The 57,671-nt window shown below is 58.0% G+C and carries 51 protein-coding genes, 1 tRNA gene and 1 pseudogene (1 of these 53 running past the window's edge); 14 read left to right on the plus strand and 39 right to left on the minus strand.

Translation table 11 applies throughout. The features are described from left to right. Positions 1-111: 111 nt before the first annotated feature. Positions 112-187: transfer RNA gene (locus CRD18_RS00430), tRNA-Thr, on the minus strand. Positions 188-546: 359 nt separating this feature from the next. Between CRD18_RS00430 and CRD18_RS00435 the strand changes: the two genes are divergently transcribed. The 3 genes from CRD18_RS00435 to CRD18_RS00445 all read left to right on the plus strand — a co-directional run bounded on the left by CRD18_RS00435 (position 547) and on the right by CRD18_RS00445 (position 3,321). After that, on the plus strand, positions 547-2,175 hold the full coding sequence (locus CRD18_RS00435) for a threonine/serine exporter ThrE family protein (protein WP_016421439.1): 1,629 nt from the start codon (positions 547-549) through the stop codon (positions 2,173-2,175). 277 nt (positions 2,176-2,452) lie between these two features. After that, on the plus strand, positions 2,453-2,830 hold the full coding sequence (locus CRD18_RS00440) for a hypothetical protein (RefSeq protein WP_016421440.1): 378 nt from the start codon (positions 2,453-2,455) through the stop codon (positions 2,828-2,830). Positions 2,831-2,844: 14 nt separating this feature from the next. Beyond that, positions 2,845-3,321 (plus strand): META domain-containing protein, encoded by a 477-nt coding sequence (locus CRD18_RS00445; RefSeq protein WP_016421441.1) that lies wholly within the window; start codon positions 2,845-2,847, stop codon positions 3,319-3,321. Here the strand turns inward: CRD18_RS00445 and CRD18_RS00450 are convergent. Beyond that, positions 3,303-3,926, minus strand: a complete 624-nt coding sequence (locus tag CRD18_RS00450; RefSeq protein ID WP_016421442.1) for a flavin reductase family protein — start codon at positions 3,924-3,926, stop codon at positions 3,303-3,305. The genes CRD18_RS00445 and CRD18_RS00450 overlap by 19 nt on opposite strands. Before the next feature lie 103 nt (positions 3,927-4,029). Further along, the gene (locus CRD18_RS00455) at positions 4,030-5,136 is read right to left on the minus strand and encodes a LacI family DNA-binding transcriptional regulator (RefSeq protein ID WP_016421443.1); all 1,107 of its coding nucleotides are present in this window, start codon (positions 5,134-5,136) and stop codon (positions 4,030-4,032) included. A 317-nt stretch (positions 5,137-5,453) separates the two neighbouring features. Here CRD18_RS00455 and CRD18_RS00460 point away from each other — a divergent pair, with 317 nt between their 5' ends. The 3 genes from CRD18_RS00460 to CRD18_RS00470 are packed head-to-tail and all read left to right on the plus strand — an operon-like array spanning position 5,454 to position 8,001. Next, positions 5,454-6,446 (plus strand): metal ABC transporter solute-binding protein, Zn/Mn family, encoded by a 993-nt coding sequence (locus CRD18_RS00460; protein WP_187406431.1) that lies wholly within the window; start codon positions 5,454-5,456, stop codon positions 6,444-6,446. Positions 6,447-6,448: 2 nt separating this feature from the next. Beyond that, positions 6,449-7,129 (plus strand): metal ABC transporter ATP-binding protein, encoded by a 681-nt coding sequence (locus CRD18_RS00465; protein WP_070546656.1) that lies wholly within the window; start codon positions 6,449-6,451, stop codon positions 7,127-7,129. Then, positions 7,129-8,001: a metal ABC transporter permease gene (locus tag CRD18_RS00470; RefSeq protein WP_070653306.1), complete on the plus strand. Its 873-nt coding sequence runs from the start codon at positions 7,129-7,131 to the stop codon at positions 7,999-8,001. Before CRD18_RS00465 ends, CRD18_RS00470 begins: the two co-directional genes overlap by 1 nt. A gap of 557 nt (positions 8,002-8,558) precedes the next feature. Here CRD18_RS00470 and rlmB read toward each other — a convergent pair. The 3 genes from rlmB to CRD18_RS00485 form a co-directional block, all read right to left on the minus strand. Continuing rightward, positions 8,559-9,500 carry a 23S rRNA (guanosine(2251)-2'-O)-methyltransferase RlmB gene (gene rlmB, locus CRD18_RS00475; RefSeq protein WP_049194043.1) on the minus strand — a complete coding sequence of 314 codons (942 nt, stop codon included), beginning with the start codon at positions 9,498-9,500 and terminating at the stop codon, positions 8,559-8,561. A 38-nt stretch (positions 9,501-9,538) separates the two neighbouring features. Then, entirely contained in the window at positions 9,539-10,942 is a 1,404-nt protein-coding gene (gene cysS, locus CRD18_RS00480) for a cysteine--tRNA ligase (protein WP_042388940.1), read from the minus strand. 139 nt (positions 10,943-11,081) lie between these two features. Further along, positions 11,082-11,657, minus strand: coding sequence for a CarD family transcriptional regulator (locus CRD18_RS00485; protein WP_005510159.1), 576 nt, complete (start codon positions 11,655-11,657; stop codon positions 11,082-11,084). A gap of 155 nt (positions 11,658-11,812) precedes the next feature. Between CRD18_RS00485 and CRD18_RS00490 the strand changes: the two genes are divergently transcribed. Then, positions 11,813-12,499, plus strand: coding sequence for a hypothetical protein (locus CRD18_RS00490; protein WP_070603942.1), 687 nt, complete (start codon positions 11,813-11,815; stop codon positions 12,497-12,499). 290 nt (positions 12,500-12,789) lie between these two features. Next, a complete protein-coding gene (gene radA, locus CRD18_RS00495) occupies positions 12,790-14,349 on the plus strand; it encodes a DNA repair protein RadA (RefSeq protein ID WP_070653304.1) in 1,560 nt (519 codons plus the stop codon). Here radA and CRD18_RS00500 read toward each other — a convergent pair. After that, complete coding sequence (locus tag CRD18_RS00500; RefSeq protein WP_070653302.1) at positions 14,346-15,065, minus strand: hypothetical protein; 720 nt, start codon at positions 15,063-15,065, stop codon at positions 14,346-14,348. The genes radA and CRD18_RS00500 overlap by 4 nt on opposite strands. A gap of 4 nt (positions 15,066-15,069) precedes the next feature. After that, on the minus strand, positions 15,070-15,702 hold the full coding sequence (locus CRD18_RS00505) for a carbonic anhydrase (RefSeq protein ID WP_070653300.1): 633 nt from the start codon (positions 15,700-15,702) through the stop codon (positions 15,070-15,072). Positions 15,703-15,731: 29 nt separating this feature from the next. On the opposite strand from CRD18_RS00505, the gene CRD18_RS00510 reads away from it, so the two are divergent. Together CRD18_RS00510 and CRD18_RS00515 are read left to right on the plus strand one after the other, a co-directional pair. After that, a complete protein-coding gene (locus CRD18_RS00510; RefSeq protein WP_070653298.1) occupies positions 15,732-16,664 on the plus strand; it encodes an A/G-specific adenine glycosylase in 933 nt (310 codons plus the stop codon). 137 nt (positions 16,665-16,801) lie between these two features. Continuing rightward, positions 16,802-17,989, plus strand: coding sequence for a lipase family protein (locus CRD18_RS00515; protein WP_187406432.1), 1,188 nt, complete (start codon positions 16,802-16,804; stop codon positions 17,987-17,989). 60 nt (positions 17,990-18,049) lie between these two features. Here CRD18_RS00515 and CRD18_RS00520 read toward each other — a convergent pair whose 3' ends face one another. The 3 genes from CRD18_RS00520 to CRD18_RS00530 form a co-directional block, all read right to left on the minus strand. Continuing rightward, a complete protein-coding gene (locus tag CRD18_RS00520; protein ID WP_162837151.1) occupies positions 18,050-18,226 on the minus strand; it encodes a hypothetical protein in 177 nt (58 codons plus the stop codon). Further along, entirely contained in the window at positions 18,227-20,905 is a 2,679-nt protein-coding gene (locus CRD18_RS00525) for an ATP-dependent Clp protease ATP-binding subunit (protein WP_049194048.1), read from the minus strand. Between the two features lie 254 nt (positions 20,906-21,159). Then, a complete protein-coding gene (locus CRD18_RS00530; RefSeq protein ID WP_038626607.1) occupies positions 21,160-21,618 on the minus strand; it encodes a hypothetical protein in 459 nt (152 codons plus the stop codon). A gap of 231 nt (positions 21,619-21,849) precedes the next feature. Between CRD18_RS00530 and CRD18_RS00535 the strand changes: the two genes are divergently transcribed. Beyond that, entirely contained in the window at positions 21,850-22,044 is a 195-nt protein-coding gene (locus tag CRD18_RS00535) for a DUF4236 domain-containing protein (RefSeq protein ID WP_016421461.1), read from the plus strand. Here CRD18_RS00535 and CRD18_RS00540 read toward each other — a convergent pair. The 7 genes from CRD18_RS00540 to CRD18_RS00570 all read right to left on the minus strand — a co-directional run bounded on the left by CRD18_RS00540 (position 22,041) and on the right by CRD18_RS00570 (position 29,750). Next, positions 22,041-22,841 carry a hypothetical protein gene (locus tag CRD18_RS00540; RefSeq protein WP_242458649.1) on the minus strand — a complete coding sequence of 267 codons (801 nt, stop codon included), beginning with the start codon at positions 22,839-22,841 and terminating at the stop codon, positions 22,041-22,043. The two genes, CRD18_RS00535 and CRD18_RS00540, sit on opposite strands and share 4 nt — an antisense overlap. A 46-nt stretch (positions 22,842-22,887) precedes the next feature. Next, complete coding sequence (locus CRD18_RS00545) at positions 22,888-24,483, minus strand: serine/threonine-protein kinase (protein WP_016421463.1); 1,596 nt, start codon at positions 24,481-24,483, stop codon at positions 22,888-22,890. Beyond that, positions 24,480-25,073: a hypothetical protein gene (locus tag CRD18_RS00550; protein ID WP_016421464.1), complete on the minus strand. Its 594-nt coding sequence runs from the start codon at positions 25,071-25,073 to the stop codon at positions 24,480-24,482. Before CRD18_RS00550 ends, CRD18_RS00545 begins: the two co-directional genes overlap by 4 nt. Beyond that, positions 25,073-26,692, minus strand: coding sequence for an Hsp70 family protein (locus CRD18_RS00555; RefSeq protein ID WP_016421465.1), 1,620 nt, complete (start codon positions 26,690-26,692; stop codon positions 25,073-25,075). Before CRD18_RS00555 ends, CRD18_RS00550 begins: the two co-directional genes overlap by 1 nt. Before the next feature lie 115 nt (positions 26,693-26,807). Further along, positions 26,808-27,707 carry a hypothetical protein gene (locus CRD18_RS00560; protein ID WP_016421466.1) on the minus strand — a complete coding sequence of 300 codons (900 nt, stop codon included), beginning with the start codon at positions 27,705-27,707 and terminating at the stop codon, positions 26,808-26,810. Beyond that, positions 27,694-28,995, minus strand: a complete 1,302-nt coding sequence (locus CRD18_RS00565; protein WP_187406433.1) for a hypothetical protein — start codon at positions 28,993-28,995, stop codon at positions 27,694-27,696. The genes CRD18_RS00560 and CRD18_RS00565 overlap by 14 nt, the downstream gene beginning before the upstream one ends. After that, the gene (locus CRD18_RS00570) at positions 28,992-29,750 is read right to left on the minus strand and encodes a hypothetical protein (protein ID WP_016421468.1); all 759 of its coding nucleotides are present in this window, start codon (positions 29,748-29,750) and stop codon (positions 28,992-28,994) included. Before CRD18_RS00570 ends, CRD18_RS00565 begins: the two co-directional genes overlap by 4 nt. A 192-nt stretch (positions 29,751-29,942) precedes the next feature. Between CRD18_RS00570 and CRD18_RS00575 the strand changes: the two genes are divergently transcribed. Both CRD18_RS00575 and CRD18_RS00580 read left to right on the plus strand, forming a co-directional pair. Next, a complete protein-coding gene (locus CRD18_RS00575; RefSeq protein WP_222865188.1) occupies positions 29,943-30,692 on the plus strand; it encodes a hypothetical protein in 750 nt (249 codons plus the stop codon). Positions 30,693-30,694: 2 nt separating this feature from the next. Then, positions 30,695-31,408 carry a hypothetical protein gene (locus CRD18_RS00580; protein WP_049171884.1) on the plus strand — a complete coding sequence of 238 codons (714 nt, stop codon included), beginning with the start codon at positions 30,695-30,697 and terminating at the stop codon, positions 31,406-31,408. A 110-nt stretch (positions 31,409-31,518) separates the two neighbouring features. Here CRD18_RS00580 and CRD18_RS00585 read toward each other — a convergent pair whose 3' ends face one another. Next, complete coding sequence (locus CRD18_RS00585; RefSeq protein WP_160310025.1) at positions 31,519-31,656, minus strand: hypothetical protein; 138 nt, start codon at positions 31,654-31,656, stop codon at positions 31,519-31,521. Positions 31,657-32,029: 373 nt separating this feature from the next. Between CRD18_RS00585 and CRD18_RS00590 the strand changes: the two genes are divergently transcribed. Then, positions 32,030-33,748: an AMP-binding protein gene (locus tag CRD18_RS00590; RefSeq protein WP_038626623.1), complete on the plus strand. Its 1,719-nt coding sequence runs from the start codon at positions 32,030-32,032 to the stop codon at positions 33,746-33,748. Between the two features lie 112 nt (positions 33,749-33,860). On the opposite strand, the gene CRD18_RS00595 is transcribed toward CRD18_RS00590, so the two are convergent. From CRD18_RS00595 to CRD18_RS00690, 20 genes and pseudogenes are all read right to left on the minus strand, one after another. Beyond that, positions 33,861-34,688 (minus strand): hypothetical protein, encoded by an 828-nt coding sequence (locus CRD18_RS00595; RefSeq protein ID WP_038626626.1) that lies wholly within the window; start codon positions 34,686-34,688, stop codon positions 33,861-33,863. Positions 34,689-34,837: 149 nt separating this feature from the next. After that, positions 34,838-36,295, minus strand: a complete 1,458-nt coding sequence (locus CRD18_RS00600) for a metallophosphoesterase family protein (RefSeq protein WP_048731772.1) — start codon at positions 36,293-36,295, stop codon at positions 34,838-34,840. A gap of 219 nt (positions 36,296-36,514) precedes the next feature. Further along, positions 36,515-37,726 (minus strand): acyl-CoA dehydrogenase family protein, encoded by a 1,212-nt coding sequence (locus CRD18_RS00605; RefSeq protein ID WP_016421475.1) that lies wholly within the window; start codon positions 37,724-37,726, stop codon positions 36,515-36,517. 42 nt (positions 37,727-37,768) lie between these two features. Continuing rightward, entirely contained in the window at positions 37,769-39,175 is a 1,407-nt protein-coding gene (locus tag CRD18_RS00610) for an acyl-CoA dehydrogenase family protein (protein WP_048731769.1), read from the minus strand. 122 nt (positions 39,176-39,297) lie between these two features. Then, complete coding sequence (locus tag CRD18_RS00615; protein WP_016421477.1) at positions 39,298-40,791, minus strand: metallophosphoesterase; 1,494 nt, start codon at positions 40,789-40,791, stop codon at positions 39,298-39,300. A 71-nt stretch (positions 40,792-40,862) separates the two neighbouring features. Continuing rightward, positions 40,863-42,395, minus strand: a complete 1,533-nt coding sequence (gene lysS / locus CRD18_RS00620) for a lysine--tRNA ligase (protein WP_016421478.1) — start codon at positions 42,393-42,395, stop codon at positions 40,863-40,865. 50 nt (positions 42,396-42,445) lie between these two features. Next, entirely contained in the window at positions 42,446-44,623 is a 2,178-nt protein-coding gene (locus CRD18_RS00625) for a PhoX family phosphatase (protein WP_187406434.1), read from the minus strand. A gap of 247 nt (positions 44,624-44,870) precedes the next feature. Then, positions 44,871-45,293 carry an aspartate 1-decarboxylase gene (gene panD, locus CRD18_RS00630; protein ID WP_016421480.1) on the minus strand — a complete coding sequence of 141 codons (423 nt, stop codon included), beginning with the start codon at positions 45,291-45,293 and terminating at the stop codon, positions 44,871-44,873. A gap of 314 nt (positions 45,294-45,607) precedes the next feature. Continuing rightward, a pseudogene (gene panC, locus CRD18_RS00635) lies at positions 45,608-46,549 on the minus strand (pantoate--beta-alanine ligase); the annotation flags it as partial. A gap of 97 nt (positions 46,550-46,646) precedes the next feature. Further along, a complete protein-coding gene (locus CRD18_RS00640) occupies positions 46,647-47,567 on the minus strand; it encodes a Rossmann-like and DUF2520 domain-containing protein (protein WP_070653291.1) in 921 nt (306 codons plus the stop codon). A 64-nt stretch (positions 47,568-47,631) separates the two neighbouring features. After that, positions 47,632-48,891 (minus strand): DUF6779 domain-containing protein, encoded by a 1,260-nt coding sequence (locus CRD18_RS00645; protein WP_070653289.1) that lies wholly within the window; start codon positions 48,889-48,891, stop codon positions 47,632-47,634. Continuing rightward, complete coding sequence (locus CRD18_RS00650) at positions 48,888-49,394, minus strand: DUF3180 domain-containing protein (RefSeq protein ID WP_049190665.1); 507 nt, start codon at positions 49,392-49,394, stop codon at positions 48,888-48,890. Before CRD18_RS00650 ends, CRD18_RS00645 begins: the two co-directional genes overlap by 4 nt. A gap of 2 nt (positions 49,395-49,396) precedes the next feature. Then, complete coding sequence (gene folK / locus CRD18_RS00655; RefSeq protein ID WP_070429765.1) at positions 49,397-49,909, minus strand: 2-amino-4-hydroxy-6-hydroxymethyldihydropteridine diphosphokinase; 513 nt, start codon at positions 49,907-49,909, stop codon at positions 49,397-49,399. Continuing rightward, positions 49,906-50,310: a dihydroneopterin aldolase gene (folB, locus tag CRD18_RS00660; protein ID WP_016421486.1), complete on the minus strand. Its 405-nt coding sequence runs from the start codon at positions 50,308-50,310 to the stop codon at positions 49,906-49,908. Before folB ends, folK begins: the two co-directional genes overlap by 4 nt. A 5-nt stretch (positions 50,311-50,315) precedes the next feature. Beyond that, a complete protein-coding gene (gene folP, locus CRD18_RS00665) occupies positions 50,316-51,257 on the minus strand; it encodes a dihydropteroate synthase (RefSeq protein WP_070653314.1) in 942 nt (313 codons plus the stop codon). 86 nt (positions 51,258-51,343) lie between these two features. After that, on the minus strand, positions 51,344-51,919 hold the full coding sequence (gene folE / locus CRD18_RS00670) for a GTP cyclohydrolase I FolE (RefSeq protein WP_016421488.1): 576 nt from the start codon (positions 51,917-51,919) through the stop codon (positions 51,344-51,346). A gap of 9 nt (positions 51,920-51,928) precedes the next feature. Then, the gene (ftsH, locus tag CRD18_RS00675; RefSeq protein ID WP_070653287.1) at positions 51,929-54,607 is read right to left on the minus strand and encodes an ATP-dependent zinc metalloprotease FtsH; all 2,679 of its coding nucleotides are present in this window, start codon (positions 54,605-54,607) and stop codon (positions 51,929-51,931) included. A gap of 267 nt (positions 54,608-54,874) precedes the next feature. Then, the gene (hpt, locus tag CRD18_RS00680; protein ID WP_016421490.1) at positions 54,875-55,459 is read right to left on the minus strand and encodes a hypoxanthine phosphoribosyltransferase; all 585 of its coding nucleotides are present in this window, start codon (positions 55,457-55,459) and stop codon (positions 54,875-54,877) included. 121 nt (positions 55,460-55,580) lie between these two features. Next, positions 55,581-56,654 (minus strand): tRNA lysidine(34) synthetase TilS, encoded by a 1,074-nt coding sequence (gene tilS, locus CRD18_RS00685; protein ID WP_242458650.1) that lies wholly within the window; start codon positions 56,652-56,654, stop codon positions 55,581-55,583. Further along, positions 56,647-57,671, minus strand: the 3' portion of a protein-coding gene (locus CRD18_RS00690) for an amidase family protein (protein WP_070653285.1). 256 nt of this gene lie beyond the right edge of the window; the window shows 1,025 of its 1,281 coding nt (coding positions 257-1,281); the start codon falls outside the window, past its right edge — the gene reads right to left on this strand; its stop codon occupies positions 56,647-56,649. The genes tilS and CRD18_RS00690 overlap by 8 nt, the downstream gene beginning before the upstream one ends.

A 57,671-nucleotide genomic window follows, 5' to 3' on the forward strand; every position in this document is an offset into this window, starting at 1 on the left:
CTCTTGGCGCGGGGGTTTTTGCATTGGAGCGACGAAAAAGGACCCAAAAAGGACGCGAGCACCCTTTAAACCAAAGAACCCCAGGCCGGAAAACTTCCTGACCTGGGGTTTTGGAGCCGGAAACGGGACTCGAACCCGTAACCTACTGATTACAAATCAGTTGCGCTACCAATTGCGCCATCCCGGCAACTTTAAAGCGACCTTTTGGCGTTAGCCGTCGCTGGCTCGAAAGAATCAGAGTCAACCTGAGAATCGAACTCAGCTGTGCCGCTGACAGGCGATTGTACAGGTTGGCAAGCAGAAGTTAAAAACGACACCACAGGAAAACTGCAACCGCACTTCTTGAACACTTTTCCACACGCTAAAAGCCCCGCTCAGATAGGCAAATTCACCGCCTCAAAAACGAATTAAGATTCTCGGTCACTGACGGGGTAGTGTGACTATCGCTAAATCACTGGGGCTATGTTTCTGCAACGTCTCCGCATCGCGTCTTTGCAGCATCACTGCAATGCACCCCAGGCAGTATCGGGGAAAGGAAGTGTCGACATGTCATTCGCTGGTGACAGCAATTCCAACGCCGGAGAAAACTCCGCTGCGAAGAATGATCTCTACGACGCTGAAGCCACTGTCTCTTACGACGACACTCCGCAGACCCAGTTTCCTGCAATCGAAGGTCAGTCCACCTTCAAGCAGCGCGTGATTGATTTCGTTTCCGGCCCAACGGCAACTGTCGACCTAGTGCACTCGACTACTACCCCGCTGCCGCTGGCACCGATCGATTATTCCGACCCGAGTCAGGTCACGGCCGTACTCGATCTCGCTGCTCGCATCGGCGGGCTATTGCTGGCATGTGGCTCGGGCAACCGCGATACCGAGCTACAAATTAAGGCCGTGACCTCAGCCTATGGCCTCACCCAAATCCAAGTCGATATCACGTTGACCTCCGTGACGGTCTACCACCTCATCGGCGCGCGCCGTACCCCTATTACCGCGATGCGCGTTGTCACCGCACCAGTGCCCGACTTCGAGCGCTTGCGTCACACCGACCGTGTCATCCGCCGAATTCGCGCGGGCCACCTGAGCTTGGAGGAGGCTATTGAGGCTATCGACAAGGTCGAGCGTGAGCCCGCAAAATACCGCCTCCGCGTCATCTACACTGGCTGGGCATTGCTGGCTTCATCTGTGACAGTGCTGCTCGGCTCGAGTTTCGAGGTCGCCCTTATCGCGGCTGCGGTCACACTGGCCATCGTCATCGTGATTGGTGAACTCGCTGCCCGCGAGTTGCCCACATTCTTTCAGAATGCAGTCGGCGGTCTCATTGCCACGCTCTCCGCTGCTGTGCTCAATGCGGCGCAGGCGTATCTCCCCTTTGAGATGCAGCCATCCAGGCTGATCGCCTCGGGAATTATCGTGATGCTCGCCGGCCTAACCCTCGTGCAAGCACTGCAAGACGGCATCACCGGCGCACCTGTGACTGGCTCCGCGCGCTTCTTCGACACCATGTTGTTGACCGGCGGAATCGTCGCTGGCATCGCAATGGGCATCGAGTTTTCCGGAATGCTGGGCATTCCGCTTCCCGACGTCATCGCGGGTTCTGACCTCAACCTGGCACAGGCGACAGTGAGGGTGATAGCGGGAACTACCGCCTCAATCGCATTTGCGTTGGCCTCGAATGCTGGGTTCACCGCGTTGTCAGTGTCCGGAACGGTCGCTCTGCTGGGGTCGATGACCTACTACTACGTGTTGACTCCACTGGGAGTTCATCCGGTGACCAGCGCAGGCGCGGCAGCAACGCTGATTGGTCTCATCGGTGGCCTGCTGGCACGACGTTGGTCCATCCCGCCGCTGATTACGGCAGTGGCAGGCGTAACCCCGCTGCTTCCGGGTATGACGATCTACCGCGGTATGCACGCACTGCTGCACGACCACCCGACCAAGGGGTTTACGGCGCTAGCCTCAGCGCTAGGCATTGCGACGGCACTAGCTGCGGGTATTGTCCTCGGTGAATGGATGGCGCGCAGGCTCCGTCGCCCTCGCGCACTGCGCGAAGACAGTGGCCTGACCCGTCCAATCCGGGCCGGTATGCGTCGCATCCGTCCTGTGAATCCGCGGAACAAGCCTCGCCGTCCACGCAACTACCGCTTCAAGGGCGGTATGAACCCGCGTGTGGACTAGCCATTCCGCGGGGCAGCCACTGCTCAATCCGCGGGACAGCCGCTGCGTGGACTAGCCGTATCCATGGGAGCATTATCCACACCGCGCGACCTATCAACAACGTGGTAGAATAAGGTTTTTGAATTGTAAGTAGCGCTTAAAGCTGAAACTGCGTCATCACAATCCCATTCCTTCTTCACTGAACTCGGTTGAGCTCAGTGCCGGGAGCATGTGGCGAGATGGCTGGCAGAAGTAGGTGTATGGGGCGCAATTAAGGCCATGCTTGCCAGGAGGATTCGTGCCACCGAAGGTCACAGACACTCGCACTGCTCAGAACGAGGCTCTTCACAAGGTCGAAGAAAAGACCGCTGCTGGCGCACGGCGAATTGTTGCTACCTTCGCCGAGGATTTCTACGATGCCGTCACTCTGATGTGCATGCTCGGAGTGGAGAAGGAAGGCCTGAGCTTCAAGAAGGTTCACGAGGAATACGAGAAGGAAAACGCTCCGAAGACCGCAAAGCGCACACGCAAGTCCACTAAGAAGACTGCGAAGAAGTCGACCAAGAAGGCCGCAAAGAAGACCACTCGTAAGACGGCGAAGAAGGCTGCCAAGAAGGCCGCTAAGAAGACGACGAAGAAGGCTGCTAAGAAGACCACCAAGAAGGCAGCTAACTAACGGGGTCACGCAGCATGGGTCGGAGCGGGAAAAAAGCGGTTGCCGCAGTAGCTGTCGTTGCGGCAGTGTCCATGACGGCTACCGCATGCCAGGCAAAGCCGGCAGCGGAGATCGTCGGCAAGCAATGGCAGATAACCGCGATCTTTGATGACCCAAACCTGCCCCACGGTGTGCCGGACGGAACTCAGGCGCCGACTATTACGTTGGGGCAGACAACATATACCTTCGCTGATTCCTGTGGCAACGGCTCTGGTTCGCTGCAGTGGAAGGGCGAGGCGGTCGAATTCGGTACCCCGGAGCAGACTCGCAGTTTGGACTGCTCAGACCAGGCGCAGACCTATTCGGAGCGTTTCCACAAGATTGTGGCGGGCGAATTCGTCTACACGCAGGACAACAATGGTCTGCGCATGCGAGAGATGAAAGACCCCAAGCCAGGCGAGGATCGCCGTGGCTGGACTGCGACAACTTCGGGTTACACCGAGGGGCGCTGACGCCACTTCTGATCGACAGGCGCATCGGTGCCGGGGTGAGAAACCCGTGCGTAAGAACCGCGGTGGTAAATGAGCGGATTGATTTCTTCACGCTTGCCGATAGCCACAATATCCGCCGTCACAATCCAGTGATCGCCGCCTTCGTAAACATCGACGACGGTGCAATCAATCCACACGGAGCAGCCGTGCAATAAAGGGTTGCCCAGCTCAGAGCGGGTCCACTTCCCCGTCTTGAACTTTTCGCCATTACTGCGGCCGAAGGCTGCCGAGATATCCTCCTGATCCTCGGCCAACACATTGACGGAGAAGCGTCCAGCGTTCCGTATATGCGGCCAGGACCGCGAGGTCTTCATGACAGTAAACAGAACCATCGGTGGAGTGAGACTCAGCGAGGAAAAAGACTGGCAGGCGAAACCGTACGCTTCGCCTTCATCCTCGGTGGCGATAATGGTCACGCCAGTGGTGAACTCACTCATCGCGCCACGGATAGACATTTCATCCAATTCGACGGGGCCGCCAAGTTCGACATGGTCGTCGCGGGTAGCTTCCGGACTATTGAGAGCCGCAGCTGATCGGTCGGTGCTCGAATTTGTTGAATCTGTCATGTAATAGACCTTAATCTGAATCCGAACACAGTAAAGACGAGGTGGGGTTTACCACCCCAAGAGCCCCCGATAGCGCCACGATGTTGTTACCCTCGTCGGCCCGCTACCCGGCTGACGGTGCCGACGGCGCTGCGGTTGTCGATCCAACGACAAACTCAGTCTCCAACAAGACGCGAGGAGCGCGACCGCTGTCCTCGCGTGCGGCCTCAAGCTCCTCGGCCAGCGCGCGGCCGACGGCAATGCCCTTCTGCCTATTCGGCTGAATTACAGTGGTCAGCTTGTGGAAGAGGGCGCGCTCGATTCCGTCAAAGCCTGTGATGGACAGGTCCTCCGGAACACGAATTCCGTTCTCCTTGGCATATTCCAAGACCGCAATTGCCTGAGTATCCGTGGTACAGACCACCGCCGTGAGATCCGGGTTGTCGGTCAGCAGCTGGCGAGCCGCATCGCGGTTATTCTCGCGGTCATTGAGGTGGCGCTCGATGATAGGCACATCCACCTGCTGAATACCAGCCTCGGCAAGCGCTTCCAGCGCACCTTCGACGCGGTTCTTCTGCACCTGGTGATGAGCTTCTGCCAGCCGCTTCTCCGTGACATATCCCGAGTTCGGGGTACGCGACAATCGCACTGACAAGATTCCCACCTTGCGATGTCCCAGTTCAGTCAGGTGTCGCACCGCGGGCTTGATGGCCTCACGGTCATCGATGCCCACAAACGGTAGAGCCACCGCATCTGCAGGCTGGTCGCACACGACCGTCGGCAAGCCACGGGCGCGCACGGCAGCGAGGAACGGGTCGTTGTCCGCGACGGAGTAGACCACGAAACCGTCGACCACCGCTTGCCGAATCAGATTGAGATCTACGTCCCCGCCCTCCTCGGAGGAAGCTGGAATGACCAACATGGAGTCGCCCATTTCGCCGAGCTCCTCTGCGAGGCCGGCGAGAAAATCCACCGACGCAGGGTCTTCAAAAGCGAACGGGAGGTGCTCGGTGAACAGCACGCCGATGGCGCCAACCCGGCGCATGCGCAGACCGCGAGCCATTGGGTCCGGCCCGGGATAGCCAAGCCGCTCCGCAGTTTCCAAGATGTGCTCCCGCAACTTCTCCGAGAGCTGGTCAGGACGGTTGTAAGCATTAGACACAGTCGTGCGTGAGACCCCAAGTTCTGCAGCGATGGAAGCCAAGGTGCCACGACGACGCCGACTTTGCACGGAATACCGACCCTTCTTGAAAAACCAACAGCGACTGCCCGCTCAGATATCTTCGTCCAGCTACCTCAGGTAGAAAACCTCGATTTTATGGAAAAGAACTACAACGAGCATCACACGCATCTAATCGCGGACAACTTTACCCAACGAATGTGCGCGACTGTCATTTCGGCCACTCCGGCAGAGGCCCGCCTTGTGACTGGGTCTCCGCAGCCCCTACTATGTTATTTGAACTAAAAGACAACTGTTTTCAATAGCGGTTAATGCTCAGGAGCTGAATAAAAGGAATAATTCAGCCCGCAACAGGATTGGATACATATATGAAGGCACGCTTTTCCACGCGCATCGCGGCGCTAGTCGCCAGCGCCGGCCTCGTCGCAGGTCTCGGCGCATGCTCCAGCAATGATGACAGCGCTACGTCCGCGGGCAAGTCCGAAGACACCATTAAGGTGGTCACCTCCACCAAGGTCTGGGCAGACGTCGCCGACGCAGTCACCGACGACGAGAAGGTCTCCATCGACCCGATTATCGCGTCCAACGACATCGACCCTCACTCCTACGAACCGGCCGCAGCCGACATGGCAAAGGTAGGGGACGCCGATATTCTCGTCGCAGGTGGCGGGCATTACGACGCATGGCTGACCTCCTCTCTGCGTGACGCAAAGGATAAGGTCATCATCTCTGCGCTGCCGCAGGAAGAGGGCCACAACCACGATCTCGATCACGAAGGCCATAACCATGATCACGAGGGCCACGATCACGATCACGAGGGCCATGACCACGACCATGGCGACCACGACGGCCACGAGCACCACCACCACGATGGCGAGGCCAACGAGCACGTCTGGTACAACACCGATGCGGTTGAAGAAACTGCAGAGCAGCTCGCCGAAGCTCTGACCAAGATGGGCGCCAAGGCCGACACCAAGGCTGTCGATAAGGAAATCAAGGGCATCGAAGAGGCCAAGAGCAAGCTCAAGGCCGCTAAGGTTGCTCAGGTTCACCCGCTGGCCGATGACATCCTGAAGGACACGAAGGTTAAGGACATCACCCCGAAGGGCTACCGCCAGTCCACGCTGAATGAGTCCGAGCCGTCGGCAAGCGATGTCAATGAAATGCTCAAGCTGATCGAGTCCGGCGAGCTGGACTACCTCATCGACTCGCCACAGACCCACGACCAGGTCTCGCAGCGACTCGTCGAGGCAGCCAAGGCAAAGGGCGTTAAAATCGTCGATGTTTTTGAGTCGCCGAGCACTGACCAGTCGTTCTTTGACCTCTACAAGCAAACCCTTTCCGATATGGAGTCCGCATAACTTTGCCCTCACTGACTTTTACTGACGCAGCCGTCGAACCGCTGTGGTCCGGTCTGAATTTGGATATCGAGCCCGGCGAGTTCTTGGCCATCCTGGGTCCGAACGGCGTCGGCAAATCCACGCTGCTGACCACCGCCCTTGGCATGCGGCGGCTGACTCACGGTTCAGTAAAAGTCGACGGGAATCTGGGATACATTCCGCAGCAGCGGATGTTCGAGCCCTCGCTGCCCATTCGGGTTCGCGACCTCGTCGAGCTGGCAGCTGGCAAGAACCGCTCCGCCACCGACGAGATGCTGGAGTTTGTCGGCGCAACGGGTATTGCGGACCGTCGTGTCGGCACGCTCTCTGGCGGTCAGCAACAGCTTGTGCGTCAGGCGCAGGCGCTCGTTTCGGCGCCGGATTTTTTGCTTTGCGACGAGCCTCTGCTCTCCCTCGACCCTGCGGCACAACGAACCACGGTCAAGCGCCTGGACCGGCATCGCCGGGAAAATGACACGGCAGTCGTCTTTGTCACCCACGACATCAACCCCATCCTGGGCGTCTGTGACCGGGTGCTCTACCTGACGCCGCATGGACATGCGGTCGGATCGGTCGAGGAAATTATCACCTCAGAGACGCTCTCGGAGCTCTACCAAACCAAAATTGTGGTTGCCCGTGTCGAGGGAAAGTTGGTTATCGCCTAATGACCCTACTGGCTCAGTATTTCTCCGACACCGCCGCCCTACTCCAGGTCGGCTTCGTCCACAATGCCCTCATTGCAGCAGCACTGCTTGGGCTGATTTCCGGCATCATCTCGCCCCTGATTGTCATGCGGCAGATGAGCTTCACGGTCCACGGCACCAGTGAGCTGGCACTCATGGGCGCATCCGCGGCTCTATTACTGGGTGTCAGTGTCAGCAGCGGCGCCATTATCGGCTCGGTGCTCATAGCAATAGTCCTGGCGGCGCTGTCGCTTCGAGGGCGCCAAGATGCGGTTGTGGGCGTGGTTTTGAGCTTCGGCATGGGCTTATCGGTGCTGTTTATCCACCTCTACCCCGGCCGGACAAGTACCGCGTTTTCACTTCTCACCGGCCAAATCATTGGTCTGACTGACACTTCTCTATGGACGATGGCCATCGTCGCGGTCATCGTCGTCGGCGGCGTTGCCTGGAAATGGCGGCCGCTTCTATTCGCCTCCGCCGACCCCATCATGGCCGCCGCCTGTGGTGTCAACGTGAAGGCGCTATCGATTTACTTCGCGATTCTCACCGGTCTCGTCGCCGCCCAGGGCGTACAGATTGTCGGCTCTCTGCTCGTCATCGCCCTCATCATCACCCCTGGTGCTGCGGCCGCATTCGTCACCGCCTCTCCTGTAAAGGCCATCATCCTGTCGACCATCTTCGCCGAGGTCGCGGCCGTCGGCGGCATTGTTCTCTCACTCGCACCGGGCATCCCGGTCAGCGTTCTAGTGACGACAATCGCGTTTGTCATCTACCTGATCTGCTACGCCATCGGAACGGTGCAATCGCGCAAGGCAACGCGTGACGACGTCCAGGCTGCCAAATGGAGCAAATAGACACATACGCTTTTCGGAGTGGCTTTTAAAACAACAAAAACATCGGGCAGCCCCTCGAGTGACGATTGCGGAGAAGGTGCGCACCTTCCCTCTCGCCACCGAGGGGCTGCCCGTATTTTTGCTGGATTCTCTAAAAGCAGACTCCAATACCCCCAGCTCTTTTTAAGACTGCGAGACTGCCGAAATGGGTTGCCCCGGCAGACAGAAAAACTAACGCTGAGGATGTCGTGGTCTGACATCTCAGTGACCCAAAGCTAGCTGTACAAGCCACCGCTAGGTCCGTGCGCTTCCCTAAACTACGGCCAATTACGCCCCTATTTCTAGGAGCATGATTTGCCCGCCCTCCCCTTCGGGAAACTACGGATAATTTTCTGTTGGAAGTGATAATAACGCTGTTATTTCTGCAGCGCACGCCGGAAATAGAATTATCTTTAAAGCGCTGAACTACTGGGGGTAGCCATAAGTACCGGCCGCAATTTAGAACCCAAAATACCCCACGTAAACGCTACTACTATAACGAATTGATAATGGCGCCTCCGGGGGTATCAAATGCGCTACTAACTACTCTTTGCCCGGCGCTGGCGGGCAAACTCACTCAGAGTCACACCGGCAGCAACGGAAGCATTGAGCGACTCCACCCAACCGGTCATCGGAATGGACATGATGGTGTCACAGGTATCGCGCACCAGGCGCGAAAGGCCCTTCCCCTCGGAGCCGACGACCACGACCACCGGGGTGGTGCCGTCGTAAGTGTCCAGAGTGTGGTCGCCACCGGCATCCAGTCCAACGACCTGATAGCCAGCCTTCTGGAACTGCTTGAGCGAGCGCACCATGTTTGTCGCCCGTGCAACTGGCAGACGTGCAGCAGTACCAGCCGAGGTACGCCAGGCCACGCCCGTAATAGCGGCCGAGCGACGCTCCGGAATCACCACACCGTGGCCGCCAAAGGCCGCCACCGAGCGAATGACCGCACCCAGGTTACGAGGGTCGGTGATGTTATCCAGGCAGACGATAAGACCCGGCTCCCCGGTCTTGGCCACCGAATCAATCAGATCTTCGACAGACGAGTACTTGTATGGCGGAATTTGCAGACCGATGCCCTGGTGCATGGTGTTGCCGGTCATGGTGTCCAGCTCGTGGCGGGGCACCTCGCGAATCGGGATACCACGGGAGTTAGCAATACGCACTGACTCCTGCAGGCGCTCGTCATTGTCGGTGCCCAACGCCACAATCAGCGCTGCCGCTGGCACCTTCGCATGCAGGCATTCCACGACCGGGTTACGGCCAACTACCAGCTCGGAGCCATCTCCCTTGCGCTCATGACGCCCAGAGTCACGGCGTCGCTTCTCATTCGCCCGCTTATGAGCTGCGTGATAAACGCGGTCCTCTGCCTTCGGGGTCGGCCCCTTGCCACGCAGGCCCCGCTTCTGGCCGCCGGAGCCGCCGACGTTCTTCTTGCTTGCCTTGCGCACTGCGCCACGACGACCGTTGCCTGCCATAGCTACCTGCTTCCTGTTGTTAATAGTTTTCTTTAGCTTTAGTCAGCGACAGACCATGCCGGACCATCAGCGGTATCAGTTACCTCGATACCCGCTTCCTTCAGACGGTCGCGCACAGCATCAGCCGTAGCCCAGTCCTTCTCTGCACGAGCCCGGGTGCGTTCCTCCAACTGGTGCTCAACCAGCACACCGAGCGCATGCATTGCCGCATCAGAACCGGAATCGGAGGTTGCCCACTGCTCATTCAGCGGATCGAATCCAAGGACTGCGGCCATAGCGCGGACAGCGCCGGCAATCTCCTTGGCCTTGGTCTCGTCGCCGTCGGCAAGCGCCTGATTGCCCCCACGAACAGCGTTGTGGATTTCGGCGAGCGCGCGCGGAACGGCGAGGTCGTCGTCGAGCGCGGCTTCGAACGCTGGCGTCCACTCACCGATTTCGATATCGCCGAGCTTATCGACGGCACGGTGCATAAACGCCTCGATACGACGGTAGCCCGCTGCCGCTTCCTGCAGAGCCTCCTCGGAGTACTCCAGCACGGAGCGGTAGTGCGCACTACCGAGGTAGTAACGCAGCTCAACCGGACGAACCATGGTCAGGATATGCGGCACGGACAACACGTTGCCGAGCGACTTCGACATCTTTTCGCCGGCCATTGTGACCCAGTGGTTATGCATCCAGTAGCGAGCAAAGCCGTCACCGGCTGCGTGCGACTGCGCAATCTCGTTTTCATGATGCGGGAACTGCAGGTCGAGACCGCCACAGTGGATGTCGAACTCCGAGCCCAAGTAGTAGGTGGCCATGGCGGAGCACTCCAGGTGCCAGCCCGGACGACCATTGCCCCACGGCGTCGGCCACGAGGGCTCGCCAGGCTTGGCAGCCTTCCACAGCGCGAAATCGTGCGCACCGCGCTTGCCCGGAGTGTTGGTCTCGCCCTGCTCCATCTCGTCGACGCGGTTGCCGGACAGGCTGCCGTAGTCGCTGCCTTCAGCCTTGGACCAGGCATCCACGTCGAAATAGACGCTGCCATCGACAGCGTAGGCGAAGCCGTTATCCATCAGACGCTGCATATACTCCACCATCTGAGTGACATGTCCGGTAGCGCGCGGCTCAACGCTCGGCGGGAGAACACCGAGCTGGTTGTAAGCCCAGGTAAATTCGCGCTCAAAGCGGGAGACCCATTCCCACCAAGGGCGGCCGTGCTCGGCGGCCTTGTTCAAGATCTTGTCATCGATATCGGTGACGTTGCGCACAAAGGCGACGTCATACCCCTTGGCGATCAGCCAACGGCGCAAGATATCAAAGGCCACGCCGGAGCGAACATGGCCAATGTGCGGCTGAGCCTGCGGGGTCGCACCGCACAGGTAAATGGAGGCATGCCCCTCGCGGAGAGGCTCAAAATCCTTCAGTTGGCGGGTTGCGGTATCGAAGATTTGAAAAGTCACAGCCCCGAGCATAGCGGGGAAATAGATACGGGTGAAAAAGAGAAAACGGCTAGCGCACACGGGCAATGTGTGTGCGCTAGCCGTTAACCGGAAAAGTGCAGAAAATCCCTACTGGAAGGAACCGGGGAAGGGAAACGACTTATGCGTCTGCGTCCAGGTCCACCGGCTTATCGTCGGCCTCGTCCTTCTTCTCACCGGCGGCACCTTCCTGCGCCAGCGCGCGGTGACGCTCGATAGTGGCATCGACGCGGGCAAAAACTTCCTCGACCTTGGCCTCATCAACGCCGTCGGCAAGCGCGAGCTCACCGACGAGAACCTGGCGAGCCTTGCTCAACATACGCTTTTCGCCGGCGGACAGACCGCGATCCTGATCACGGCGCCACAGGTCACGAACTACCTCAGCGACCTTGTTAATGTCGCCCGAACCCAGGCGCTCCTGGTTGGCCTTGTAGCGACGGGACCAGTTGCCGGCCTCTTCCACGTCAGTCTCACGCAGAACGGAGAAGACCTTCAGCAGCCCCTCTTCACCGACAACGTCGCGGACACCGACCAGCTCGGCATTCTTGGCGGGCACCTGGATATTCAGATCACTCTGCAGAATCTGCAGTACGAGGTACTGAACGGTCTCACCGTTAAGCTCTCGTTCAATGATGTTTTCGATTTTCGCAGCTCCGTGGTGCGGATAAACTACGGTATCGCCAATGCTGAATTCCATGTAATGCACACGCCCTTTCCAACGGCCTTCCACCCTATCATGTCCCCCCCATGATTTTACGGGTAGTATGAGAACATCTTAGGAAGACACTAAGGTGTTCTTTAAATACTGAAAATCCTATCGCCCATCCTCAAGCTACTGGAGGAAATCTAGTCATGGCCTTCAAGTCCGTACTTCGCCGCAGCGCCCTCATCACCGTCTCCGCAGCATCCGCAGTTGCACTTGCTGCTTGTGGCGCCGGTCAGATTTCGCAGACCGCAAATCAGCACCCGGCTGTAGACGGTGCGATGAACGGCGGCGAAGATGCTGCCGGCAAGGGTGCTGAGAACACCAACTCGGCTCTTGGCTTCGTCAACATCCGCGACGCTCACATCCTGGTTGACCCGGAGGCTGGTACCGCTGGTCTGAAGTTCTCCGCCAGCAACCAGCAGCGCGCTACCGAGTCGGTCTACACGCTGAAGTCCGTCACCGTTGAAGGTATCGGCGAGGTTGAGCTGAAGAAGGTCGCTGAGACACCTTCCTTCGCTAAGGCTGCCAAGGGCGAGGACTCCCTGCCGCGTGAGTGCCAGATTGTTGCCGGCCCGAAGTCCGTCATCGATCCGCTGGCTAAGACCGCCAAGGACAACACCGGCTGCATCGCGTACTACACCAACGAGCTGGACCCGAGCACCCTGGTTGGAGACAAGAGCAGCGCTGCTGGCCAGAACCGCGAGGCCACCTTCGAGTTCACCGACCCGCAGGGCCAGACCAACACCTACGACCTGGACATCACCATCTCCGCTGACATTCTGGAAGCTGGCGCACCGAACCGCGGTGCTGACGGCATGATTGAATCCAAGTAATCGCAGCACAGTGGTGTTCCTGCGCTGTTCGCGCGCAGCGCACTTTTAGGCGCTGGTACAGCGCAGTCCTGTCCCGCAAACAACGCGAGGCGCTTCATCGAGCGGGCATGGGCGATTGGTCGCTTGATACGGGTCACGGCAGTACAGTCATCCTTGACACAAGTCATTGACACTGCCCTGGCCCGCTCTCGCGTATCTGGGGTAAATTTTCTCGCGACATTCACCGCAGACCGCACAACACACGTTGTCGGGTCTGTCGCCCCCTCGTTTGAAGCAAAGGCGGTTGCACCGTGGCCAAGACCAAAGACGAAGCCTACGAATGCTCGGCATGCGGTTGGCAGGTGTCGAAATGGGTTGGTCAATGTCCCAACTGCAAAGAGTGGGGCACACTGGAGAAGGTCACTATCCGCTCCAGCAGGGGGAAGTCCGGCTCCACCCTTGAGGACAAAATCGCCGCCCGGGCAGCCAAGCAACGTCGCCGGAGTGCTGCCGCAACGGAGCCCGGCACGCGAGGTGGCCGTCGTAAAGCATCTTCCACTTCCGTCGCGGCTGAGAGCCAGCGTTTAGCACAGCGCGCGCTTGACGACGAGGCGGAGGAACGTTTCCTCGCCGAGACATCCGCAACAGATCGAATCCCCACTTCTTCTTCTGAGCTGACAGCCATTACCGGAATTTCCGCCAAGGCTGCGCACGCGGTGCGCACGGGCATCGGTGAGCTGGATCGAGTGCTCGGTTCCGGTATTGTGCCGGGTTCGTTGGTACTCTTGGCCGGCGAGCCGGGGGTTGGTAAGTCGACGTTGCTGCTGGAAGTGGCCTACCGCTGCGCGGACGGCGATTTGGGGCCGACGCTTTACGTCACAGGTGAGGAGTCGGTCGGTCAGGTGCGGCTGCGTGCCGAGCGCACTGGCGCGCTGTCGGACTCGCTGTACCTGTCGGCGGTGTCGAATATCGAGGACGTCATCGATCTGACGCTAGAGCTCTCCCCCGGTCTGCTCATTGTGGACTCCGTGCAGACGATGCGTGCCGACGTCGAAGGTGCTCGCGGTGGCGTTGCTCAGGCTCGCGCCGTAACCTCCGCCCTGGCGGCGTTGGCGAAGGAGACCGGGACTGCGATTTTCTTGGTAGGGCACGTGACCAAGGACGGCAATGTGGCCGGCCCGCGCACGATGGAACACCTGGTTGATGTGGTGCTCAACTTCGAAGGCGATAGACACTCGGGGCTACGCTTCTTGCGGGGTCTGAAAAACCGCTTCGGCAGCACCGATGAGGTGGGCTGCTTCGAGCAGACCGCGGGCGGTATTGCGGAAGTCGAGGATCCCTCAGGGCTGTTTTTGCATCACCGAACGCCGACCTCGGGAACTGCAATTACCGTGGCCATGGATGGCCGCAGACCGCTGCTGGCGGAGGTGCAGGGCCTGGTAATCAACACTGAGGCACATAATCCACGACGCAATGTCTCTGGTCTCGACCCGAGGCGCGTGCCGATGGTCGCGGCCGTGCTGACTGAACACGGCAACTTCAAGCAGTTGGCCCGCATGGAGATGTACGTGTCCACCGTCGGCGGAATGACGCTGTCGGAGCCTGCCGCGGACCTAGCGATTGCGCTGGCACTGGCCTCATCCATGACTAAGCGGACCTTCCAGGACAAAACCATTGCACTCGGCGAACTGGGGTTGGCCGGCGAAGTGCGGCGAGTGACCGATTTGGAGTGGCGCCTTAAAGAAGCTCATCGAATGGGCTTCGACACGGCAATTGTGCCCAGAGGCGCAAAAGGCCCGGCAGGGATGCGGCTGCTGGAAGCAGGCACCGTTGCCGAGGCCATTGAGCTTGGGTTAGGAGCTAAGCGCTAGCGCATGTTGAACGTGTAGGCGTCAGAGTTGTTGTCACCAATCACGCCGTAGAAGATGTACGACCCGGAGGGAACTGGGACCCGGTCTTCTTCGGAGCACTTGTTCGGCGCCGAGGTCAGACGCGACCAGGTGGCGGCATAGTTGACTTCCTCGCCCGGTGCCAATACCAGTTCACCGTGGCCTTCGGATTCATTACAGTCCACATCCGACCAGACTCGCTCATACGTTGCCAGGTCGTACACCTCGAAGCGCAACTGCTGCTCATCGAGGTTCACGCGGCATTCACCGCCGGTGGGGTTGTGGACGGTGATCGCCAGAGTCGGCTGCTCATCGCCGTAGTTCGGCTGATCCGAGGTGGCTGTCACCTGCAGATCTGCAAGGGTACAGTCCTTTTTGCTCGCAAGCGCCGCCTGAGCGTCATCCTTCGCGGAGTCTTCGCCTTCCTTGTCGCCCTTCTTGGTGTCCTTGTCAGACTTGTCAGCCTTGTCGTTCTTCGAGTCCTTGTCAGACTTAGGCGCGTAAGGTTCCTTGGGCTGTTCCGGAGGGGTCACCTCTTTCCCGTCATCCCTGGTGACATTCACCGGTTCAGAATCCTCGCTGTCCCGGTTTACCAGTGCGGAAATACCCCAGCCCAGGAGAACGAGGATGATAACGAGCAACACCGCCGCAGCGATACGCCGACGCCGGTAGATTTCTGGAGGCAGCTTATTGGTCACACATTTAGGTTAGCGGGTTCTCACTGACTCCATGGGTAACGACGGTCTCAGCGCGTCCGTCCTCCAAGCGGTACCGCATACCGACAACGCCTACCTCGCCGGTCTCCAGTCGCGACGAAATCTCCGGGGAGCGATCAATAATGTGATTAACAATCTCGCGCACGTGGCGACGCTCAAATTCGTCGATTTCAGTCTCGCCATCCTTGCGAGCCGCAAGCAACGACGGGGTGACCTTTTCAATCAGCACACGCTGGAAACCACCCGGCAGGTCGCCACCGTCCAGTGCATTCTTCGCCGCAGCCACAGCGCCGCAGGACTCGTGACCGAGAACAATCACCAGCGAAACTCCAAGACCATCAACTGCGAACTCCAGCGAAGCCAGCACCGACAGGTCAGTAATCTCACCGGCGGTACGGATCACAAATACATCGCCCAACCCCTGATCGAAAATGATCTCCACCGGTGCGCGGGAATCCGAGCAAGCCAACACAACGGCTTTGGGCTTCTGCCCCTGAGTCAACTGCTTACGACGAACCAAGTCCTGTCGAGGATGCGCAGTCTTGCTCTCACAGAAGCGGAGGTTTCCGCGCACCATCGATTGCCATACACTTTCAGGAGTCCTCTCAGAATTGCTCATAGCTATATTGTGCAACGACTCCGCTGTTTATGGGAAAGCGAGAATGTAGATTGACCTCTGCAATTAACCAATCCGACGACTTCGGCGAACACGTCGATGCCGCCTTACGTGATTGGTATCGCGCCAATATGCGGCCACTTCCCTGGCGTGAAGAAGGCACTTCACCATGGGCTGTGCTCGTCAGCGAAGTGATGAGTCAACAGACTCCCGTCGCCCGGGTAATCCCCTCGTGGCGCGCCTGGCTGGAAAAATGGCCCACCCCAGCCGATTTGGCAGTCGCACCCAAGGATGAAGTCCTGCGTATGTGGGGAAAACTCGGCTATCCCCGACGTGCACTCCGGCTGCGTGAATGCGCAGAAAAGATCGTCGAAAGGCACGACGGCGAAGTGCCGAGTGACGTGGACACGCTGTTAGCCCTTCCGGGGGTAGGAGACTACACCGCTCGGGCGGTAGCGGCGTTTGCTTTTGGCGCGCGCACGCCGGTGGTGGACATCAACGTGCGCCGCGTACTCCGGCGACACCGCCAGGGCACGTACCTTCCCGGCATCGCCAAACGCGCCGACATGGCGCTCGTCGAAGAGTTGCTACCGCTCGACCCCACGACTGCAGCCGAGACTTCCGTCGCGCTCATGGAACTCGGCGCTACCGTCTGCCGAACGACACCCGAGTGCGAGGCCTGCCCCATCGCCACCAGTTGCGCCTGGATCGCCGCCGGTCGCCCCGAACCCGAAGACCACGAAATCGCCGCTGCTAAACGGCGTGTGCAGAAGTTCGAAGGCACCGACCGCCAAGTCCGGGGCTTGCTTCTCGACGTGCTCCGCGCCGCCGACTCCCCCGTCGAACAGGCCGCTCTCGATGCGGTCTGGGATGATGCACATCAGCGTTCCCGCGCACTGTTTTCCCTGCTTGACGACGGACTTGCAGAGCAAACTCCCGATGGCCGCTTCCAGTTGCCCCGTTAAAGCCGAGGCAATGCTCCGGTAAAGACCAGATTCGAACAAGTGCGTTGCCTAGAATTAGGAGCATGAATGCCTCGCTCCATCGATCTCAGCGCCAACGCTGTCTCTTTGGGGCTAGTAAGCGCAGAATTGCGCTGAGCATGGTGCTCGGAATTTCTCTGATTGGCGCTAGCGCGGGTGTGCTCAGTGGTTGCTCAGCGGTCGATGGGCTAGGTTCGATTGACTTCGGCTCCTCAGATTCTGACTCTTCTACGGTGAAGCGATTGCCTCCGGGGCAGGTAATTACGCAGACGCCATTCCCGGTCAATGCGCCCGCACGCGCACAGCGGGTCGTGTTTTCCTCCACAGGTGCACGCGACCACCGCCAAACAGCGGTATCTGGTACCGTACTGCAGCCCTATGCCCGCTGGTCGGAGAAGTCCCCACGGCCGCTGGCGGTGATTGCGCCGGGGACTCTCGGGATGGGCGATAACTGCGCCAGTTCGGTTGCGCTGCGCTACGAAGCACCTCCGACGCCTCCGGCACCTCAGCTGCTGGCACAGGGATGGAATGTTGCCATCGTGGATTACCAGGGGCTCGGCACGCCTGGGGTACATCCGTATCTCAACCGTGAGGTTGCCGGGAATAACACGCTCGATATGGCACGAGCGACTATTGAAGCTTTACAACTACCTGCAGATACTCCCATTGCGCTGTTCGGCTACTCACAGGGCGGAGGCGCCACCGCTGCAGCGGCCGAGCTAGCCGATGAGTATGCCTCGGAGCTGAACATCCGCGCTGTTTACGCCGGGGCTATTCCGGCCGATCTCACCGACACTGCACTGCATATTCGCGGCTCGGCGCTGGCGGGGCTCGTCGGTTACTTCATGAACGGCTTGATTGCAGAGTACCCAGAGGCAAAAGAACCAATCGAGCGCATGCTGAGCCCGCTGGGGCAGGATTTCCTGAAGCTCACGGCCGATGAATGCATTGGCGCCACTGTCGAACGTTGGCCTCGCAATGACACCAAGGCATTTACGGCCAACGACTTGGGGATAGCGGAGAATCTGCGCTCGCCGGAGCTCTCCCCCGTCGTTCGGCGCCACGTGGAAGAACAAGCTCTGGGGACAAAGACTCCCAGTATGCCCGTATTCGTTACCCATAACGCGTTGGATGATGTGTTACCCGTGACGTCGGCACGCAAACTTGTGCAGAAATGGCAAAAGGCCGGCGCCGACATCACCTACGTGGAGGTCGACACTGACCTCGGTGATGGGACGCACGGCCTTGCCTACGTGCTCACCCACGACGAGATGCTTGCGTGGGTGAATCAGAAAATGGGGAACTAGTGTGCTAGCGCACTAGCTGTACTGACGGTGAAATGCTCACCGACAGCCATCAGCCACTAACTACTTCTTCTTCCAACGACCGCGGAAGGTCAGGCCCTTGCCCAGTCGGACGGTGTAACCGCCGCGGCTGTTAATGGTCACCGGACCGATACGCTTAGAACCAGAGACTCCCGAACCCGAGTAGTTCAGCCACGTGTCCTTGTCCAGGTTCTGCTTCTTGCGAAATTGGAGCCCCATTTAGTTCTCTCCCTCGGAGTTATCGGATTCGACCTCGGCAGCGGCCTGGTCGGCAGCACCTTCGATGTCGTCGGCTTCAACACTCAGGGTGCCATCAGCGCTGCCGAGAACGTCCTTGTCTTCCTCAGACTCCCCCAGAGCACCGCCGTCGGCATCAACGTTCCCGGCCTTGCCCTTGTTGGTGAAGGTGAACTTCGCCTTGTCGACGTCCTTGGACTCGCCATCCCAGCCTTCGACATCGATGAAGACGGTCTCGCCGAGACCGACCTCACCGTAGAGAATCTTCTCGGAGAGCTGATCCTCAATCTCGCGCTGGATCGTGCGACGCAGCGGACGGGCACCGAGCACTGGATCAAAGCCACGCTTGGCCAGCAGGTTCTTGGCGCGGTCGGAAATCTCCATGGTGATGCGCTTCTCGTCGAGCTGGTCGCTGACGCGGGCCAGCATAAGGTCGACCATCTGGACAATCTCAGCCTGGCTCAGCTGCTTGAAGACCACAATCTCGTCGATACGGTTCAGGAACTCCGGACGGAAGTGCTTCTTCAGCTCGTCGTGGACCTTGTCCTTCATCCGCTCGTACTTGCCATCTTCATCGGCCTCGCCGACCCCCGAGAAGCCCATACCAACAGCCTTGGAAATGTCGCTGGTACCCAGGTTCGAGGTGAAGATCAGAACCGTGTTCTTGAAGTCCACCACTCGACCCTGCGAGTCAGTCAGACGACCGTCTTCCAGGACCTGCAGCAAGGTGTTGTAAATCTCCTTGTGGGCCTTCTCAATCTCGTCGAAAAGCACGACGGAGAACGGCTTGCGGCGCACCTTCTCGGTGAGCTGGCCGCCCTCTTCGTAGCCGACATATCCGGGAGGAGCACCGAAGAGGCGCGAAGCGGTGAAGCGGTCGTGGAACTCACCCATATCAATCTGAATGAGTGCGTCTTCCTCACCAAAGAGGAACTCGGCCAGGGCCTTCGACAGCTCGGTCTTACCAACACCAGACGGGCCGGCGAAGATAAACGAACCGGACGGACGCTTCGGGTCCTTCAGACCAGCGCGGGTACGACGAATAGCGCGGGAGACAGCACTGACGGCCTCTTCCTGACCGATAATGCGCTTGTGCAGCTCATCCTCCATGCGCAGCAGACGCGAGGACTCTTCCTCGGTGAGCTTGAACACCGGAATGCCAGTCCAGGAAGCCAGGACCTCCGCAATCTGCTCCTCACCAATCTCAGCGATGGTGTCGGACTCGCCCGCACGCCACTTCTTCTCGCGCTCGCGGCGCTCTTCGCCCAGCTTGCGCTCCTTGTCGCGCAGACCAGCTGCCTTCTCAAAGTCCTGCTCGTCGATGGCGGCTTCCTTCTGGCGGCGCACATCGGCGATCTTGGAGTCAATCTCCTGCAGGTCAGCCGGGGCAGTCATGCGCTTGATGCGCATGCGAGCACCGGCCTCATCGATCAGGTCAACGGCCTTATCCGGCAGGAAGCGGTCGTTGATGTAGCGGTCGGAGAGCGTAGCTGCGGCAACCAGAGCCTTGTCCGAGATGGATACGCGGTGGTGAGCCTCGTACTTATCGCGGACACCGCGCAGAATCTCGATAGTGAGATCCACACTCGGCTCCGGCACGTTCACCGGCTGGAAACGACGCTCAAGAGCGGCGTCCTTCTCAATGTGCTTACGGTACTCATCCAAAGTGGTAGCACCGATGGTCTGCAGCTCACCGCGAGCCAGCTTCGGCTTCAGAATCGAGGCTGCATCAATTGCGCCCTCGGCGGCACCGGCACCAACCAGCGTGTGAATCTCGTCAATAAACAGGATGATGTCACCGCGCTGGTTAATCTCCTTGAGCACCTTCTTCAGACGCTCCTCGAAGTCACCGCGGTAACGGGAACCCGCAACCAGCGAGCCCAGGTCGAGAGAGTAAAGCTGCTTATCCTTCAGCGTCTCCGGCACACGACCGTTGACAATGTCCAGTGCAAGCCCCTCCACGACGGCGGTCTTACCAACACCAGGCTCACCAATCAGCACAGGGTTGTTCTTGGTGCGACGAGAAAGAACCTGCATAATGCGCTCGATTTCTTTCTCGCGGCCAATAACCGGATCCAGCTTGCCCTCACGTGCAGCAACGGTCAGGTTACGACCGAACTGATCAAGCACCAGCGAACCCGACTGGTGGTTACCCTCCTGCACACGAGCGCCGGAAGTAGCACCGACCGGACGCTGCTCCGGAGAACCATCGGACTCATCGCCCTGGAAACCGCTGAGCAGCTGAATAACCTGCTGACGTACGCGCGGCAGGTCAGCGCCGAGCTTAACCAGGACCTGAGCAGCAACACCTTCGCCCTCACGAATCAGGCCGAGCAGCAGGTGCTCAGTACCGATGTACTTGTGACCCAGCTGCAGAGCCTCGCGCAGAGAGTACTCCAGCACCTTCTTTGCACGCGGGGTAAACGGCACGTGACCGCTCGGCGGCTGGGAGCCACGACCAATAATGTCGACTACCTCAGAGCGCACAGCATCCAGGGAAATACCCATGGACTCCAGCGCCTTGGCAGCTACACCGTCGCCTTCACTAATCAGGCCGAGCAGGATGTGCTCCGTGCCGATGTAATTGTGATTGAGCTCGCGTGCCTCATCCTGTGCCAGGACGACAACGCGACGTGCTCGGTCCGTAAACCTCTCGAACATCACTGCCCTTTCAAGTGTCTATTTTTGCCGTAATTCAATAAAGGTTGTTTCACCTAGCTTAAACGCGACGCGACACAGATTAATCCCTATAGCCGTACGCCAGTAGCGAACAGCCTGGTCGAGAGAGGTATCACTGCTCGTACGGCAGCAAAAGCTCCCGGCGGCAATGCCACCGGGAGGAAACGAATGTTGGAATGAATTACTCCTGCGCGTTAAGCCAAACGCCAGACAAGAAGGAGTATTTGCACGGGATATCAGTCAGTCTCCATAATCTCCCACTCATACGGAGTCACTTCACCGCGCACCTCGTGGTACGGAGAACTGAAGTACAGGGTGCCATTCTTATTCAGGACCACGATCCCGTGGAAGCTGTACTTCTTCCCTTCCTTCAGTCGGAATGGCGGGCGCGAGGCATCCCAATTTCCACCGCTCATTCCGGCTTCCCAACTTCCAGATGCATCCTCGAGATCAAAGGTGACCAGATTGTGGGCGTTCTTCTTGTTACCCCACTTAGCTGTGGTCTGGCAGCGGAACATGTCCTGATTTACCGACCCACCACAGACTACGGTTTCTCCGTCTGTGGAATAGCTGACATAGTCACGGTTGATCTTGGGGTAGTTCGTAGCTGCATCGGCGACGGACGGATTGACAACAGCAAGCGCAGTGGCGGCAGTGATTGCGGCGGCTACAGCGGAAATCTTCTTGGTGAACATGATCTCAGATTAAAAACTCTCGGACACAAAAGAAACGGGAGTTCTCCCCGGGGAGTTCTCCCCTAGCTAAACCATGCTGGACTGCCCAAATCTGGACAGTGGTGCCATCAAACGCACCACGATTTATCCGCTTATGTCACCGGCACAATGCAGTCAGAGAGCGATGCTGTCCAAAGCAGCACGGTCAGAGCGCATGGCAGTCTGTGACGCACCGAGAATGGATTTATATCAATGGCTTTCAAACTATTCAGCTTCCGAAAGACCTTCCGCCCCACCCGCAACTCCCGGGTTACGCTATCGCGTTCTGGCCTCGGATATTCCTATCGCATGGGGCCCGTTCGGTGGACGAAGAATGCCCGTGGCGGCCGAACCACTACTGTGAACACGCCAATTAAAGGATTGACTTATCGCAAGTACCGTCGTTAAGCGAGCAGTTTCAAGTCGTCTGCAGTGACCAATCGTGCTTCGATTGCAGCGACAACTACCAGCTGCAGACGGCTCTTTTGATTAACCCGTTGCCACTCCTTGCTTGAGACCAGCCCCTTGCTCAAAGCGGATTCAAAAAGTGCGGTGCGGTAATGCTCGACTGCCTTTGCGGTCTTGCCTCCCAGCTTTCGGCCGGCCTCGGCATCGGTGCATGAAACCATAATGGTGTCGATTCGGCCGCGCAGATAATCCTCCGCATATGCAGCGATCAGAGCACGCTGGCGCTCCGGCAGCTCCCCAACCGAGATGGTTTCAGTCCCGTCAGTTGGCAGCACGACCTTCGCATCGGCGTGCTCAATATCCTGTTTAATCTGAATTTCGTACTGGTCATCCTTGACGGAAAAGCGGATGAAATACTCCGGGTAGCTCAAATCAAAACGCTGTTGCGGAGCCAGCCGGAATGACCGCGACACCTCCGGAATGTGCACCATTGCAGTCACGTGCTCGCAGTTATTGAGCAGAAACCACATTCCGGATTCCGCATACACATACATTGCTATGCGGTGCATGTAGCGGTTATCTTCGCCCACTTTGAGGTCGGCGTCACGCCCGATGGTCAATCCCTCACTCGGATTGGCAACAATCGCATCCCCACACAAATTATCAACCACAAGTGGTGGGAGCGATGTCACGTTGACCAGGCCTTTCTCTCGCACCACCAGCCACCAACCGCGAATCAGGAACCCTACCCAACGCTCCTGGGGGAATCGCCCAACGACGGCTGAAGTGACTGGCATTCATGATAGTTATCCGAAATATAACAAATATTCTCGGCGTTATCGCTTAATTCGTCGTGGTTTGCATTGCCCACGCCGCCACCGTGTCATAGGCAGCAGGACAAGGATCGCCTTCACTCAAAACGACAAATACCGGACGAAGCACTTCGGGACTGGATGGCGCAGAACTTTCCGCCGGCTGAACCAAGCAGTAATTAATCGGCCGTGTTGCCTCGGAACCTTCGCTGTTCACAGCTTGAAATGAGCCTGACGTTTGTAGGACATCCAGCCGGCGACCATCGGGCTCCATTCGCAGTTTCACCACTTCAGAGCCAGCTGGTTCAGCCACTGACCGGTTCTTGCTCACGGCATCCAGAATTTCACCCCGCCATTTGTCATTTTCAGCCTCTGCAATCGGCTTCTTCTCATCAATACCGTGGCGAAATGGCAGCAAGAATTCATCTGCCGAAGCAAACTGCGTCGCGTGATATGCAGCACCGTTGAATGTTCCCATCCGCTGAATCCCCTGCCAGCTCTTCTCACCGATGGGGACGTCGCTTAACGACGTAAGGGTCCATCGGTCACCCACCGGAATCCGAGGCCCCTTCGCCAAATCGGGAGCGCGAAGTCGCATCGGTTCCGCAGAACCTCCGATAGCTACTGGCTGTGCCAAGTGCTTGGCACTAAAGAGACCGCCATCTCCAATGCCGCTACGTTCGGCAACAACAATGCCACCACCAATAAGGCCTAGACATGCCACTACGGAGAACGCTGCAAGGGCTTTCTTCCGGTTCTTCGGATTGCGAACCTCGACGGCACCACCATTTAGCGCAGCAATGAGATCGCTAATAAACGCATTGCAGGATTCGTAGCGTTCATCGGCGTCAACCGCCAACGCCTTGGCGAAGACCGAATCAACTACCGCACCGAGGTTGGTAACCGGTCGCTTACCGCAGTGCAATTGCCGCGCACTGGCCGCGTCAGTAGCTGGAAATGCCTTATATCCCTGCAACAGCTCGAATATCGTGCACGCAAACGCATACTCGTCACTAGCTGCACTAATGCAACCCTTAGTGAAGATCTCTGGCGCCATGTAGGGCAATGAGCCGGCAACACGATTGGTCACGCCAACACTGTCGATTTCAGTGGCGGTTGATACACCGAAATCCACAAGCGTCGCGCTTAACACAAGCCCCGACGAATCTCGCTCTACGACGATATTTGATGGTTTTACATCACCATGAATCACCGCTGGTTCGTGCTTTGCTAGCCGATCTAGCGCGGTAGCAATCTCCACACCAATCGACATGACCTCGCTCTTATCGAAAGTGCGCGGCGGATATTCGGCCAGTTCAGCGCCCAACGAATTACCGCTAATAAGAGTCATGGTGAACCAAAGCAGGTTCCCGGCTCGCCCGCCATCGAACACGGTCACAACGTTGGGAACGTGAACAGTGGCTGCGATAGAAACCTCGTTCTGGAACAGTGCCTCCATTCGCTTAGAAGCACTGGCCTCTTCCGGCAGTGGGACGATTTTCAGTGCTTCGTTTCGGCCCAGCTTGGGATTTCGTACTCGAAAAACAGTCCCCATATTGCCGGCACCGATGAGAGCTTCAACCTCGTAGCCCTCAAAAATATCGCCTACCTGGGGAAGATTAGTCATCGGTTCCGTTGCCCAGACCCATCGAGATTACCCACCATAATCTGAATCCCAGACTCAGAGCGGCAATCATAATTAGGCGAAACTTCTTGGCATTCCATCGTCAGTGGCTGACCGTCATACTCAATCTCGATTGTCGTCTGCTTTGGCAGTGTTCCTTGCTCTTGCCGCTGTTTACTGAGCGCCCGCACTACCTCGTAATATGCTTCACAGTCCATATCGGAGCCCTGGTTTGACCAGGCACTCTGCAGCATCGGGCACGTCGGATCAACGGTCGACGCTAAGACCTCTGGGTCTACGAACCGATCGTCGGCAGGCGGTGCGATTGTAGTCGAGGTTGGTTCCTGATCATCGCCCACATAGTAGGACGGCGAGACTTCCACTTCGGTGCTTTCAGTGGTTTCAAACAACCCGTCGGCGTTATCCTGCTGGTTAGAGCGGAAATTTAGGATCCAGACCACCATTGCCAGGATGACGACAACCAGAATGGCGAGCACGAACAGCAGAATCTTCCGATTTCGACCATCAGTATCGGAATTTGCACCGCTGTCAATGTCATCGACGCCCGGGATTAGAGTGCGATCGTCGGTCATCAGTTATCTCCTTGGCTGACAGAAACCTTCATCATCGTCGTGCGAGCAGCCGAAATCTCTTCCTCATTCATCACACCAATGCGCACGTGGGATTCGATTGAGCGACCCGATGGAACGTGAGTGCCTTCCACGGTAATCATGCCGTCTGCTGCTACAAAGAACTTAACCTGAATTGGCTGACCCTTGGGCAACGGCGGGATACCTGTCAGCATAGATTCCGATCCACTAATGATGTCATTGAGAGCGACATCTTCGGATGGAACGTCACTGGCCTGCTGATACAGCGTCAAATCTACTTCCTCTTGGCCATCAGCTACGGTCGAATACTCCCGGACCACCGGCTCAGACAGGGGAATCATGTCATTCTGGTTGACCAGATAGTCGATGTACGGGTTGTTCAGATGATCGACAACTCGAATGCCAATCGACTTTGGCAATACATTTGCCACCTTCTTCTCCGACAGCGCGGCTAGCTGCCCGGCGTCAATCCCTGTCTCAGCCGCGATCTGCGCAATTGACTGCTGTTGGACAGCAGGGCTGGACTCAGCATTAACCACTCCCCCGAGCTTGCTGATCATCGCAGCAAGGGCAGCACCCTTAGCAACGGCTAGATCAGGCTCAACCAACAGTGGCTTCTTACCCGTCAGACGCTCCACCAGTTTGGTTACGGCGGTCATTCGCGAAGATCCACCCACCAGGATGACCTCATCAATTGTCAGTCCCGGCTCCTTTTCCTTTGCCGTCTCCAATACACGGGTCAAAGGAATCTCCGTCTGCTCGAGCAATGGCGCCGTGACACGCTCCAAGTCTTCGCGGGTAACGGCAATCTTGGCGCGGGAACCAGAGTCACTGGCAAGTCGCACAGTGGCGCTTTCCGCATTACTCAGCGCCTCTTTACAGTTCACCGTCTGCTCATGCAACTTAGCGACGAAGGTCTCATCGTTTTCCGCCTCCTCGTCACCAGTCTGCTCAATGAATTTATCCAGGATAAATTCACCAAGCGCCTTATCCCAGTCAGCACCGCCCAGTCGAGCATCACCGTCGGTGGCAATAACCCGGAAGGTGTTGTCAATCCCCTGCACAATCGTGGCATCGAATGTACCGCCTCCGAGGTCATACACCAGCAAGGTCTTGTCCTTTAGAGGCTGCTTGGAGTCGTAGTAGAGGGCCGCAGCAACCGGTTCTGCTACCAGCTCCAACACATTGAAATTAGCAATCTGCCCTGCGTTGCGAGTTGCCTCGCGCTCCTTCGCACCAAAATATGCCGGCACAGTAATAACTGCCGAAATCTCGTCGTCAGCTGCTTCGTCTGGAACCAACGAGCGCAAAATCAATGAAGAAATCTCCTCCGGGGTATACGCCTTCCCGCTGAAATTCCATTTCTTATCGGTGCCGATGCTCCGCTTCACCAGCTCGATGACGTCATTGGGGCTGAAGAGCTTCTCTTCACGTGCCAGCTTTCCGACAACGGTATTGGCCTTCGATTCAAACCACACCACACTTGGTGTCGACAGATCTCCGTCGAGGTTTTCTTGAATGACAGGAACACCCAGTGAGTCCACGTAGGAAATTGCGCTATTGGATGTGCCCAGATCGATGCCGTAAATACGTTCAGCCATGATTTTTCTCCTTATTCTGAAATCTGTTGGATTCTTGACTTCTTTTGCCGTGTCAGCGCTCTAGTTGTGTGCTGGCCGGACTCGAGCTGTGCTCTGTTCAGACTCGAGTTTTGGCCTAGTTGCCGCTGTGCCGGTACACCGTGACCGGCGCCTTGGCCACCACAATTGGACTGGTAGAACTGGTGAAGGTGTAGTAGTGCGAGATTCGTCGTGATGGCGCCAGCGTGCGGTGCAGCGCGGGGTTATCCGAATCCGCGAATTTGGTACGACGGTGAATTGAAGAATCAAAGGCATCGCCCACCTTCGCCTCTGTAATTGCCACTCCCATGGACTGAAGCGCATCTGCGATCGAGTCCTGCAGGAAATCCAGGGTCGAATACAGGTCACTGCCATCAGTTTCGGTAGTTTCTTCGAGCCGCGAAAGGTCAGCGCAAATCCCGTCATGGATGGCCGCCAACTTTTCCGCCAGCGGCATCAACTGGGCGTACCAACGACGATCAGTCAGCGCTTCCAACTCTTCACTTTGAGAGCGCAATACTGCGTTCATTGTGTCCAGCCGTGTTTGAATCAAATCCAACTGCTTTACGACGTTCCCGGCCGCAACACCTGCGGTACTTTCAGCATCCGTTTCTGGGAGCTCTTCCACTGTCGCGGGAGGAAAATCCTGCTGGGCTGGAACTCCTTCCGCGGTGTCTTCATCATGGCCAAACTCGGCACCACCAAATTCAACACCGTCAAATTCGACGTTCTCAACCTTGGACCATGCAGCTTCGTCGGTGTCTAGTTTTGGATCTCCGGAATACTCGACCGGCTCCTGACCTGTGGTATCACCATTGTCGACCGTGCCCCGGGGGCCGAAGGACTCATCAAAATTCGGCAGCGGGGCGAAATTATGCGCTCCACCGAAGTCAACCTCCGGATACTTAGGATCTCGTTCCTGATACTCATCAGCACGACCGTCTGAATGTTTAACCGACCTTTTATTTTCATCCTTTTTGTTATTAAAGAACCCCATTTTTATATTCCTTCCCCTTAGCGAATAGATAGGCAATCGACACAAATGTAATGATAAATATAGAAAATAGAACCCATCCTAATTCATAGAAATTATCATTTATAACCCCCATGGCAATGAAATATACGATTCCAAAAACAGCAATCCATCGTTTTGCCACTCGCTTCTTTACCAACGCCCACAAGATACCGACAAAAATAGCCAGAACCGGTACAGCAATAAATCCATTACCCTCCTGCATGAACTGCACTATTAAACCGAGCACAACAAATGGAGAAAGAAATCGTAATAACTCCTTGGCAATCGCATCCCCTTCACCGGCATGGGGCGTCTTAAAATCCGATTTTCCCCTTCCGGTATCAGCCTTCAAGACATCGTCTCGATTGACGTTTTGAAGGACGCGATTCTCAATTGTCGAATCGGAACTAGAACAGTAGGCTCCCTCAGCAATTTGCAATTCTTTACGAAGTCTCGTTGGGTCCAGCGACGATTCGTCGTTAAGCAGACCGAAAGTATGTCGAGTCACTAAATCCGCTGGATTATCGACTGCTTGCAACCTTCGAATAAGACCGGTGCGGGTTTCAGCCTCTGGCGAGCCGGTACGAAAACTCGCACCGATGGATTTAGTTGCACTCTTCAGCATGTCGCTATCGATCGGTTTGCCGTCAATAAAGCCTTCGGACTGTTCACGAAAACCGTTCGCAATGACATCTGCAATCGACCGAATGTCGGTATTTGCACTACTGGCCTCATCAAAGGCCGCCCAGACTCGTTTCTCCGCGTTGTTCGTCGGACCAGTCTCAATTTCCTGGCTATCTTCAACGTCGACGTATTCACGGAGCTCCATGCGGTTAGACGTTGGAACCAATATCCGATCAAAGAACTCTTCAAGCCCGTGCTCGGTAATCGCTTTTCCGCTGCCCTTTGCATACGGCTTCAAGAACCCCTCTTTAACTGCCTTCATCTGCACATCAGTGAAGAAGTACTGAGGACGCTGTACTCGTTTGAGAACAAGTCGAAAAGAAACACCGAACTTCTTTCGCACTGCGTCGACAAAATCTTCGGTGTGCAGCTCATCGATAATGTCCAGTGCGCGCTGGGACTGCTTACCGAAGAACAACAGGTCTCGAATTAAACGGACACGCGCTTCCCAAAAATCCGAGGAAGAGGCATCTCCGCCCATGGGAATGTCAGCAATCAGCTGAGCTAACTTGGCGCCCGTTGGCACTGCGCCTGGTGAAAATAGATTTCCAGCTAGGTTGTCTCGAACTGCGGGATTCAGACTCACATCTGCTCCTGAATCTCACTGATGCGAACACGCTGTTCTGGAGATAGGCCTGTCATAAACCGCCTGGCGGGATCTACTGCGATAAGCCATCCGGGGTCTACATGCTCCGGCAACAGTCGAATCATTGCCCTAGCAGGGCGTCCCGAATCAAGCGCGGAGACAGTTGTCAGAGTCTCTCCGTTGACGTTGGTGTCCTCTCGTTCTTCAAGCTCATAGGCAGTGCCGTAGGTGGAAAGCGCCTGCTTCATCTCTTCAAACGCCGCGGCAGTGTTGTAGTCGAATGCGGCGCGAGCGTAGATGTATTCCACTAGGACTACGAGAGCGAAAAGGATTAATGCTTCGAGCGAAATAAGGACGCTTTTAGACATAAGCGATGCTGCGGTGACTGCCAGCACCGTGATAATGAGGCCGGGAATCCAACTAGTCTGATTTCGCAAGAACCACATCGCAAACCCCATGGCGAATGGAATCAACATCGCCGTATCTGGATATGGCCCACTATTGATGGATTCCAAAATTCCGCCAATTATGAATCCGGCGATAATGAGTACGACTCGAAACATCCAGGGTGCCCACCAAACAAAAAATGGCGGAATGATACGACCTTCTTGATCTACACCAACACGGTTTGGAATAATTCCTTGATCCTCCAAATCACCGCGCCAACCTTTAGTACGATCTGGAACACCCTTCACAATATCTGTGGTTTTTGAGAAGTAGCTTTTGGCCACATCTTTCAGCTGTTGGAGGTTCATTAAACGGTTCTTTCCCTCAATCTTTTGTCCAACGATTAATTCGCTGAACCCGACAGGATTTAGTTAAACCTGCACGGGTAGTGAAAGTCACCGGGAGAACTCCCGTACCGCTTCTGAGGCCTCCGCTATAGCGTCGTCAAGCAGATGAAGAAAACGCTTATTCGGCGCTTAACTCGGAGGTTTTTAACGCCCATGACATCCCAGTTTCATTCAAAGCACGTTTTAGCTGTGGCAGCCGCCGCTGCTACCCTGACTCTGGTTGGCTGCTCAGGTATGCCCACTAACAACGCTGTCCCGGAGTCCCCCGCGGTGGTGACAGTTACAGAAACGTCCCCTGCTTCTGATGCACAATCCGAAACTCCTAGCTCGATTGAGAGCTCGACCGGGTCGGAAGAGCCAGAGCAGGAATATGCCAACAGTTCGCAGGATAAGAATTCTCCCAACAGCGAACTTTCAGACTCGGATGCCGACTCCGGTGCAGTAACGCTGAATAGCTCGATGGAGCTGACCAAAATTGGCGGCATGGAGCCCGGCAGTGCCAAGCGCCAAAACGTCAAGATTGACGCAACTGCTCACCAGAAAGAATTGGGCGGCTTCGACACTGCTCGGATCACGCTTCCCTTCGAGGGGGCCAATAGCCTGTTGACCTATCCCCTGGTTGATGGCGAAGCAAACGCGAGGTTGCTGTGGAATTTCAGCCAGTCTGGTGGTACGGAAACCTGTGAAAACAAGGTGGATGTCTACGATTCTGAGGGCAAACCGACTGCAAGTGCCAGCGCAGGTGTGACTGGACAACATACTCCTTGCCAGATCGTTCGCCGGTTTGGGGAGAAGGCCTACGCAACATTTACAGAACCCGGTGAATACATCGTTGCTGTGACAGCTCAGCAGCCAGGATTCGAACCAATCACAATCGCACAGAAGGTGAAGGTAGTCGGTTAAAAATGAACGCTCACGAACCCATCGATCCGTGGAATAGCAACCAGTCGGGCACTTCCGAGAAAGTGTCGGAGAGAGCTTCCGGCACTAAGTCCGGAAAGAGTAAACCTTTGACGCTGCCGCTCATCCTCGGCGCAGTCGGAGTGATTGTTGCCGGCGCGGCGGGGTTTGCCATGGGCGGTAAGAATGCTGAGTCCGAACTTGCAAGCGCGAGTGAAGAGATTTACTCGTTTCAACAGCAGGCAGAGGAGCGGGAAAGCGAGCTGCAAGCAAAGATTGATGAGCTGGAAGAAGCAAACTCGGAATTGGAAGACAAGAACACCAATTCCGACCAGGCCTCCATAGCCTCCTATTACTACAAAATGGCGCTCAGCTGGCTTAACGTCTGTGATGCTGGCGACTACATGCCGGAAGAGACTCACGCTGTGCCGACTAGCGTGAAGGACTTAGGTATTGGCTGTGGCTACAACTTTGAAGATTCCAATGGAACAATTCTCATTCTTGTTGGTGGAGCAGACGAAGACGCCCAGTCTCGTGCATCTACCATTAACGACCAGGACGGATACCTAGAAACCATCCGAACCGGGCATATACAGCTCAATGTGTGGGTATCCAATTCTGGCCCGTGGGATGATGCCGAACAACTGTCAACAGATATCGCCGACAATGTCAGCCATGCCGCTAAGCAGAATATGGCACAGGACACCGCAGGACAATAAATAGCGTCCCTGCCATAAACGCCCATGAACCCCCGCTCACTAGTGAGCGGGGGTTCATGGGTTACGTGGGGGGCCGATGATTCACAAAATCTACGGTGCCGATTAGAAAACTAATTGTTCACGCGGTCATCGTCATCGTCGTCATCAAAGTCATCGTGATCATCGTCGTCCATGCCATCGTCACGGTCATCATCCGTGTCATCAATGTCATCGCGATCATCGTCCAGCTCCTCAGTCGACGTCACCATAGTGGTCTGGACTGGAGTCGTATCGGATAGGTTCGCCCTTCGCCACCGAGTCGAGAGCGCAACTGGATAAGAACAGGTTTCAGGAGCTTTCCCCAAAAGAATCAGATCCAAACCAGAACCCCTCCCCGGCTAAGGTCAGCACCCATTGAGCTGCGAAAGAGAACTGATACTTGACTATCTTCACTGGTCACGCCACATATCTTCACAACTATTCGTTTCTGATAAAAAAATTTTGCAAAAAGCTACGCAAAAGTGACCTAGGACACTTATTCTTACTGTAAAAGAAACTAAATCGGCAGTCCTACCGATGAGGTTTCGCCTGATTAGGCCTCTCCGAAGACCACAGGACATGAACCACGGAAGATGAGTGACTATGACATCTAATCCACAGACCTCGATTCTCAATAAGGTGCGCAAAGCTTCGCGAGCTACCTCGGACCTCGTTCTCGGACTCGCACCGGTGACTCAGGCTGGCGTCCTCGGCTCGATGGGGCCCGGCGCGGCTGGTAAGGCATTAAGTTCCATCTACCGCTGGGACTTCCTGCCAGCTGGTCTCCTCGGCATTGCAGCCGGCCGCGATCCGCACCACACTGCGATTATTGATGATGGCGGCTCGCTGACCTACGAGGAGCTGCACGAGCGCTCCACTGCCCTGGCGCGAGCACTCCGTCACGGCGATATTCAGCAGCGCGACCGCATCGGTGTGCTGGCTCGCAACCACCGCGGTTTCATTATGGCTCTGTGTGCCCACGGTCGTCTCGGCACCGACCTGGTGCTGCTCAATACCGGCGCCTCCGCCGAGCAGACTCTGGCCGTAATTCGTGAACAGAAGATTGACTTCCTGTTCATTGATGAGGAATTCACTCACATGCTGCCGGAGGACTTCGATGAGTGCCCGGTCGCCGTGTCGTGGTTTGAAAACTACGGTGACACCTCCTGCGTTCGCGAGGGCTGGACCTCCATGCAGGAGATGCTGAAGACAGCACCGCCGGCAAAGTGGCCGACCGCCGAGCTGCCAACCCGCCCGCGCCGTGGCCGCGTTATTATTCTGACTTCCGGAACCACCGGCACTCCAAAGGGTGCCAAGCGTCCGGAGCCGCGCAGCTGGATGCCGGCATCTTCCATCATGAGCCGAATTCCTCTGCGTCAGCGTCGCCCGGCTTACCTTGCGGCTCCGCTGTTCCACACCTGGGGATTCGCGACTGCGCAGCTGTGCATCGCACTGCGTTCCACCATGATTATGCGCCGCAAGTTCGATCCAGCCGACAGCCTGCGCATTATCGAGCAGCACTCTCCGCACACCATCTTCCTGGTGCCGACCATGCTGCAGCGCATGATTGAGATTCTCCCGGACAACTACGACATCGGCGCGACATCGCTAAAGGTCATCGCATCCTGCGGTTCGGCTATTCCAGAGGGAATTGTCACCAAGACCCTCGAGCGCTTCGGGCCGGTTCTCTACAACCAGTACGGTTCCACGGAGGTCAGCTGGGCAACCATTGCTAACCCGGATGAGCTCAAGGCAAACCCAACCACAGCTGGTCGCGCACCGCTGGGCACTCGTGTCCAGATTCTCGACGAAGACGGCAACCGCGTCGCCGACGGCGAGACCGGTCGAATCTTCGTCGGCAACAACATGTTGTACGAGGGCTACACCCGCCCGGGCGCGGACAAGCAGGTCATTGACGGCATGGTCTGTACCGGTGACCTGGGTCGCATGGAAAACGGCTTGCTCTACATCTCCGGTCGCGAGGACGACATGATTGTCTCCGGTGGCGAGAACGTCTTCCCACGCCAGACCGAAGATGCACTCAGCCAGCTCGAGGGTATCCGCGAGTGCGCAGTCGCAGGTGTCCCGGATGAGCGCTTCGGTCAGGCCCTGGTCGCCTGGGTTGTCCGCGACGACTCCCCTGAGGGCCGCGCCCTGACCAATGAGCAGATTCGCACATACGTCAAGCAGCGCCTCAGCCGATTCGCCGTTCCGCGCGAGACCGTGTTCCTCGATGAACTGCCACGCAACGCAGTCGGCAAGGTGGTTCCTCGCCACCTGCCGAAGCCGTGGGAGAATGTCACCGAGGAGAAGGTGGCTTAGGGCGCAGGGACCGTCGTAAAGCGAACGGCAGACACGAAAAGGACGCGGTAAAAACTTCCGTTATGGAAGTTACCGCGTCCTTTTTGCGTGTCCTAGGAAGAACTAGAGCTGATTAGCCAGCGTTCAAAACACCGTAGTCCGTGACGGGCTCACGGAAAATCTCTTCGCCGTCCTGGGTCACGGTTACCGCATTCGGAGTGACGGTATACGTGTAGCCACCATTTTTCGCGACAGCACGGTTCCCGGAGAAACTATCTACTGTGTACGCATCCGGGGTATCCGAAATCTCACCGAAGTCACCAATGTAATGGCGCTGCTGGCGGTTATTGGAGTTCTCACAAATCACGGCCTTACCCGAAGAAGTCTCCGCCAACACACGCGCGTAATACCCACCCGAGCAGCGAGCGGTACTGCCAACCCAACCTTTGGCATCGATATCATCGCGATTCATACCGAACGCGCGAAGACCAAAATTTCCCCGCTGCGTAGTGGTAGGAGCGCTGCTCTCCGGCTGCTTCGTCGTTTCCGGCTCGACGGTCTGGGTATAGGTTTCCGTGTACGTCTCCACCGGCGCCGGGGACGCAGTGCTTGACGACGAGTCCCCTGCCGCAACCGTATCGGGAGACTGCGGGGAATTATCGGAGGAATTATTCAGGTAGTACGCGCCACCGATACCGGCGACCGCTGCAAGTGCGACACCGACGATGCCCAAAACCACGTACAGACCGTTGTTGCTCTTCTGCTCAGGTACCGGAGCCTGCTGATAAGCCGGATACTGCTGGGGTGAACCTCCCTGGTTCGGCCCCTGCGACTGGTACTGGTACTGAGGCTGGTACTCGTCTTGAGCCCCACCCTGCGGCTGCTCCCAGGCAGATGTTGCATAACCGTCCTGCTCCCAATCCTGCGGGGAGGACGAACGCGGGTTGTACTGGTCGGTCATCGCTAAATTCCTTATTACTTCAGAGCCACACTTGTGCTCGGCCAATAACGTGGTGGCTTGCGACTTCGCCCACAGCGGAACTTGCCACTACGTATTTTCCATTAACACTATGCGTTGCCCAGCGTACCCTGCTAGAAGCTAGCACTAGCTCAGAGTGGCACTTTGTTCTTGAAGAAATTGACGTAGTTCCGATCGGAGATCTTTCCCAGCATAAACTCTGGCTCCAACCCGAACATCGACCAACGAGTCTTCGTTGACCAGGACAGAGACTGAGGTGTCGTAGTGCGGTGGTAGCTAATTTGGTAACCGTCAGTGTGAACTCGAATCTGTGTGTATCCACCCGGATAGCCGAGTGCCGCACCCCGCTCACAGAAGTCCGTATCCCCGTAGTCAGCGATACCACGGCGGCTGCGGTGCGTATGACCAGCGAACACGCCTTTGGCACCCGGCGTGGCGGCCAGAATCTCCTGAAAAATCTTGGCCTGCTGCGCCTCGACCATGAATGCCTCACCACCGAAATGCGAACGCACCGCATCCTGAGTAAACGGGTGATGCGCAAACAAAATTGTCGGACGCTCTGGATCGTCTGCGAGTTCGGCACGCAATGCACGCATCTGCCGCTCATTAATACGTCCACCTGCATAACCAAACTCGGCGGTATCAACACCGATGAGGCGCACTTCGCCGACGCGAGTCGACCAGTGCTGCTGCGTCGGCACAAGACGCTGGCTGAAGTAATCCGGAACCGCGGTCTTGCCTTTGCGGATTCCGCGTCCCCGGAAACCATTGATATTGGGTAGCCCGGGCGGGTGCACATCGTGATTACCACGGGTGACAAACCAGTTTTTCCCAAACTCACCGAAAGTATCCAAAACCCTGATGAGTTCGTCATACTCCTCAGGGCGGTTGCTATCCGTGCAATCGCCATTGATGACGAGAGTGTCTAACCCGGCAGCCTTTACCGTGTCCACCAGACCCTGCAATTGCATAGAGGCAAAAGGCTGCTCTCCCGGACCGGAGGAAAGACCGAGGTTGCCAATGCGAATGCCGTCATGATTGGGCTTACCAATGTGTGTGTCATTCGTCAGCGCGAACGTCGCCAAATGTGCACCCTCCAGCGCTGGCAGAGTGCTTACGACGCCTGTCTTCTCCGGTGCCGTTTTGCTCATGGTGATATTCAGCGACGGAACCGCGCGACAGTTGTGTGACCAGCACTCAAAGCGGTACTCCCGTCCCGGCTCCAACCCGTCAATGACCACATGGTGGTAGCCCGACTCTGAGTACCCCTCGTGCACGAGCTCTAACTGCGTTGAATCCGCAGGACCAAGCAGCACCCGCTCATCCGAAGGAACGGTCGGCTTAATGAAGCCATACGCTGTCTGCACTCCCGGAGCATATGTTGCCCATGTAAATGCCACTGACGTGTCTGTGACAGTGATGACCTCCAAGTCGCTAGCCAGTACCTGCCACGACTTGGAATCCGACTGGGTAAGCCCCAGACCCGACGTGACGTACTCAAGGCCGTACGCTCCCGAGGTTTTCGCGACGGCCATTGAACTTGCAGCAAGAGTTGCAACAGAGAGGTAGGCCCGGCGGGAAATGCTCATGGCAAATAAGCCTAGAACCTAAAGATGAAAATTAGATGAACTCTCCCTCTAATCTCAGAAAAATAGGAACGCAACGACAAGAGACACACGGCCAAAACAGCGCAAAATAAAACACCGCCTACCAAGTCATGGCAGGACGGTGTTTTAGGAAAATGTGGCTTGAGCATCTTTGTGAGCTTTTACCGGCTCACCAGTATGTAGATTGCTCTGAAACTGTAACTACTTCAGTTCCTTGGAGGACAGGCCCAGGGTGCGGCGAGCAACGACCAGCTGCTGAATCTGCTGGGTACCTTCGAAGATGTCCAGGATCTTGACGTCGCGGGACCACTTCTCCAGCAGGTTACGCTCAGAGTAACCGAAGGTACCTGCCAGCTGAACGGCACGGAGGCAAATCTCGGTGCCTGCACGGCCGGCCTTGGCCTTACACTCGGAAGCTTCCAGAGTGTTCGGCTGCTTGTTGTCAGCCATCCACGCAGCGCGCAGAGCCAGGAGGTATGCAGCCTCCCAATCGGACTCCAGCTTCAGGTACTCAGCTGCAGCAGCGCTCTGGGTGTGTGCCGGTGCATCGTAGTCAATCTCGATGCCAGCCTCTTCCAGGATGCGACGCAGCTCTTCCAGCGAAGCACGGGAGACGCCGATGGCCATACCCGCAACCAGCGGACGAGTGTTGTCGAAGGTCGCCATTGCGCCGGCGAAGGACTTCTTAACATCAATGTCCGGGGAACCCAGCAGGTTCTCCTTCGGAACGCGGACATTGTCCAGGCGGAGCACTGCGGTATCCGAGGAACGAATACCCAGCTTCTCCTCCAGGCGCTCAACGGTGAAGCCCGGAGTGCCCTTCTTCACCAGGAAGGACTTGATGGCAGCACGGCCCTTGGACTTGTCCAGGGTCGCCCACACAACGACGGAGTCGGAACGCTCACCAGCAGTGACGAAGATCTTCTCACCGTTGATGACGTACTCATCACCATCGAGCTTGGCGGTGGTGGAAACTGCGGAGGAGTCAGAACCGAAGGACGGCTCGGTAATTGCCATGGAAGCCCAGGTCTTACCGAAAGCCTCCAGCTGCTCATCGGTAGCAACAGCTGCGATAGCTGCGTTACCTAGACCCTGGTACGGCAGGGACAGGGTCAGACCCACGTCACCCCAGCAGGTCTCAATAACGTTGAGCAGCGAAGCCATGTTGCCACCGTTTTTTACACCGGTGCGCTTCGGCTTCTTATCGTCACCACGTCCACCGGAAGCACCGGAGAAGCCACGGCCACCATCTGCCATGCCGTCCATCATGGAGGCAAGGGTGTCGAGTTCCTTCGGGTACTCGTGCTCAGCGAGATCGTACTTACGGGAAATCGGTCGGAAGATCTCAGCGGCGGCCTGATGCGACTGGGACGCGCCCGCCTTGAGGAACTTCGGCAGTTCGAGGTTAATCATTTTCTTTCCTCTTAATTCTTTTCGGCTGAAGTATCTAGCGGTTTACAGAACGACGATGCCTTCGGCGACACCAATTGCGCGGAGGTCACGGTACCAACGCTCAACCGGGTGCTCCTTGGTGAAGCCGTGGCCACCGAGCAGCTGCACACCGTCGGAACCAATCTTCATACCCTTTTCAGTGGCGAAGGTCTTAGCCAGAGCTGCCTCGCGAGCGAAGCCGCGACCCTGGTCAGCGCGGGAAGCACCGCGGAGAGTAATCATGCGGAGACCATCGAGCTCAATCTTGATGTCGGCGACCATGAAGGCCACTGCCTGGCGGTGGGAAATCGGCTCGCCGAATGCCTGACGCTCATTGACGTAAGGAATGACGTAGTCGAGAACTGCCTGAGAAGTACCCATTGCAAGAGCTGCCCAGCCGAGGCGGGAACGACGCAGAATGTCGAGGTATGCCTCTTCACGGTCTGCAGCCGAGGTGCTAGCGCCGCCGAGAATGTTCTCGGCCGGAACCTTGACATCCTTCAGGATGACGCGACCCATTGCGGCACCGCGCAGACCCATGGACGGGTCAGCCTCAACGTGGAGACCTTCAGTGTCGGACTCAACGATAACCAGAGCCGGCTTACCCTCGAGCTCAACACCGATGATGAACAGCTCAGCTGCGCCGGCGTTCGGAACGAAGGACTTAACACCGTTGAGGACCAGCGAATCGCCCTCGCGCTTTGCGGTGGTTTCAGGCTTGCGTGCGTCGAAAAGCGGGCGCGGCTCTGCGAGAACAACAGCGGCGGCCGGGACGTTCTCGCCAGCGAATGCCGGCAGGTAGGTCTTCTGCTGCGAGTCGGAGCCGTGAGCGGTCAGGGTGGCAGCGACACCGGCCGGAGCCAGCACTGCCAGAGCCAGACCCATGTCACCGTAGGACAGAGCCTCCGCGACCAGCGCGTTGGTGGTGACGTCCTCGCCGGTAGCGATGCCCTCGAAAGCCTCCGGGACGTTGATCATAGTGACGCCCAGCTCAGAAGCCTCAGAGACGAGATTCTCCGGGGGAGTTGCCTCGTGGTCGGACTTGTAAGCAGCCTCGCGCAAGCGCGACTCAGCAAACTCCTTAACCGTCTCGACGATCATCTGCTGATCCTCGGTCGGGGTGAGGTCGAAGAGCTTCTTTGCCTTCTCCTCGGCTGCGGCCTCCTGTGCAGCCTGGGCTTCCTCAGCCGGACGCTCCGGCTTACCGGAACCGGAAATCTTCTTAAACTGACGGTTCGCGGCACCAAGGGTCTTAAAACCGGACTTGGTGGACTGGTACACCACGCGGTCGATCTTTGGCTGAAGGTCGTACTTCTGGGCGAAGTCCGAACCAGTAATCGACGTGATGAACCGCATTGCCGCTCCGATAGCGTCGCGACCAGGGTTATTGCGGCCGACAGTCGAATCTTCGCGGTTCTTCTTCTCGCTCATGTGATCATGGCCTTTCGAGTCAGAACTATTACTGGCATAACAATAAAACAATCACGTGACCGTTGTCACAAGAATTGAAAAAACATTGCCAAGTAACAGAAAACTTTCAGGCTTCTAACTTGTCAGGCGATAACGCGGTTAACAACGTAGTTGCGATCAGAGAGCTCACCAAGCAGAGCCTCGGGCTCGAAACCGTACATCGCCCAACGGGCACGCGCAGTCCACGCAAGCGCATCTTCGCTGCTCAAACGGTGAAAGTTAACCTGGTAGCCACCGGAGTAGACATGCAGCAGTGTGTAGCCACCGGGGTATGCTTTGCACGCGCCGGTCTCCAAATAATCAACGCCGGCCCCAACATCACCGCGAGTACGCTTTGCACGGTGGGTGTGACCTGCCCCCGCAAAGAATACACCCGGAGCGTCGTTAAGCATCTGCTGCAAGCGTCGTGCATCAGCGCTGTTGAGAATGAAGGTGGGCCCGGCAGCATGTGTCCAACCAGCCTCGGAGGTAATTGGGTGATGAGCCAGCACAACTGTCGGCTTACTGGGGTCACGCTGCAATTCCCGCTCCAGTGCATCGAACTGTTCCGGGCTAATTTCGCCGCCGGACTCATCCAACTTCGATGAATCCAGCCCTATGACACGGACCGGCCCCTGCTGAGTGACCCACAGTTCCTGCCGCGGACGCCCCAGGAGAACACCGAAGGGATCGCGATGATTCTCGGTACCCTCCAAAACCGGGAATTCGTCGTAGCCAGCAGATGGATCGGCATCCGGCTTATGCGGACGATCATGATTGCCGCGGGTGACAAACCACTGCCGCTCCTGAGCACCAAAAGTATTCATAATCTCGGCAAATCGACGCACCTCCGCCGGACGTGCTTCCGACGTGGCATCACCGTTGACGAAAACCTTTTCAATCCCCATCCCCCGCAGCTCGGCGAGCGCAGCCGTCAGCATGACCTCGGGATACGGCGCGGCACCCGGTTCAGAAAAGATAGGAGCGGGGAAATCGCCGGTGATAATACCGTGCCCATTTTCGCCAATATGCGCGTCATTAAGGATGGCAATCGTGGTCAGGTACTCCCCTTCCGGAGCGACCAACGTCGTGAACTGTCCAGTTTGCTCGGGTGCATTGGGGAGGTTTCGGGTAATTAATCCCGGCTCGGCGACCAGTCCATTCGATCGACATTCGAAACGGTACGTGGTTCCAGGGCGCAGCTTATCGACGGTCACAAAGTGGTAGCCAACCTGCGTCTCGTCCTTATGTACCACGGGTAGCTCGCCGCCCTCATCGGCATCGACTGGCACTAGCGCAACTTCAGTGTCGGCCGGCGCCAGTGGAGCCAGCTTCCCCCACGCTGGATGTGGGCCTGCATACGTCGCCCACGAAAATGTCACCGACGTATCGGTCACGGTCACGACTTCCAGGTCCGTCACAACAAGGCCGCTGGTCAACCCGGTGAATGGAAACGGCGACTGGTTCGGGGCCGCCGATGCAACTGCTCGCGTCCCGACGCTATTGACGGCAACCGCTACAGCCCCCGCACCCGCTACTGCTCCCAAGCGCAATACGGATCGCCGATCAATTTTCTTATTCCCATTTACCGAATTCACGGGTGAAGAAATTACGGGATAAAAATAATCCCGGTGATAACACCGGGATAACTACACATGAATTCAGTCGCTTACGCTTCCGGCTTCACGATCGGGAACAGCACGGTTTCGCGAATGCCAAGGCCGGTCAGGGCCATCAGCAGGCGGTCAATGCCCATGCCCACACCGGTCGTCGGCGGCATGCCCTGCTCCATTGCGTGCAGGAAGTCCTCATCCAGAACCATGGCCTCGTCGTCGCCGCCAGCGGCCAGTCGCGCCTGATCCTCAAAGCGCTCACGCTGGACAACCGGGTCAACCAGCTCGGAGTAGCCGGTAGCCAGCTCGAAGCCACGGACGTAAAGATCCCACTTCTCGGTCACGCCAGGCTTGGAGCGGTGCTGACGAGTCAGCGGAGAGGTCTCGACCGGGAAGTCGCGGACAAAGATAGGACCGTCGAGCTGGTCTTCACAGAGCAGCTCCCAGATTTCCTCAACCAGCTTGCCGTGGCCCCAGCCGCCCTTCTCCGGAACCTCAAGGCCAATCACATCGGCGATTGCCTTGAGCTCCTCGACGGTCGAGTCAATAGTGACTTCCGGCTGACCAGGGAACTTGCGAGCAAGTGCCTCGTTCAGCGACGGGTACATCTCAATCTGCTTCCACTCGCCGCCAAAGTCGAACTCCGTACCGTCGGCAAGCGTAACAGTCGTCGAACCGAAGACCGCGACGCAGATTTCCTGAATGACCTCGCGGACGGTGCGGGCGGAGTCATCGTAGGTGCCGAATGCCTCGTAGTACTCCAGCATCGCGAACTCCGGGCTGTGCGAGGAGTCGATACCCTCGTTGCGGAAGTTACGGTTGATCTCAAAGACTCGCTCCATACCGCCGACGACGCAGCGCTTGAGGAAAAGCTCCGGCGCGATACGCAGGTAGAGATCGATGTCCAAAGCGTTGGAATGAGTCACGAACGGACGTGCAGCTGCACCGCCGTGCAGAGTCTGCAGCATCGGGGTTTCGACCTCGAGGAAACCGCGACGCTCAAGTGCGTGGCGCAGCTCGCGGATGACCTTGATGCGAGTCAGTGCGTTAGTACGAGCCTGCTCACGCATAATCAGGTCCGTGTAGCGGTGACGCACGCGGCTGTCCTCGGACAGATCAGCGAACGACACCGGCAGCGGACGCAGAGCCTTCGAGGCCATCTGCCACTCGGTAGCCATCACAGACAACTCGCCGCGGCGCGAAGAAATTACGCGGCCAGTAATGAGGACGAAGTCGCCCATATCTACGTCCGACTTCCAAGCAGCCAGGGCGTCCTCGCCGACCTCAGCCTTGGAAAGCATGGCCTGCAGGGTCGTGCCGTCACCCTCCTGCAGAGCGGCAAAGCAGAGCTTGCCGGTGTTACGAATAAACATGACACGACCAATGACGGTCACGACATCCTGAGTCTCCTCGCCAGCCTCGAGGTGGCCCCACTCTTCACGGACATCCTTGAGAGAGTGAGTACGGGGAACCTCAACCGGGTACGGCTGAATTCCAGCCTCGAGCAGGCGGTCACGCTTCTCGCGGCGAATGCGCAGCTGCTCAGGAACGGTGGCGGTGTTTTCAGGGGTCTTCTTCGCGTCAGTCACGGCTATAAAGGTTAGCCGACTACACCGCCGACCTGCTAGTTGAGTGCCCTTTAGACGCCAATCTTCTTGCCATCAGTGCGTACAACCTGAACGACGGCCGGGCGTGGCTGCTCCTTGCCGCCGTCCGGCCAGTGCGAGGTCGGGTTGGTGGTCGGGTCCGGGTTGTCGCCGACTGGATGACCCTGATCCGTCTCGATTTCGCCCGGGTGCTGGACGTTGACCATCACGCGGTTGGAGAAGATCTGCGGACCACAGGTCTCTGCAGCAACCGGAACAGTCAGGAAGCACTTGGTCTCACCACGACGCTCGCCTTCGACGGCAACGGCGAAAAGGCCGTCGTTGGAGTCCAGCGCGTTGCCGTCGGTGGAAACCCACAGGTTGCCGTACTCGTCAAAGGCGACGTTGTCCGGGCAGGAAATTGGCGAGACCGATTCCTTGTCGAAGCCACCGAAGCAGGTGTAAGCCTCGTTCGGGTCACCACAGACCAGCAGGAGGTTCCACTTGCCCTTGGTACCGGCGTGGTCATCTTCCATCTCCAGAACAAGGCCATTCTTGTTCTCGGTGATTGGTGCGACCTCGACGGCGTCGGCAAGCGGGCGCCCTGCACCATCCTTGCGTTCCTTGCCCTTGTCGTCCTTCGCGCCCGCCTTACCGCGGTACTTGTTGTTGGTCAGCGCCGCGTAGACCTTACCGGTCTTCGGAGACGGCTCGATATCCTCCGGGCGGTCCATACGGGTCGCACCGACCTTGTCACCGGCGATGCGGGTGTAGATGCAGACCTCTTCGGCGGTCATGCCATCAACGTGGGACTCGTGCTTGCCGTCTGCCTTGGCGGTCATCAGCGGAAGCCACTCAATGTCACCGTCGAAACGGCCGTCCTTCGGCAGCTCACCGGAGCCGTCAATCTCGGACTCGGAATTACCGTTGAACTTACCGACGTAGAGAGTGCCCTCGGACAGAATGCCCATGTTGTGCTTGAGGTCCCCCTCCTTAATCTTGCGGGAGGAGACGAACTTGTAGATGTATTCGAAACGCTCGTCGTCGCCGGAGTAGCACACGACCGTGCCGTCGTCGGTGACGTAAATCTGACCGGCTTCATGCTTGAAACGGCCCACTGCGGTGTGCTTGACCGGGGTGGAGTTCGGGTCAGATGGGTCAATCTCTACCAGCCAGAAGAAGCGGTTCGGCTCGTTCGGCTCCTTGGAGACATCGAAGCGGTCGTAGTACTTCTCCCACGCGCGGTCGGACAGCTCTTCATTCTTGACCGAGTAGCGCTTGAGCTTCTTAACTGCGTCCTCGTCCTTGAGCTTGCCAACGTTGCCGAAGTACTGGTCAACGTTCTCCTCACCGGACAGGTAGGTACCCCACGGAGTAACACCACCGGAGCAGTTGTTCAAAGTTCCCTCGACCTTCATACCGGTCGGGTCAGCCTTGGTCTTCAGCAGATCGTGACCAGCAGCCGGGCCGTCAACTGTGAATTCGGTGAAGCCAGTGATGCGACGGTTACGCTTGTCGCTGAGAATTGGCTTCAGGAATCCCTTGTCATCCTCTTCCACAGCAAGGATGGTCTGGCCGTGGGCAGCCAGTCCGATGTCGACCTGCTCCTTAGTGGCATCTTCTTTCTTGTAGGCACGGAACATCATCGGCTCGGTGGTGTACTCGTGCGAGCAAACGTACAGCAGTGTGCCGTCTTCAGCCTTAATCAGGCCAGCGAAGTCATTGTTGAAGCCGAACTGCTTCAGCTGGTTTTCCGGAGTCTGCTTGTCAAAGTCGAACTCCGGGCCACCCTCGTGGATTGGGTCGCCCCAGCGAATCAGAACATTCTGCTCGTAGCCGTCCGGGATAACGACTGCGTCTTCCGTGTTCGGCTTGACGGCTTCGAAACGCATACCCTCCGGCGATTCGTCCTTGCTACCGTCACCGGCAGCAGCGGTACCGGAGGCGTCGGAGCCACCTGCGGCGCTGCCCGAATCATCAGAGGAGCAAGCGGCCAGCACGGCGCCACCGCCGACCGCAAGAGCACTAGCACCAGTGACCTTCAGTGCCGCGCGACGGGAGAATGCGCGCTGGGAGAACGCCTCCTTCGCAACATCACCGAAGTACTGGTTGTCCGAGAACTCGTTCGGAGCATCGTCAGCACAGGCATTACCACACTTGTAAGTGCAGGTCAGAGAGCTGCGAGAGGTAGCAAAAGGATTTGTCAGCAGATTCTTGCCAATACGAACCACGGGGAGACCGCCTTTGTATAGCTTCGACTAGGTGAGGAAATGGAAAACTAAAACTTTTAGATCCTCTAAGAAGCTAAGGACGTTGCGTTACCTTTCGGTTTCTAAAAATCAACTCGCCAATGAGCTTTAGCTGACGGTCTAATGACTTGCGCTTTAACGCAAAGTGAACACCCTGGTGTTGCGGTTCTCCGGCTCGACTCTTCTCTCCAACTACGCAGTCGAGCCCCAGCTCTGCGGGCTACGTGGACTAGCCCTGGTTCTCCGGGCTACGCGGATTCTTCAAATCAGAACCCTCCGGCACATCCGCCGGGTCATTGCCACTTTCCAGAATCTTGTTGTCCTCATCGACGAAGATGACATTCGGCTTGTACGTACGCGCCTCAGCGTCATCCATCATTCCGTAGCCGATGATAATAACCAGATCACCCGGCGATATCAGACGAGCGGCGGCACCATTGATAGAAATGATGCCCGAGCCGCGCTCTCCGGTAATGCAGTAAGTAGTAAGCCGGTTGCCATTATTGATATCGACGATGTCGACGGCTTCACCTTCAAGCAGGTCGGCCGCTTCCATCAAATCAGCGTCAATCGTGCACGATCCAACGTAGTGAAGATCAGCCTGAGTCACCGTGGCACGGTGAATCTTGGACTTCAACATAGTGCGAAACATGAAAAAGGTAGGTCCCTTCCTGGATTCGTCCCCTGGATGCTTGCCTACCGCGGCACCCCTTAGCGTGGCAGGTTGTTAGTCGGCACACTATAATACGACAACTTCCCAGCCACGAAAAACTACTTCGAAAAGCCGTCCTACTCGCTGTCCTGCTCAACGCCAAAGCCGGCGTTCTTCAGGTTTTCTTTGCTGGACTCATCTTTCAGGCGGGCATCCCGAGCAGCGCGGACCTTTTCCTGCAGCTCAGCCAACTCAGCAGCCTCTTGCTCAGTCAGCTCGCCGTCCAGCCCCGCAGCCGACAGGGCCGCTGACGCAATTTCGGCGTCCTTCTGCCCGAGCTGACCGAAACCGTTTGCCGAATCCGGGCGCGGCGCACCCAGAATCAAGCCAACATTATCAATGAGACGAGTAGTGCCGACCTTCGCAGCAACCAGTAGGCGAGCTTCAGTCTCCTGGCCGTCGCCGCGCAACACCTCGTCGGAAAGCGGGGCGAGCGCAGCGTCACGCAGCTCCAAATAATCCAACTCGACCTCAGGCTGGCTGGCGAGCACGCCACGCGCGGTTTCCAGCACAGCATCCGCACCACGGTCCGCGACAAAAGCGCCGGCAGTCAGCGCAGCGGACAGGGTTACTGCGAGATTGCGCTGCTCCTCGGAAAGATAGCGGTTGCGGGAGCTCATAGCCAGCCCATCGGCCTCGCGAATCACTGGCACACCGTGCAGCTGCACCGGCATATTCAGGTCAGTGACCATCTGCTGCATCAGGCACAGCTGCTGGTAGTCCTTCTCACCAAAAACGGCATCAGTGCAGTTGGTGATGTTGAAAAGCTTGTTAACCACTGTCAACGCACCGGCGAAGTGCCCCGGGCGAGTAGCACCTTCGAGCTCAGTAGCCAGCGGCCCCGGCTGCACGGTCGTGCGGAAACCGTTGGGGTACATCTCCTTCGCGTTCGGCGCAAAGACCAGCTCAGCACCGACAGCGCGGAGCTTCTCCACGTCTTCATCCAGAGTCCGCGGGTAGGCATCAAAGTCCTCCCCCTCACCGAACTGCAGCGGATTGACGAAAATCGACACCACCACAACAGCGCGCGGCAGTGTCTTCGCGGCCTGTACTAGTTCAAGGTGCCCCTGGTGTAGCGCACCCATCGTAGGTACGAGCACCACCGGCCGCCCGGTCTTCCGCAACGCACGGGTGACCTGCGCGATTCCCGCAATAGTCCTGTGAACAGTTGTCTCTCCGGCGGTATACCCCGTCATGTTTCCTCCGCGTTCAGATCTACCGGACCAAACTTTTCGTCCGACGGCAATACCTTACGCCACATCCCGGATGACCAGAACAACCAGCCCGCTCAGCTCATCGGCGCAGGTACCGCAAAACTTCGTTGGCGCCGCGCAGCTCGGCGATGCGCTCGGCAAGAGCCAGGTAGGCGGTTCCCATTTCCGGCGCCACCGCTTCAATTTCGCGTTCATGCTTGACGACGGTTCCAAGGTCGTCCCGCGTCACCGGGCCGGTCAGCCCCCGGGAACCCCACCTCAAGGCATTGTCCAATGAAGCTTCAAGCAGTGGTCGGAGCAGTTCGGCGGCCTGGCCTCGACGCAGTTCAGCTAGGTCGGTGTCTTCGGCTGCCGCATCTCCGCCGATAGTGGTTGCCAGCATTTCTACTGCATCGACCACAACTGCGCCGAGACCGTTTGAGCCGTGGGCCATAGCCGCGTGATAGAGGCCGCGGTGCCGTTCGTTGATGAACACCGGACGACCACCGAGTTCACCAATGAGCAGTTCACTGACTGTTTTCGCGAGCTCATCCCCAACCGTGATGCCCCATGGGCAACCGGTCAGAAGCTCGGAGTCGTCGTCAAGCCCTGCGAACGTCATTGCGGGATGGGCTGCGATGGTCAGCGCGCCGGTGAGCGCGACCGGATCGAGCACGGCACGCCCGAGGGATCCAGAAGTATGCATGACGATGCGTCCGGGGCCGACGTGGCGGGCAACTTCCTCGGCAACCTCGGCGATGGCGCGATCCGGCACGGCGATGACGATGAGCTCGCAGGTGGAAGCTGTGTCGGCAATGCTACTGACCTGGGCGTTCGGGAGGCGTAGATGTGCTCGTGTGACCGATTCTGGTGAGCGCGCGACCACATGGGTGACACGATGCCCACAGCGCTCTAGCGCTTGGCCGAGCGCAACCCCGACTTTTCCGGCAGAAATAATCCCCACCGTCAACCGCGGAGCGGTTGTCCGATGGGGATGGGAATCATGCTGGCTTTGCGTCATGACTGACTAGGTTAGACCAAACCAGCTATGTGCGGTGAGTAGGCCGCGCATACGCAGCTGGCGGCTAGGCTTCTTCGTCCTCGCGCTGCTCCCTCTTCTTGCGCATCTGCGCCATCAGCTCGGCGACAGTGAGGCTGCCCTTGTTGTCCTCAGCACGGCGCCGACCGTGGCTTGCAGGCTCTTGCGCCGTTTTTTGAGCTGACTCTTCTGCAAGGTCCTCATCGCGAATGGCCTGCAGCTGGCGAGTCGGAGAGTCCGAGGCATCGTCCGATTCCGGCGCAGCGAATGGGTGCCGTGCACCGTGTGCCTCGTGAGCACCGCCCTGAGAATCATCCTCTGCAGCGTCCTCGGCCGGGGTTTCCTGCCAGTTGATGGCGCGGAAAGAGTTAGTGGAGAACTTCTCCTTGGAAACGGTTTCGTCATCCTTGGAATCGGCGACTTCGTGGACGTCAACCGGCTGACCAGACGGCGAGAATGTACGGCGCATGTCGGTGGCCTCGGCATCTTCAACCGGCGAAGCGGAGGATGCGGAGCCCGTGCCGCCGTGCTGGGTATGAGCGCCGACAGTGCCGTTAGCGGTCATCTCAGCACGGTGGGAAGTCGCGCGTGGTGTCGGCCGGTCGTGACCGGTCGGATCCTTCATCGGCGAGGCTTGCTGTGGCGAGTCGAGCTCACGCAGACGCTCGGCCTGGGCGCGAAGAGCAACCTGCTCGTCGTCGAAATCCTCCCCCATGAACTCAGCAAGCTGGGCGCGCAGTGCAAAGACCTCAGCGCGCAGCGCCGCAATGTTGTCATCGTTGTTGCCCTCAAGCGAGTCCAGGTAGTTCTGCTCGAGAATCAGTTCCTGCTCACGGTGAGTAGCCAGCTCGCGGTCAAGCTCCACCTTGTGCAGCTCCTCGATTGTCTCCAACCGCTTGCGCTCCAGCGCAATGGTCTTGCGGTATCGAGTCACCAGCACAGCCCCGATAACTGCCGACCACAACGCCAGCAGCACGGCAACCTTCATCCACCCGGCAGAGGAGGCAAAGAGCATGACGATACTGGCAATCACCGCGAGCATCAGCAGCACAACCATGAGAATGACGGCGGTTTTCTCCGTCATACCATCGGTAGAACTGAATTTCGTCACATCATTGCTCTGCTCATCTGCATATGCCGCATCAGCCCCGGAGTTAGCCCCAGCGGAGTAGCTTTCGAAAGCCGAAGAAGGCGACGGAGACGGAGACTCGGCCATATCCGACGAAGTAGCTGCCGCGTCGCCCTGAAAATATGCGGCATCACCCGAGCGCTTCGGGTCATTACCGGCGTTGGAGAGGTCAGTCATAACTCCCACCCTACCGAGTTAGTTCCCATTTCCCCGCTAGGAGGCGAAGAATTTTCGCCATCAGTTGGCAATTGGCAAACTTTTTCCAGCCACAGCCCCGCCGCAGCGAGCAAAATGCCGGATACTGTGCCGACAATCATGATCGGCCCGTCGGCCTGTGCAGCCGCAAGCTCCGTCCACTTCGGCAAAGCCCACAGCACGCCACCGGCGTACAAACCTCCGAGAATCGCCCCCAACCATGCGGATGCCGTACCGACCACCAGCCATCGCGACAACGTTAACGGCTGCACCTGGCTGCGATCCTGCCCGACCTTCCCCTCTTTCAGCACCGACTTAATCCACCGCGCTGCCGCCACACAGACAGCTGTGAGCAACCAGGGAAACCCCAGGTCCCACCAACTTCGTGGCCCGAGCGCACCGAAAAACTGTGCCACGATCATCCATGACGCCAGTGCGAGAACCAGCGCAGATGCAGCCAACGTAATCGGTGAGGTCGGTTTCATCTCTAGGCCTCTTCTCCATCCGCGCTGTCTGCTAGACGCACTGCGTTTACGTCTTCAGGTGCCAGCTTATCGACGAGTGCCGCGACCCGAACTCCCCCCAATTCGGCATCCGGGTCGGCATCGAGCCACGGCACCAGTACAAAGGCACGCTCGGTTGCCCACGGATGCGGCAGGGTCAGAGTCGAATCGTCAGAGATGATCTCCTCGCCGGTGTCCTTGTCGATGACCTGCACAATGTCCACGTCGAGCGCCCGTGGTCCCCAGTGAATTTCGCGCACTCGACCAGCGTCATTTTCCAGTTTCCAACCAGCTTCCAGCAGCTCCATTGGTGTCCGGGACGTATCGACAATGAGCACGGCATTGAGGAAGTCACCCTGCTCTACCCCACCCCAAGGTGGGGTGGCATAAATTTTTGAGGCTGCGACCAATTCATCGGCGAAGAAGGCCTGCACACCAGTTAGGTTTTCTCGCGCGCGGTCCATGTTCGCGCCGATAGAAAGAACGGCGCGAATCATGCCAACCGCTTCTTCCGCGAACGGCGGGCTGTTACCGCAGCGTCATCAAAGTCGAGCGGAATGGGCGCATGCGGTTTGTGAATGGTTACTTCCACCGCATGTAACAGTGGGGACAATCCGCGTTCGGCGCGGCCATCGTCGTCGGCAAGCACTGCTTCGGCAATCTCGGTCGCGACGGTTTCGATGAGGTTGCGCGGAGTGCCGGTCAAAATTCCGTGCGCTGTGGCTGCGATGTCGGCGTAGTTGACGGTGTCGTCCAGCTCGTCGCTGGCAGCGGCACCGGAGAAATCCAACCACAGGGTGACATCACAGATGAAGTCCTGGCCATCGCGGCGCTCGAAGTCGAGACAGCCGTGGTAGCCGCGGGCTTTCAGACCTTTGAGTTCAATGCGATCAGCCACTGTTTCTACTCGTCTCCTTCCAGAGCCGCCTCGGCTGGCGATTCAGCAGGAGACTCATCGTGCTGTGCAGCGCGGTTAGAGCCACCTTCCGGATAGTCGCCGGCCGCGGTGTAACCGGTCAGTGAGCGGCCAAGGTTCCATGCCTGCGCCACCCGCACTGCGTCGAGGTTGTCGGCCACATTGTGAACTCGAACCGCCCATGCGCCCGCCGCTGCGGACAGCGCGGAAATTGCCGTAGTCGCAGCATCAGCCTGCTTTGGTGCGCGTGCCTCACTGCCGACGGCGGCGGCGAAACGCTTGCGGGAAGCACCGACCAACACGGGGAAACCGAGGTCAATAAGCTCCGGCAGGCCGTGGAGGAGCGCCCAATTGTCATCGGCGTTCTTGGCAAAGCCCAGGCCTGGGTCGAGGACAATATTTTCCTCGGCGATGCCGGCGCCCATGGCACCGTCGACAAGCTGAAGCAGGTGCTCACGGACATCGGCGACAATGCCGTCCGGGTGAGTTTCGGCGCGTCCAGAAGCGGAGCCGAAGCGATCGGTCTTCCAGTGCATCAGGCAGATGGGCACATCGGCATCGGCGCAGACTGCGTACATGTTGGGGTCTGCGAGACCGCCGGAGACATCGTTGATGAACACCGCGCCCCTGGCGATTGCTGCCTCTGCGACACTTGCGCGCATAGTATCGACGCTGATCAGGTGCCCGTCTGCCGCGAGCTCACGGACCACCGGCACGACCCGGGCAATTTCCTCATCCTCGGAAACGCGGTGTGCGCCGGGACGAGTGGACTCGCCACCGATGTCGAGAATATGTGCGCCTTCAGCGAGCAGCTCGTGCGCATGGGCAATCGCCGCGTCGAAGGTCTTGTACAGGCCGCCATCGGAAAAGCTGTCCTCGGTGACGTTGACAATGCCCATCACTTTGCAGAGCTGATTCTCGATACCCATCTCCGCCGGCTGTCCTGCCTGCGCTTGCAAGGGGGATTCAGTCACCTTGTTGTCCAGCCTTTCCAATCGACCATTTAACTGTTGCGTTAGCTCTTGCGGATGAGCGCCATTGCCTCTGCGCGCGAACGGGCATCCGTCTTGAAGCCACCGCGGACGGCTGAGGTCACCGTGCGCGCACCCGGTTTGCGGATACCGCGCATGGCCATGCAGAGATGCTCCGCTTCAATGACGACGATCGCCGAGGCCGGATCCAGCCGCTCCACCAAGGCATCCGCAACCTGACTGGTCAGACGCTCCTGCACCTGCGGGCGCTTCGCATAGCCATCGACCAGACGAGCGAGCTTGGACAGGCCCGTCACACGACCGTCCTTGCCCGGGATGTAACCAATGTGGGCAACGCCGAAGAACGGCACCAAATGGTGCTCACAGGTGGAGTAAATCGGGATGTCCTTCACCAAAACGAGTTCTTGATGATCCTCGTTGAAGGTCTTTGCCAGCACCTCAGACGGATCTTCAAACAGGCCCGCGAAAACCTCACGGTAGGCTCGCGCCACTCGCGCCGGTGTCTCCTTCAGGCCTTCCCTGTCGGGATCCTCACCGACGGCAATCAACAGTTCACGAACCGCAGCCTCGGCCCGCCCCTGATCGAATTCGCGCTCCATGATGTGTACTTATCGCTCCTCGTTGGTGTCCGGCTTGTCCTGCCAGGCGCTGTTGTCTTCGTTTCGCTTGACGACGCCGTCCTTATCCGAATCGTGCATCTGTGCCCCCTTGTCATCGGAGTTGTCGGCGTTCTTCGGGTTTTCCGGACGTTCTGTGTGTTCCGGCTGCTCGTTATCCGGCAGGCGGAATCCGCGCAGCTCCTGCTGTTCTCCTGCCGACGGCATCACCGTAGTCGGGGTGGCATCGCTGCCAGAGTTGTCCTGGCGGTGACGTCCGCCCTGCCTGTCCCACGGCATCTTCGGAGGGGCAGGGATATTCGCGGAGCCGTTGCCACCGCTGCTACCAGTACCGGTTGCCTTCGAGCCGAAGTCCGGCGCACCTGCCGGGTAGTTAGCAGTGCCCGGGTGCTGGCCACGCGCGTTGCCCTGGCCTTCCTGCGAACCCGGCTGGTTCTGCCCATCAGGGCGAGGAGTCGGCGCAGGCGCCGGTGCCGGTGCGGGAGCCGAACTGTGCGTGCTGCCGGTATCCTTCGGCGGCCAACCTGGAGCGGTCCAACCAGCCGGCGGTGGGGTGCCACCGTAAACCGGAACATTCGGTCGGTCCTGCTGGGCGCCCGGCAAACCCGGGACACTAGCATTACCGGCACCAGCGGAGCCTGCCGGCCCCTGACCATTGCCGTTGTTGCCCGCGTCCTGGTTCTCCGGTTCGCGGCGACGCACCGGCGCGAAGATGTTGACACGCTTCGGCGGTTCCTCGCCGCGCTCGATTGCCAACTCCACCGGTGTCTTCACCGGCTCGCGGCCATCGGCCGGGTGCTTAGTGTCGCTATCGAAGAAGTTCAGGCGCTCACGGGGAACGACATCGGTGAAGATAACTTCCAGATCCGGACGACGCAGAGTCTCCTTCTCCAGCAGTTTCTCAGCCAGAACATCGAGAGTGTCGCGGTTTTCCTTCAAGATGGCGTAGGCCTCGTCATGAGCCTTATTGATCAGCAAACGAACCTGCTGATCAATGGTTGCTGCCACCTCCGGAGAGTAGTCCAAAGAGCCGCTGCCACCGCGGCCGACGAACGGGTCGCCCTGCTCCTCCCCGTACTTCACCGGGCCGAGCTCCGGCGACATGCCGTACTCGGTCACCATGGCGCGAGCAATCTTGGTGGCCTGCTCAATATCGGCAGAAGCACCGGTAGTCGGCAGTCCGAAAACCAGCTCCTCGGCAGCGCGACCACCCATGGCGAAGACCAGACGGGCAAAGAGCTCTGGCAGGTTATACATGCCCTTGTCGTCCTCGGGGACGGTCAGCGCATGTCCACCAGTGCGACCGCGAGCCAAGATGGTGACCTTGTAAACACGCTCGATGTCCTTCAGCGCCCATGCGGCCAAGGTGTGACCACCCTCGTGGTAGGCGGTGACCTTCTTCTCCTGCTCGGAAATCACCTTGGAGGTACGACGCGGACCACCGATAACTCGGTCGACTGCCTCTTCCAACGCATCCGCAGTAATGATGTTGCCGTTGACGCGAGCGGTCAGCAACGCCGCTTCATTCAGCACGTTCTGCAGATCAGCACCGCTCATACCGGCGGTGCGCTTCGCCAGCGACGTCAGATCCGCATCCGGACCCAGCGGCTTGTTCCGGGCGTGGACCTTCAGAATTGCCTCACGGCCCTTCAGGTCTGGCGCACCCACCGGAATCTGTCGGTCAAAACGGCCCGGACGCAGCAGCGCCGGGTCGAGAATATCCGGACGGTTGGTCGCAGCCATGATGATTACGCCCTGACGATCACCAAAACCATCCATCTCCACCAGCAGCTGGTTCAGGGTTTGCTCACGCTCATCATGGCCGCCGCCCATACCGGCACCACGCTGGCGACCGACGGCGTCAATCTCGTCGATGAAGATAATGCACGGGCTGTTTTCCTTGGCCTGATTAAACAGGTCACGGACACGAGAGGCACCGACACCGACGAACATTTCAACGAAGTCCGAACCCGAGATGGTGTAGAAAGGCACTCCTGCCTCACCGGCGACGGCGCGGGCCAGCAAGGTCTTACCGGTACCGGGAGGACCGTAGAGCAGAACACCACGCGGAATCTTCGCGCCGAGCTCCTCGTAGCGAGCTGGGTGCTGCAGGAAATCCCTAATCTCGTCGAGCTCCTGGACGGCCTCATCGGCACCAGCAACATCCTCGAACGTATTGGTCGGGGTCTCCTTGTTCAGCAGCTTGGCGCGGTTGCCACCAAAGCCGAACATGCCGTTCTTGCCGCCTTGCATGCGGCTGAAGAAGTACATGATGACGAAGAAGAAGATCACCATCGGCAGCAGGAAGCCCAAGGTGGACATCAGGAAGGAATCCTGCGTGACCTTGGTATCGAACTTCTCCATGCCCTCGGCGGCGGTGACCTTGTCAAAGACTTGGTCGGTCGCACGCGCTGGGTACTTGGTCATCACCTTCGTGACGTCCTCAGTGCCCTCGACCTCCACGCCCTTCTTCAGGGTGAGGCGAATTCGCTGTTCGCGATCGTCGATCTGAGCTTCCGTGACATTGCCCTTATCCAACTGGGTCAGGGCAACGGACGTATCCACCTCGCGGTATTCCCGGGAATCATCCGCCAGCTGAGTAATAGCAAAGAGGATAATCAGGATGATGCCGGCAACGGTGGCAAACCGGAACACCTTTTTCTTGTCCATACAGTGGGTTCGCTTTTCGCTCTCTACATCTATTAGTTGCTTTTATTAATTGTACGCATCAACGAGTTCTTCTCGAAGACACATCAATGACACAACGTGGGGCCAGGGCTCATGGCACCTGACCCCACAGTAGGCATAACGCATCGCAACCGAAAAAAGTTTCCAACTCCTACTTTTCATCGCTAGAAGACAGCTAGAACTGCCGGAGGTACGCGCGCAATGCCCGTCGTCAAGCATCGGCACTGTGCAATAGCGCCGAAGACAGACCTAGCCCTGGTAAACGCGCGGGTGAAGCGTGCCGACGTACGGCAAATCGCGGTAACGTTCGGCGTAATCCAGGCCGTAACCGATGACGAACTCGTTCGGAATGTCGAAGCCAACATCCGCAACATCCAGGCTGGTGCGCACAGCCTCCGGCTTACGCAGCAGCGTAATGACCTCCAGGGAGCGCGGATTACGGTTGCGCAGGTTCTTCATCAACCAGGACAGGGTCAGGCCGGAGTCAATGATGTCCTCGACGATCACAACATCGCGTCCCTCAATATCTCGATCCAGGTCCTTCAAAATACGCACCACGCCTGACGACGAGGTGGAGTTTCCGTAACTGGAAACCGCCATGAACTCCATCTGGCTGGGAATGCTGAGCTGACGAGCAAAGTCAGTCAGGAAGAACACCGCACCCTTGAGCACTGCGACCAGAATCAGATCGCTGTCGGCATCCTTGTACTTCTCATTCACACGATGCGCCATCTCGTCAATGCGAGCATGCAGCTCCTCTTCGCCAATGAGAACTGCCTCTACCTCATCGCCGTAGGGGTTTGCGGGGACGTTGAAATCCTTCACATCATGCATCGCATTTCCTTTCCGCACTTCTATGGCGGCGTGTCGATGGAGCGTAACTGCCCCAGTGCAAGTTCAGAGCTATGGCAACCGATTGTTCTCAGCCGCCGGAAGTTGGATTGCGGCACCCTTCTTAAGGCACCGCGGGACGATTCATTACCAATTGTAGAGTGCCATCTTTTCGCTCAACGACCAACCTGGCATTTCTGTCAGCACCATCGCGACCACGGGTCACCGGCACTTCGCCCTGGCCGTGATAGCGGTGCACGAGCGCCAACACCATGCCGATCTGTTTACTGCTGGGCTCCGCACCCGCCTGCCTCAACCAACGTGCGAGGACGCGCACCGCGATGGCGTCGTCGAGCTCAGCCACCCCTCGCACAGACAGACTCCCGCTTGCCAACGCCTCTTCCTCCCCCAGCAGCGCATGCAGAGCTGACTCGGCGTGAGCGTCCAAAAAGTCATTGTCGACTGCGGCAATCGCCGCAGTCTTAGCGAGATTTTCCGCCACCCCCGGACCCAGCTCCTGCTCCAGCAGCGGCAAAATCGTCTTTCGAACCCGGACGCGGGCGTAATGGTCGTCATGGTTGTGCGGGTCATGCCACACCTTCAAGCCCAGCTCTTCGCAGCAGAGCTGAGTATCTGAGCGTCGTACACCGAGCAGCGGGCGCAGAATCCGAGTCCCGTCAGACCACGTGAGGTTGTCGCGGATGGCGGACAGCGCCTGCGGACCACCTCCCCTGGCCAGCCGCAGCAAAACTGTTTCCGCCTGGTCGTCCAAGGTGTGGGCAAGCATCAGCGCCGCACCTCGAGATTGGGCGACCTCCCGTAGGACTCTGTGTCGTGCCAAACGCGCCTCGTATTCGGGACCACGGTCGGAATTGTTGTTGATATCGACCGCGATAACCTCGGCCGTAGCCCCCATCCCCCGAGCTATGTGGGCGGCGCGCTCGGCGACTTCTGCAGAGCCCTGCTGAAGCTGATGATCCACGACGACGGCGTGGACTTTGCGGCCGGCCAGCGCACCCTTGGGCCCGAGAGCTTCCGCACAGGCCCCGGCGGTCAGGGCCAGCGAATCCGCACCACCGGAAAGCCCAATGACGACACCGCTGCCCAATTCCTGCCCCACCTGCTGCACTATCGCGCGGACAGCTTGCCGAATGATGAGGAAATGAGGGCTGCGGTCCGGCCAAAAAGGTCTAGCCAACGCGCCCACCACTTGCGATGGTTTCCATCGCGGTAAGCAGAATTCGCTCCTGGGTCGGGCGCGCAATCAGTTGCACCGGCACCCCAGAGGTCGGTTCCACAACGATGCCAGCCGGGAATCCCAGGTAATTCCACGTCGAGACGTAGGGAGTGAAGCGCAGATTGGACAGCAGGTTCACAATCCAGGGCATGCGATGCCACGCGCGGATTCGCGGTGGGTTCTTGGCCAGAGCCGGGGTAATCAAGATGGTGTCACCCGGTAGCTCACGCTCGATGCGGGCGCCATCGCGTGCCACTTGGCGGCCATTGATTGTGAAACGCAGCAAGCGTCCAATGCCGGCGTGGACTCGATTGCGCCACTCCAGGTGATCAGGGCGCGGCTCGTCGCGAAGCTGATCCGCCACCCCCGCAGTCCAGCGCGCGAGCATCGGCAGTGGGTTCAGCGGGTACGGCATGTTCTTTTCCGTGACGGCAAATCCCTTGTCCGCGAATACTCTCGCCGCCTGTTGTGCCGCATCGACGTACTCCGGTGCAGCCTTCAAACCGAATACGGGCGCAGTGGTGTCCACGCTGACGGCGAAGTTTTCAGGCAGGGTCTTCGCCGGATCCTCCGCATCCACCATGCCATTTGTGAGGATCTTGGTGATCAGGCGCAAGTCATCGTTGTCGACTGTGAGCACCCCTTGGACAGACATTCCGTACCAGTCATTGCCGCCCACGCGCCCCGGCATTGTTCCCGGGGTCGCCTTCAGAGTCGAAAGCCCGCAGCACGCTGCAGGGATACGAAGTGACCCCATGCCGTCGTTGCCCTGCGCAAACGGAACCATCCCAGCGGCGACAGCCGCTGCGGATCCACCGGAGGACCCACCCGGAGTGTGCCCCGGCAGAATCGGATTATCGACTGCCAGCCCCGGCAGCGTCGTCGTCCCCCACGTACAGAACTGCGGATTCACCGTAGTTCCCACCGCGATTGCACCGGCGCTAGTCAACTGCTGGACAAACGGGTTCTCTAGAGCGG

It is taken from the genome of Corynebacterium sp. LK31 (assembly GCF_014335015.1).
GTDB lineage: Bacteria > Actinomycetota > Actinomycetes > Mycobacteriales > Mycobacteriaceae > Corynebacterium > Corynebacterium jeikeium_D.

Excerpts from the sequence above, each read along its gene's own strand:
- CRD18_RS00435 (WP_016421439.1), top strand. The coding sequence starts at position 547 with ATGTCATTCGCTGGTGACAGCAATTCCAACGCCGGAGAAAACTCCGCT.
- CRD18_RS00445 (WP_016421441.1), top strand. The coding sequence starts at position 2,845 with ATGGGTCGGAGCGGGAAAAAAGCGGTTGCCGCAGTAGCTGTCGTTGCG.
- CRD18_RS00450 (WP_016421442.1), bottom strand. The coding sequence starts at position 3,926 with ATGACAGATTCAACAAATTCGAGCACCGACCGATCAGCTGCGGCTCTC.
- CRD18_RS00460 (WP_187406431.1), top strand. The coding sequence starts at position 5,454 with ATGAAGGCACGCTTTTCCACGCGCATCGCGGCGCTAGTCGCCAGCGCC.
- CRD18_RS00470 (WP_070653306.1), top strand. The coding sequence starts at position 7,129 with ATGACCCTACTGGCTCAGTATTTCTCCGACACCGCCGCCCTACTCCAG.
- rlmB (WP_049194043.1), bottom strand. The coding sequence starts at position 9,500 with ATGGCAGGCAACGGTCGTCGTGGCGCAGTGCGCAAGGCAAGCAAGAAG.
- CRD18_RS00485 (WP_005510159.1), bottom strand. The coding sequence starts at position 11,657 with ATGGAATTCAGCATTGGCGATACCGTAGTTTATCCGCACCACGGAGCT.
- CRD18_RS00490 (WP_070603942.1), top strand. The coding sequence starts at position 11,813 with ATGGCCTTCAAGTCCGTACTTCGCCGCAGCGCCCTCATCACCGTCTCC.
- CRD18_RS00505 (WP_070653300.1), bottom strand. The coding sequence starts at position 15,702 with ATGAGCAATTCTGAGAGGACTCCTGAAAGTGTATGGCAATCGATGGTG.
- CRD18_RS00510 (WP_070653298.1), top strand. The coding sequence starts at position 15,732 with ATGGGAAAGCGAGAATGTAGATTGACCTCTGCAATTAACCAATCCGAC.
- CRD18_RS00515 (WP_187406432.1), top strand. The coding sequence starts at position 16,802 with ATGGTGCTCGGAATTTCTCTGATTGGCGCTAGCGCGGGTGTGCTCAGT.
- CRD18_RS00520 (WP_162837151.1), bottom strand. The coding sequence starts at position 18,226 with ATGGGGCTCCAATTTCGCAAGAAGCAGAACCTGGACAAGGACACGTGG.
- CRD18_RS00525 (WP_049194048.1), bottom strand. The coding sequence starts at position 20,905 with ATGTTCGAGAGGTTTACGGACCGAGCACGTCGCGTTGTCGTCCTGGCA.
- CRD18_RS00530 (WP_038626607.1), bottom strand. The coding sequence starts at position 21,618 with ATGTTCACCAAGAAGATTTCCGCTGTAGCCGCCGCAATCACTGCCGCC.
- CRD18_RS00535 (WP_016421461.1), top strand. The coding sequence starts at position 21,850 with ATGGCTTTCAAACTATTCAGCTTCCGAAAGACCTTCCGCCCCACCCGC.
- CRD18_RS00540 (WP_242458649.1), bottom strand. The coding sequence starts at position 22,841 with ATGCCAGTCACTTCAGCCGTCGTTGGGCGATTCCCCCAGGAGCGTTGG.
- CRD18_RS00545 (WP_016421463.1), bottom strand. The coding sequence starts at position 24,483 with ATGACTAATCTTCCCCAGGTAGGCGATATTTTTGAGGGCTACGAGGTT.
- CRD18_RS00550 (WP_016421464.1), bottom strand. The coding sequence starts at position 25,073 with ATGACCGACGATCGCACTCTAATCCCGGGCGTCGATGACATTGACAGC.
- CRD18_RS00555 (WP_016421465.1), bottom strand. The coding sequence starts at position 26,692 with ATGGCTGAACGTATTTACGGCATCGATCTGGGCACATCCAATAGCGCA.
- CRD18_RS00560 (WP_016421466.1), bottom strand. The coding sequence starts at position 27,707 with ATGGGGTTCTTTAATAACAAAAAGGATGAAAATAAAAGGTCGGTTAAA.
- CRD18_RS00570 (WP_016421468.1), bottom strand. The coding sequence starts at position 29,750 with ATGAACCTCCAACAGCTGAAAGATGTGGCCAAAAGCTACTTCTCAAAA.
- CRD18_RS00575 (WP_222865188.1), top strand. The coding sequence starts at position 29,943 with ATGACATCCCAGTTTCATTCAAAGCACGTTTTAGCTGTGGCAGCCGCC.
- CRD18_RS00580 (WP_049171884.1), top strand. The coding sequence starts at position 30,695 with ATGAACGCTCACGAACCCATCGATCCGTGGAATAGCAACCAGTCGGGC.
- CRD18_RS00585 (WP_160310025.1), bottom strand. The coding sequence starts at position 31,656 with ATGGTGACGTCGACTGAGGAGCTGGACGATGATCGCGATGACATTGAT.
- CRD18_RS00590 (WP_038626623.1), top strand. The coding sequence starts at position 32,030 with ATGACATCTAATCCACAGACCTCGATTCTCAATAAGGTGCGCAAAGCT.
- CRD18_RS00595 (WP_038626626.1), bottom strand. The coding sequence starts at position 34,688 with ATGACCGACCAGTACAACCCGCGTTCGTCCTCCCCGCAGGATTGGGAG.
- CRD18_RS00600 (WP_048731772.1), bottom strand. The coding sequence starts at position 36,295 with ATGAGCATTTCCCGCCGGGCCTACCTCTCTGTTGCAACTCTTGCTGCA.
- CRD18_RS00605 (WP_016421475.1), bottom strand. The coding sequence starts at position 37,726 with ATGATTAACCTCGAACTGCCGAAGTTCCTCAAGGCGGGCGCGTCCCAG.
- CRD18_RS00610 (WP_048731769.1), bottom strand. The coding sequence starts at position 39,175 with ATGAGCGAGAAGAAGAACCGCGAAGATTCGACTGTCGGCCGCAATAAC.
- panD (WP_016421480.1), bottom strand. The coding sequence starts at position 45,293 with ATGTTTCGCACTATGTTGAAGTCCAAGATTCACCGTGCCACGGTGACT.
- CRD18_RS00640 (WP_070653291.1), bottom strand. The coding sequence starts at position 47,567 with ATGACGCAAAGCCAGCATGATTCCCATCCCCATCGGACAACCGCTCCG.
- CRD18_RS00645 (WP_070653289.1), bottom strand. The coding sequence starts at position 48,891 with ATGACTGACCTCTCCAACGCCGGTAATGACCCGAAGCGCTCGGGTGAT.
- CRD18_RS00650 (WP_049190665.1), bottom strand. The coding sequence starts at position 49,394 with ATGAAACCGACCTCACCGATTACGTTGGCTGCATCTGCGCTGGTTCTC.
- folK (WP_070429765.1), bottom strand. The coding sequence starts at position 49,909 with ATGATTCGCGCCGTTCTTTCTATCGGCGCGAACATGGACCGCGCGCGA.
- folP (WP_070653314.1), bottom strand. The coding sequence starts at position 51,257 with ATGGGTATCGAGAATCAGCTCTGCAAAGTGATGGGCATTGTCAACGTC.
- folE (WP_016421488.1), bottom strand. The coding sequence starts at position 51,919 with ATGGAGCGCGAATTCGATCAGGGGCGGGCCGAGGCTGCGGTTCGTGAA.
- ftsH (WP_070653287.1), bottom strand. The coding sequence starts at position 54,607 with ATGGACAAGAAAAAGGTGTTCCGGTTTGCCACCGTTGCCGGCATCATC.
- hpt (WP_016421490.1), bottom strand. The coding sequence starts at position 55,459 with ATGCATGATGTGAAGGATTTCAACGTCCCCGCAAACCCCTACGGCGAT.